Raw genomic sequence first — 57,671 nt, forward strand, 5'->3', positions numbered from 1 at the left:
GGTGTTCGCCCACAGTCCGGGCGTATGATACTTTCCCATTGCGCGCCGCTGGAGCAGGATTTCATCCCCGCGCAGGACAAACACCGAGATGGCTTTGTGCTTGAGCCCACGGATATGGGCATCCAGCTTTTCCACAGGTTCGAGTGTGTCGCCTCGCCAGGCGGGGATGAGAGTCTGGGTCATACATGTGTCTCCCGCACCAGTCCCAGCAGGTGGCGCGCGTTCTTGAAGCCGATCTTCAGATGCGCCATGGGCCGCGCCTTCACGAGTTTCTTGTTCATATACGCTTCAAAGGTCAGCTTTTGAACATCGACATCGTGACAGAGCGAGACAAAGCGTTCGCGGCGCGAGTCGCTCTTGTAATAGGCGTCCTGCATCTGGCCCAGAACGCGGAACACGGTCTTGTGCTCTTTCATGAAGAGACGACGTGCCAGTGCCAGGTCGGTGATCCGTCCGGATTTGAGCGTCGCGGCACAGGCCGTCGCGGCAAACCGTCCGCAGATCATCGCATAGTAGATTCCTTCGCCGCTCGATGGTGCCACGACACCGGCGGCATCACCGGCCAGGACCACGTCGCGGGCATTGTCCCAGAAGCGCAGCGGCTTCAGCGGGATTGGTGCGCCTTCCTTGCGGAGTGTTTCGCAGTCGGCAAGTCCAGAGGCCTGACGCAGCGCAGCCGTTGCTTCCTTGAGGTTCACGCTTTGAATATAGGTGCCCATGCCGACGGAAGTGGTGCCACCGTGTGGGAAGACCCAGCCGTAGAAATCCGGGCTGATTGCGCCGTCATAGATCACGTCGCAGCGCATCGGATCGTACACATCGTTCTTTTCCGGCGCGGCGATGATCTCGTGATAGGCGAACACCAACGGGACCTTGTCACCACCGGGTATCTCGTCGCGGGCCACGCGGGAATTGGCACCGTCGGCCCCGATGATCAGGCGCGTTTCCAAAGACCGCTCTTCGCCGGTCTCCTTGTCGCGGTAAACCACCCAGCGTTTCTTCGCGGGTTTGTCCCGTTCGATCCGTACGAATGTTCCGGTGAACCGTTCGGCCCCGGCGGCTTCGGCACGGGCCCGCAGGAAAGGGTCGAAATCCTTGCGGTCGACCATGCCGACGAAGCCGTTTTCGATCGGGATGTCCACATGACGCCCCGTCGGAGAGATCATCCGCGCGGTATTTACCTTGGCGACCAGTTGCTCTTCGCCGATGTCAAAATCCTGCATCAGCCGCGGAGGGATGGCTCCTCCACAGGGTTTGATCCGGCCTTCCCTGTCGAGCAGAGCAACCCGGTGCCCGGAGCGTGCCAGATCCTCGGCTGCGGTTGCACCGGATGGGCCACCGCCCACAACAACGACATCATACATGGTCACTCTCCTGCGATCAGTTCGGCTTGTGCGGGGCTGCCTTCCATGATGCGTAACGCCATGACGGCGGCGCACAGGAACAACCCGGCTTCAAAAACAAAGACGGTCCCGAAAGCGGGCGCGTCGGTGGTCAAAGTGCGCATGATGTCGGCAGCAGCAGCCCCGGTCAGGCCACCAAAGCCCGCCGCAATGGCCTGTGCGGCCCCCCAAAGACCCATACGTGTGCCTTCGCGCTTTTCCCGGCCTTCGCCCGCCAGCGCCATCATCGAGCCGATGGCGGCGACGGCAAACGCGCCATTGAAGAAGCCAAGGGCAAATACGGCAGGCAAAAGCGTCTGGGGCAGGGCGTATCCGCCCAGAATGGCGATCACACACAGGCTTGCCGCCGATCCAAGACAGCCGCCGATCACCCAGTTCCGCAGACAGCCAAAGCGCAGCGCGGTCGCAGCGATGCCGACGGTCAGCATGCCAAGGAAGACACCGCCGTTCTGGATGCCTGAAAGTGTGGTGCTTTCACCGGGGGTGAAGCCAAAAACCAGACCGGCATAGGGTTCAAGGATCAATTCCTGCATGAAATAGGCCGTCATGGACAGGAAGACGAAAATCGTGAAGAGCCGGGCCTTGGGTTCGGCCCAAACCTCGGCCAGCCCCTCGCGGAAGGGCACGGGATCCGGTTCAGGCGCTGCTTCAACACCGCGTTCAATGCGCCAGGTGGCAAGCACCGTGATGGCGAGCGCAGCCAAGGCGACGCCAGAGACCACTTCAATCAGAATGGCTGGCGTATAGGGGTCGAGCAATTGACCGACGACACCGGCGGTCATGGCGATGCCGAAAATCATCATCAGCCAAGTGATCGTGGCCGCAGCTGCCCGGCGATGCGGTGCTGTTGCCGTTGCGAGCAGAGCGAGAACCGATGTTCCAGCTGCACCGGCACCCAAACCGATCAGCGCATAGGCGACAATCGACATGGCCAGTCCGACCGCATAGCTATTTGCCATTTCGACGACACCCAAAGCCGCCAGAACACCGCCAGCGGCAAGGATCAGCATGCCCCGAAGAATCCAGCGCGTTCGGTTCCCGCCTTTGTCGGACAGGAAGCCCCAATTCGGGCGCGTGATCTGGATACCATAGTGCAGCGCAACCAGCATGCCCGGCAGGACGGCGGGAAGGGCAAGTTCGACGACCATCAGGCGGTTCAACGTGGATGTCGTCAGGACAACGATGGCCCCGAGTGCCATCTGTACGAGGCCCAGTCGAACGATGGCGAGCCAGCCCAGCGTCATCAGAGAGCCCCCATCGCGCGCAGGGCGAAGGCCGAGACCATCATGCCGGAAACATACATCAGCACACCGGTCGCGTTGTACCAGGGCGCTTTTGCCTTGGGGTCCTTGAGCATAACGGACATGGCCCAAAGTTGACCAAGCAACAGTATGAGAACGATGGCCGCTTGGGTGGATTGTCCCCATTTGGCCAATGCGAGAATGACGAAGATCTGCGGAACAATCATGACCAGACAGGCGACCTTGGCTGCCTTTTCCGGACCAAGTGTGACGGGAAGGGAATTGACGCCCATCTGTGCGTCCCCCTCAAGCGCTTTGAAATCGTTCAGGGTCATGATCCCATGTGCGCCGATTCCATAGAGCAGCGCGATCAGGATGATAGGACCTGAAGGCAGCGTCTGACTGAGAACCGCCGCGCCCGTGAACCAGGGAAGCGATTCGTAGGAGAGGCCGACAAGACCCGGCCCAAACCAACCGGACCTTTTCAGGCGGATCGGTTCGACCGAATAGGCCCATGCCGCAATCACGCCGACCACGGTCGCGATAAATCCCCATGTCCCAAGCAATGCACCCAGCGCAAGCGACAGGGCGGACATCGCAAGTGCGATCCACAATCCCCAACGACCGGGAATGCGGCCCGAAGGAATCGGCCGATCCGGCTCGTTGATGGCATCCACATGGCGGTCGCACCAATCGTTGGCGGCCTGGCTCATGCCGCAGACCACCGGACCGGCAAGGATAACCCCGACGATCAGGAGGCCTAGATGTTCCGTGATGGCCACACCCGAGGCCACGGCCCCGCACGCATAGGCCCACATCGGCGGGAACCATGTGACGGGTTTGATCAGCTCCAGCATGGCCGAAGGGGCAGGGTAGCGATCTTGGTGTAAACTTACGCTGACAGTCATGTGTCAACTAAACACGACAAATCGATTCACATCAAGCGAAAGAGAGGGGCCAAGAGGAATTGAGGCGGCCTAATGACGCTGTTTAGGCGTTATTCGCCATCGCCGTCTTTGTTGAGCAAGCCGTACTTACGCAGCTTCACATAAAGGCTCTGCCGTGACAGGCCCAGCATCTCTGCAGCAGCCACACGGTTGTTCCGTGTCAGGCTGACGGCGGTTTCGATGCACATCTTCTCGACTACGTCGGTGGTTTCCGAAACGATTTCCTTGAGCGTCGCGGACCCGACCAACTCCATCACGTTGCGGCTGGATTCCTCGGATGTCTGCAGCGGTGCCTTGCGCATCGCATCGACCCGACTGATGTCACGAATGACAAAACCCAATGTCGGCTCATTACGCTCTTCGAAGAAGGTCACGGACATTTCGACAGGTGTCTTGGCGCCGAAATCGTTCAGCAGTTTGGTCGAGTACATTCGCATCTGTCCGGTGCGACGGGCGTTTTCGACCAGTACGCTCATGTCAATCTGACCGCGCCCCAGGAAATCGGCCAAGCTTCGGCCACGTACATCAACAGCATGTGCGGCATCGACCAGATCAAGGAACGCGTCGTTGCACGCCTCGATGATCCCGGTTGCCGTGGTGAAGACAAAGGCATCCGCCCCTTTTTCGAAAACGGCAGCAAGGTTGCTGGACAGGTTGTCGAAGCGCGCGGCGGCTTCGTCAGCGGTTGACAGGCGACAAATCAGGATGCGTTCGCCAGCAGCACGGAAAACCTGTGGAGTGATCATCACCCGCTGACGGCCGCGGCGCGATTGCACCTCCACGCCGGCATTGCTTTCCGAGATCGAGGCGTTGATGAGCGCTTCGGTGAATTCTTCTGGGCGTTTGTCCCTGAATTCCTGCGCGAAGGACGACCCGATCAGATCATCGCGGCTGGATTGAAGCAGTGATGCGGCCGGATCGTTCAGGTCTTTTATCTTGCCGTCATTGACGGACACGAACACGATGGCGTCGCGGACCGTGCGCAACAACAGACGATACCGCGCATCGAATTCGCGACGCGCCTCGTAGCCCTGTTCCAGCGACATCTGCGCCTGAACCAACTGTTGTTGTGTTTCGGCAATCGGGCGCAAGTCACGCCCCAACATGAGGAAAGACCCATCCGAGCCGAAGGGATGGAAGCTGTACCGCACGGGAAACTCCCAGACGGCATTGTCCGTATGGTTCAGCTCGACGGAACGTGACGGTGTCTCGCCCTTTTCCATCGCTTGCATGACAGCTTCGATCTTGGGACGGCTCTCCTTGGTGAGGAAATCCTTGAGCGGTCGTCCCTCCCAATGTCCCAATTTGCCAAAGGACGTTTCATTCGGGTTGATCAGGACAGAAAGCACCTTGCCGTTCCGTGACACGACAAGAGCGATGTCGGACGCAACGGTAATGATGCTCGACAAGACCTCTGCGTCGATAAGGGGAACGGAGCCGCTGCTCCAGAAACTGGACCCACCCGTGTTCATTACCGCGTCAAAGACCTGTTTCTGGATTTGTTCTTTTCGCACAGCTTCAGTGCAACCTTCACATCGTTTGTCACCAGATCGACGTCAGTCTTTTCTTTAACACCGTCCGCTAGGTTCAGAACGATTCCTCCGAGAACGAGCGGCGGGGGCGACAAGACACCGGTTCTAATGCGTTTAACCAACTTTGCGATTGATGCAAGCGCGTCGGGACGTGAGCCCGAAAACAGAACCATGTCGTAGCTTTCTTCCGACAGTGCTTGCAGGATCGTATCATCGCGCGCGCCAAACAGGATTCGGACCGACGCACCGGCACGGCGCATCTGAGCGGTGGCCACATGTGGGCCGAGCGTATGGCTGTCATTGCCCTGCAGAAGCAAGAGCACGTTGATCCCGTTGGCGATCTCGGTCGGCTTAGCGGCCCAAGGGGGTGCCAGCATGGTCAGCAGTCCCTGCAGACGCGCTGTGGCAATCGTCACCTTGGCAAAGCCGATCACATCTTCTGACCACATCCGCCCCATTTCGCGGGCGGCCTGCGGGATATAAATATCGACGATCTGGTCCGCGCTGATCCTGCGATCCTTGAGATCGTCAAGAAGAGCCTCGGCGTTGAACGCGCCCGGTTGAAGAGCGACGTCCACAAGTTTCTGGACCACGCTGCTGCGGATGGTCTGCGCGCCCTCTTCTCCCTTGTCGCTTAGAACCGACAGAACGGTCGACGCCAGAGCCGAGATATCAAGCCGGTTCTCGTCTGGGGATGTTCGGTCGTCGGTATGGTCGTTTGCCATTGTCAAACCCTCGTAACCGATGCTGCACGACACATGTCAAGCATATCAGACATCTACAGTCTCTGATTCTTGGCGCTTAATGTCAAAGATAATTGACAGTGGCGCTTGTTAAGCATTCATTTCAAGGCGCTATAGACGAAAAAACCCATAAGAAAAAAGCGTTTTCTGACGGTTCTTCGGAGTCTGTCAGAGAATCGTGCGGCGCATCCGACGTTGGAACATGAGTGTAAGTTTTAGTTGACACTTGCCGCTGGCCGCAGATACTTTTCAGGGAACAAGAACGGAATCGAAGACATGGCAGGATCGCATCGCGCCGCCGGAAAGCCGGCTTTCCTCTACACGGAGGAACAGCGCGCACGCCGGGACAACAGCATCTGGACCACCATTCAGGGCGTGCTTGCACCGCTGCAATTCCTTGTTTTCCTTGTCTCTCTGGCTTTGGTGCTGCGCTATCTGCTGACTGGCGCCGGATATGACGCGGCGACGATATCCATCCTGATCAAGACGGTTTTCCTGCTCACGATCATGGTGACGGGCGCAATCTGGGAAAAGGTCGTCTTTGGTCAGTACCTCTTTGCACCGGCCTTCTTCTGGGAAGATGTCTTCTCGTTTCTCGTCATCGCGTTGCACCTGGCCTATGTCTGGTCGCTCTGGACTGCTGCTCTGACCCCGACTGGGGAGATGTTGCTCGCGCTGGCGGCCTACGCGGCTTATGTGATCAACGCAGGCCAGTTCCTTTGGAAACTGCGTGTCGCCCGTCTGGAAGCCGGCAAAGTCACCCCGACAAGTGAGGCACCCGCATGACCGAGCAATTCGCCCCGCCGCCGTCCCGCGGCTGTTCGAACACACCTGTTCTGAAAGAGCGAGGCCAGCACGAGGTATTCTGTGGACTGACCGGCATCATCTGGTTGCACCGCAAGATGCAGGATGCGTTCTTCCTTGTCGTCGGCAGTCGCACCTGCGCGCATCTTCTGCAATCCGCGGCTGGCGTGATGATCTTTGCCGAACCGCGTTTTGCCACCGCGATTCTGGAAGAGACCGATCTTGCCGGAATGGCCGACGCACAGCAGGAGCTGGACCGCGTGGTAGGCGAATTGCTGTCGCGCCGTCCGGATATCAAACAGCTGTTCCTCGTTGGGTCCTGCCCGTCCGAAGTGATCAAGCTTGATCTCGCCAAGGCAGCAGAACGCATGAGTGCGCAGTTTGCGCCGAATGTCCGCGTGCTCAGCTATTCCGGTTCCGGTATCGAGACCACATTCACCCAGGGTGAAGATGCCTGTCTTGCTGCAATGGTGCCGGTTATGCCGCAGACGGACGCGCGCGAGTTGCTGTTGGTCGGTGCGCTTCCCGATGTTGTCGAAGAACAGGCCATCGGTTTGCTCGAAGCGATGGGCATCGGTCCGATCCGTGTTTTGCCCGCCGCACGCGCGAGCGATGAATATGGCATTGGCCCGAACACGGTCTACGCGCTGACCCAGCCGTTTCTGACCGATACGCACGAAGCGCTGCAACGGCGTGGTGCCAACCATATCGCTGCTCCGTTCCCCTTTGGTGAAGAGGGCACAACACAATGGCTGCGCGCCATCGCGGATCAGTTCGGCGTGACGGACGCGAAATTCGCCGAAGTCACTGACGCTCCGCGCGCTAGGGCCCGCAAGGCGGTCGCACAGGCATCGGAAGCGATCAAGGGTCGGTCCGTCTTCTTTTTCCCCGACAGCCAATTGGAAATCCCGTTGGCACGTTTCCTCACGCGCGAGTGTGGAATGGATGCGGTCGAGGTCGGAGCTCCCTTCATTCATAAGGCTGTGATGGCCCCCGATCTTGATCTTCTGGCCGAGGGCCCGGTGATCGCTGAGGGTCAGGATGTCGACAAGCAACTCGACCGCTGCCGCGCCGCCCGTCCCGATCTGACGGTCTGCGGTCTGGGGCTTGCCAATCCGCTTGAAGCCGAGGGTTTGACGACCAAATGGGCCATCGAACTGGTTTTCACGCCGGTGCATTTCTACGAACAGGCGGGCGATCTGGCGGGTCTCTTCTCGCGCCCCGTGCGCCGCCGCGACCTTCTCAAACTGGAGGCTGCGGAATGAAGCTGACCGTTTGGACATATGAAGGCCCCCCGCATGTCGGCGCAATGCGCGTCGCCACCGGCATGACCGGCCTGCATTACGTGTTGCACGCCCCGCAGGGCGACACCTATGCCGACCTGCTGTTCACCATGATCGAGCGGCGCAACCACCGCCCGCCGGTGACCTATACGACGTTCCAGGCACGCGACCTGGGCGCTGATACGGCTTACCTGTTCAAGGACGCCGCGATGGCCGCTTATGAACGGTTCAAGCCCGAAGCGATGATCGTCGGCGCGTCCTGCACCGCCGAACTCATCCAGGATGATCCCGGCGGTCTGTCCGAGACACTTGGTCTGCCGATACCGGCCATTCCGCTGGAACTGCCCAGCTATCAGCGCAAGGAAAACTTCGGCGCGGACGAGACGTTTTTCCAGATCGTGCGAACTTTGGCAAAGCCGATGGACAAGACCGCGCACGTGACGGCCAACCTGATCGGGCCAACCGGTCTTGGCTTCCGTCACCGGGACGACATCGTTGAAGTTACCGGTCTGCTTATGGATATGGGGATCGAGGTGAACGTGGTGGCTCCCATGCCCGCGTCACCCTCGGAGATCGCGAAGATGGGTCAGGCCCATTTCAACGTACTCATGTACCCCGAAACCGCCGAAACCGCTGCCCGTTTCATGGAACGGGAGTTCGGGCAGCCCTACACGAAAACGGTTCCGATCGGCGTTGGTGCGACCCGCGATTTCGTCGCTGAAGTCGCCAAACTGGCCGGAGTAGAGCCTGTTCTGGATGAAAGTCGTCTGCGGATGCCGTGGTATTCGGCCAGCGTCGACAGCACCTACCTGACCGGCAAGCGCGTCTTCCTTTTTGGTGACGGCACGCACGTCGCCGCCTGTGCCCGCATCGCGCGCGACGAGATGGGTTTCGAAGTGGTCGGCATGGGCTGTTACAACCGCGAACAGGCTCGAATGCTGCGGAACTTGGCCAAGGAGTACGGCGTCGAGGCCTTGATCACCGACGATTATCTCGAGGTCGAGCGCCGGATCGAGGAACTCGCCCCAGAGCTGATCCTCGGCACGCAGATGGAACGCCATATCGGCAAGCGTCTGGGCATTCCCTGCGCTGTCATTTCCGCACCCGTCCACGTGCAGGACTTCCCGGCGCGCTACAGCCCGCAAATGGGCATCGAAGGCGCCAATGTAATCTTCGACACGTGGGTTCATCCGCTCGTGATGGGTCTGGAAGAGCATTTGCTCACCATGTTCCGCGAAGATTTCGAATTCCACGACGACGCAGGTGCAAGCCACCACGGCCACAAGGCCAAGCTGCGCGAAATCGGGATTTCCGAAAGCCCGGAGTCAGAGACTGTTTCACCTGAACCCGTGCACGTGAACACCGGTCCGGTCGAGATTGTCTGGCTTCCGGCCGCCGAAAAGGAACTCAAGAAAATCCCATTCTTTGTGCGCGGCAAGGCCAAGCGCAACACCGAAACCTTCGCGTCCGAGCGGGGTGTCTCTGAAATCAGCGTTGACACGCTTTACGAGGCGAAGGCTCATTATGCGCGATAGTTTCACCGAAGCCCGGGCGTACAACATCGCCATCATCACACTGGACAGCCATGCGGCCGGTCCCGTGGCGCGGGCGTCGGTCAATCTTGCGCAGGATTTCCCCGGTCTGAGCGTTACGGTACACGCCGCTGCCGAATGGGCCGAAACGCCGGAAACGCTGGCTGAAACCAAGGCCGCGATCGCCAAAGCCGACATGGTTGTGGCCAATCTTCTGTTTCTCGAGGAACATATCAAACCGATCATCGACGACCTGCGCGCGGTGCGTGACAAGGTCGACGGGATGATCGGGGTCATTGCCGATGCAGAGATCATCAAGCTGACCAAGTTGGGCAAGCTCGACATGAGCAAGCCAGCCTCTGGCTTAATGAAAATCCTGAAATCGCTGAAACCGAAATCCAAGGACTCCGAGGTCGAGAAGGGTGAGAAGCGGATGCAGCAGCTCCGCCGCCTGCCCAAGCTTCTCAAGATGGTACCCGGCAAGGCACAGGATTTGCGGTCCTGGTTCCTTGTCATGCAGTACTGGCTTGGGGGTTCCGACGACAATATCGAGGCTATGGTCCGCTACCTTCTGGGCAAATACGCCAAGGGTCGCGAAGAATGGCTGGGCGCGGTCGCCGAAGCGCCTATCGAATATCCCGATGTGGCTCTGTATCACCCTGATCTGCCCAACCGCATCACCACCGACATCGCCGATCTGCCACGCCCGGCAGATGCGAAGGCCACGATTGGCCTTCTGATGATGCGGTCGTACGTGCTGGCAAATGACACTGCGCATTACGACGCCGTCATCCGTACGTTCGAAGCCAAGGGCATGGCCGTTGTTCCCGCATTTGCTGGCGGTCTCGACGGGCGTCCTGCCATCGCCGAGTTCTTCCGGCGCGACGATGCCACAACGATTGACGCGATGGTGTCCCTCACCGGGTTCAGCCTTGTGGGCGGGCCCGCGTATAACGACAGCTCCGCCGCGGTCGAAGTGCTCAAGGATCTCGACATCCCCTACATCGCGGCGCACCCGCTTGAATTCCAGACTTTGGGTCAGTGGGCGAACGGCGAACAGGGTCTGGGCCCGATCGAAACCACGATGCTCATTGCGCTGCCCGAACTTGACGGTGCGACCTGTCCGACCGTGTTTGGCGGCCGTCACGGCCCCGAAGGCTGCAACGGCTGTCAGTATCAGTGTCCTTGCGACACCGCGAGCAAGGCCATGGCGCCCTGCCGCGAACGGATCGACAGTCTGGCGGAAAAGACGCTGCGCCAGGCGCTGCTGCGTCGCAAGGAAAACGCCGACAAGAACGTTGGCATCGTGCTGTTCGGCTTCCCGCCCAATGCGGGTGCCGTTGGCACTGCGGCGTATCTGAGTGTCTTTGAATCGCTTTACAACACGCTGCACGCCATGAAGGCGCAAGGCTACGATCTTGATCCGCCCGAAAGTGTCGATGCGCTTCGCGTTGCGGTTCTGGACGGCAATGCCAGGCAATATGGCCAGGAAGCCAATGTTGCCGCACATGTCAGTGCCGACGAGATCGTGCGCAACACGCCGCCTCTCAAGGCCATTGAGGCGGTTTGGGGTCCGGCACCGGGCAAGATCCAGTCCGACGGGCGCGGCGTTTTTGTGCTGGGTGCCCAGTTCGGCAAGGTGTTCGTCGGGGTCCAGCCGACCTTCGGATACGAAGGCGATCCGATGCGTCTGCTGTTCGAACGCGGGTTCGCGCCGACACATGCTTTCGTCACTTTCTACCTGTGGATGCGGAACACCTTCAAAGCCGATGTCGTGCTGCATTTCGGCATGCACGGCGCGCTTGAGTTCATGCCCGGCAAACAAGCGGGCCTAGGGGCGCGCGACTGGCCGGACCGGTTGATCGGAGAGATGCCCAATGTCTATCTCTACGCGTCGAACAACCCGTCCGAAGCGGCCTTGGCGAAGCGTCGTTCAGGTGCAGTCACCGTGACACATCTGACCCCCCCGCTTGCGCAATCGGGTCTCTACAAAGGCCTGCAGGAACTGAAGGACAGCCTGACGCGCTGGCGGTCACTTGATCCTTCCGACGCGGAACGGGTCGAGTTGGAGGCGCTGATTGCCGAACAGGCTGATGCCGTGGATATGTCCGGCACACAGCCCGATGCGCTCTGGCTCAAACTGCTGGAAACCGAAGATGCGTTGATCCCTGATGGTCTTCACATCGTCGGCAAGCCATTCAGCGATTCCGCACGCGCGGAATACCTCAAGCTGATCGACACCGCAGATGCCGAAACGAAGGCGCAGATCGACATTCTCTTGCAGCAGGAAACCGAGATTGCGGGTCTTCTGCGCGCGCTTGACGGGCGTTATACCCCGCCGGTGCCCGGTGGTGATCTGATCCGCTCGACCGAGGTGCTGCCCACGGGGCGCAACATCCACGCGTTCGATCCGTTCCGTATGCCGACCGAGTTTGCATGCCGCGATGGTGCGAAACAGGCACAATTGCTGCTGGAAACCCACAAGACCCTGCCGCGCACCGTGGCGCTGGTGCTGTGGGGATCAGACAACATCAAATCCGACGGTGCACCCTTGGCGCAGGCGCTTGCCCTGATCGGCGCGAAGCCACGCTTTGACAGCTTTGGTCGCATTTCCGGCGCTGATCTTATTCCGCTTGAGGAACTGGGTCGCCCGCGCATCGACGTGGTTATGACCTTGTCAGGCATTTTCCGCGATCTTCTGCCTTTGCAGACCCGCATGCTGGCCGAGGCGGCAAAGAAAGCCGCCGAGGCGGATGAGCCTTTGGAGATGAACTACATCCGGGCTCATGCGTGGGTCTATGCGCAGGAAAATGGCGTTGACCTTGAAACCGCCGCGTTGCGCGTGTTCTCGAACGCCGAAGGGGCCTATGGGTCGAACGTGAATGCGCTCGTGGACAGCTCTGCGTTCGGAGACGAAGACGAGTTGGCTGACGCCTACGAGGCGCGGAAATCCTTTGCCTATGGCGTGAACGGCAAGGCAGCAGCAAACCCCGCTCTTCTGCAGGAAACGCTCAAGACCGTCGATGTTGCCTATCAGAACCTCGAATCCGTCGAGCTGGGGGTCACCACAGTTGACCACTACTTCGACACGCTGGGTGGGATCTCCCGCGCTGTAAAACGCGCCCGCGGTGGACAGGAAGCAGCGATTTACATCTCGGACACCACGCGTGGCAACGGCAAGGTGCGCACGCTTCAGGATCAGGTCGCGCTGGAAACCCGGTCGCGCAGTCTGAACCCGAAATGGTTCGAAAGCATGCTCAAGCACGGGGCCGAAGGCGTGCGCCAGATCGAGGCGCAGGTCACCAACACGATGGGATGGTCCGCCACCACCGGCAAGGTCGAGCCTTGGGTCTATCAGCGTCTGAGCGAAACCTTCGTTCTCGACGCCGACATGCGCGCCCGGCTGGCCGAACTCAACCCGACCGCCTCGAGCCGCATGGCGAACCGCCTCCTCGAAGCGCACGACCGCAACTACTGGCAACCCGACGCCGAAACGCTGGCTGCGTTGCAAGACGCAGCAGACGCTCTGGAAGATCGCCTTGAAGGGATCGCCGCAGAATGAGCGCCAACACGTACAACCGGAGGCCCACATGAGCCCACTTGACGCAAAAAGCCCCCCCGCCGCCCGCGCCGCAATGCGCGAAGCTGCCGGACTCGAAGCGCGCGGCCTGTCCGCGCCACCCGTTCTCAAGGGTCAGGACGGGGAAGGCTCGGTTCAGGTGCACCAGGACAATTCGATGCGCATCGAAGGGGCCAAGGTTTTTGCTGTCTATGGCAAGGGCGGCATCGGCAAGTCGACAACGTCGTCGAACCTGTCCGCCGCGTTTTCCAAGCTGGGCAAGCGCGTGCTTCAGATCGGCTGTGACCCGAAGCACGACAGCACCTTTACATTGACGGGTAAGCTGCAACCGACGGTGATCGACATTCTGAAAGAGGTTGATTTCCACGCCGAGGAACTGCGCCCCGAAGATTTCATGGCCGATGGTTTCAACGGGGTGAAATGCATCGAAGCGGGCGGTCCGCCGGCCGGAACCGGCTGTGGTGGCTATGTTGTCGGTCAGACCGTCAAACTGCTCAAGCAGCACCACCTTCTTGAAGATACAGATGTCGTTCTTTTCGACGTTCTGGGTGACGTGGTCTGCGGTGGCTTTGCCGCTCCGCTTCAGCATGCGGACCGTGCGGTGATCGTCACCGCCAATGATTTTGACAGCATCTACGCGATGAACCGGATCATTGCCGCCGTGCAGGCCAAGTCGTCTAACTACAAGGTGCGGCTTGCAGGATGCGTTGCCAACCGGTCGCGCGAGACCGATGAAGTGGATCGCTTCTGCGACAAGGTCGGCTTCAAGCGCATTGCGCATATGCCCGATTACGACGCCATCCGCCGCTCGCGTCTCAAGAAGAAGACCCTCTTCGAGATGCCGGACGAGGAAGACATCGTCATGGCCCGCAAGGAATACATCCGCTTGGCCGAGACCCTTTGGAACGGCACCGAGGCACTGACACCTCAGCCGCTTGAAGACCGCGACATCTTTGAACTTCTGGGATTCGATTGATGAGCTACGACGCGACACGCGATCGGGTCGAACACTATTTCGACCGCACGGCCACCAAAGTGTGGGAGCGTCTGACCTCGGACGCTCCGGTGAGCCGGATTCGTGAAACTGTCCGCAAAGGCCGGGACCAGATGCGCGACAAGCTGCTGTCTGCGCTGCCGGCTGACTTGAACGGAGTTCGCGTTCTTGATGCGGGCTGCGGTGCGGGGCAGATGACGCAAGAACTGGCCGAACGTGGCGCTGATGTTGTTGCAGTCGACATATCGCCGTCGCTCGTGAAGATCGCAGAGGATCGTCTTCCTGCACATCTGCATCCACGCGTGACCTTTGCCAGCGGCGATATGTTGTCTGCCGACCTGGGCAGGTTCGACTATGTGATCTCGATGGACAGTCTGATCTATTACACCGGCGCTGATATTCGCGCCGCTCTGGCACGGCTTGGCGAACGCACCAGTGGCTCTGTCGCCTTTACCGTGGCTCCGCGCACCCCGCTCCTGATGACGATGTGGTACGCCGGAAAGGCCTTTCCCCGATCCGACCGGTCGCCTGTGATGATTCCGCATGGCCCGTCGCGTTTGCAGAAAACTGTCTCTGATATTGGCCAGCTCCGCGATCTGGGTCGGATCACATCGGGATTTTACATCAGCCAGGCGCTGGAGTTCCGCCCATGATCGTCAGCCGCAAACAAGTGAAGTCCCTTGGCCTGAGGCTGTTGCCGTTTTCGGACGCGGCCTCTGATGACCTGCCGCTGGGCCAACTGCTGCGGCTTGCCCTGTTTCAGGTGTCCGTGGGCATGGCGGGTGTCATGCTCCTTGGTACGTTGAACCGCGTCATGATCGTGGAGCTTTCTGTCCCGGCAACTCTGGTTGCGATCATGGTCGCGTTGCCGGTCCTCATCGCGCCCTTCCGGGCGCTTCTCGGGTTCAAGTCGGACAACTATCGCTCTGCCATCGGGTGGAAGCGGATTCCCTATCTCTGGTTCGGCACGCTCTGGCAATTCGGGGGTCTCGCGGTGATGCCCGCCTGCCTGTTGGTGCTGGGTGGCGATGTTACCCACGAAGTGCCTTTTGCCGGTGAGGTCTTTGCCGCGCTGGCCTTCATCATGACCGGGCTCGGGATGCATATGACACAGACCGCTGGTCTTGCCCTAGCAGCTGACCGGGCAACGGACGAAACGCGCCCGCGCGTCGTCTCGCTGCTTTACGTGATGTACCTTCTGGGGATGGGCGTATCGGCCATCGTGATTGGCTGGCTGCTGAAGGATTTCTCGGGCCTGCTTCTGATCAGCGTCGTGCAGGGCTGCGCGGTGGCGACACTGCTGCTCAATGTCATCGCGCTTTGGAAACAGGAGCGCGTCCGCCCGATGTCGAAAGAGGATCGTGATGCGCCTCAGCCGTCGTTCAAGGACGCATGGAAAGACCTGACGGCCGGTGGCTCTGCGGGGCGTCTGCTTGCCGTGGTCTTCGTCGGTACGATGGCCTTCAACATGCAGGACGTTCTGCTTGAACCCTATGGTGGCGAAATTCTTGGGTTGAGCGTATCGTCGACCACGTTGCTGACGGCGACATGGGCGCTGGGCGCGTTGCTGGGCTTTGCGCTGGCTGCGCGGGTTCTCGCCAAAGGAGGCAACACCTACCGCATGGCGTCGGTCGGTCTGCTGGCCGGGGTCGCCGCATTCAGCACGGTGATCTTCGCGGCACCGATGAATTCGACTGCGCTGTTCTTCCTCGGTGCCGGTTTGATCGGGTTCGGTGGCGGGTATTTTGCCATCTCGACCCTGACAGCAGCGATGACGCTGCCCGCCGAAGGGCTTGCCGGGCGCGGACTCGCCTTGGGTGCGTGGAGCGCTGCGCAGGCGACAGCCGCGGGTCTGTCCACGCTCATCGGGGGAGCCACCCGCGATGGCATCAACATGATCGCGCTGTCCGGCCGGTGGGGTGAGGCCCTTGCAACGCCCACCACCGGCTATTCCGTCGTCTACCACTTCGAAATCGCGCTTCTGTTCGCGACGCTCATCATTCTTGGGCGACTCGTCAGCCAGAGCAGAAGCACTCTTACCATCAACCAGAAACCGACAGGGCTGGGCCTTGCCGATTTCCCAACCTGACCAAGGCCCATCAAGGAGAACTGAACATGACCGAAGACTATATCCTTGGAAACCTCGACCTCGCGAGCATCTCGCTCTGGTTGTTTTTCATCTTCTTTGTTGGACTCGTGATCTGGATCCAGCGCGAGAACCAACGCGAAGGCTATCCGCTTCTTGATGAGGACGGCAGCCAGGCGGATGCCGGCAGCGTGTTCCCGAACCCGGCCGACAAGACCTTTCTTCTGCCGCATGGCCGCGGCGAGTATACCGTTCCTTCAGGCCAGAACCCGGAACGGACCGATATCGACGGCAAGCTGACCCGTCAGTTTGACAGCGGCGGTTTCCCCTTCGATCCTGTGGGCAATCCGCTCGAAGATGGCGTGGGACCGGGCAGCTGGGCAGCGCGCCGTGACGAACCCGAACTTGATGGTCATGGTCATCCGAAGATCATCCCGATGTCGGGCAGCGAACATTTCCGCGTATCCGCCGGTCGTGATCCGCGTGGTCTGCCTGTTGTCGCAGGCGACGGTGCCATCGTGGGCAAGATCACGGACATGTGGGTCGATGAGCCGGAACAGATGGTGCGTTACCTCGAGATGGAACTCGATGCGGAATACGGCAGTGGGTCGCGTCTGGTGCCGATCACCTTCACCCGTATCTGGGGCAATCGCGTGAAGATCCGTTCGATCTTCGGTGAGCATTTCGCCGGTGTTCCGCAGCTCGCCTCGCCGCAGCAGATCACCAAGCTCGAGGAAGAAAAGGTCAGCGCCTACTACGGTGGCGGCACGCTCTACGCGAGCAAGGCCCGCCTCGAGCCGCAGATCTGACCATCAAGGACCAACAGCCGCAGCCACGGCTTTAGGAAAGGGAACCCACCATGCCGCATGATGACTTTCAGGTAGAACCGGTCAAAGGCTTGCCAGAGACACCTCCCGAGGGAGAGGTGATCCTCTGGCAGGGTAAGCCGGACTGGTGGGCCCTTTCGAAAGAGTCGCTGAACCTGCTCTGGGTTGCGGGATACTTCGTGTTCCTCGCCGCGTGGCGGTTCGTGGCTGTGGTGGATCTGATGCCCTTGGGTCAGGCGATCTGGGCGTCTGTGCCCTTTCTGATCCTCGGTGCCATCGTCTGCGTCCTGCTGATGGGCATTGCCTGGGCGCAGGCGCATTACACTGTCTACACCATCACGAACCGGCGCGTTGCCATGCGGATCGGTGCGGCACTGACCGTTACGCTGAATCTGCCATACACCCAGATCGGAGCGGCCAATCTTGACCTGCGCAAATCCGGGACAGGAACCATCGCGTTCGATCTGATGGGGGATACGAGGATCAGCTATCTGGTCTGCTGGCCGCATGTCAGGCCGTGGCGGATTTCTCCGACGCAGCCGGCACTGCGCTGCATCCCCGAGGCTGAAACCATTGCTGCGATGATTTCGGAAGCGGCTGAAGCCCGCGTGTCCACACCGCGTGTCGAACGGACAACAGGCGCGGCTGCCCCGGCAGCCGTGGCCGCGGAATAAGGAGGGTAAGGCATGCAGACGCCGACAATCGACAAGGCCCGCATCCACGCCACCGAACGCGAACTGGTACCGCGCCTCTTTGTCCGCGCGATGTTCGGAATGGTCATGGTCTGCCTCATCATGGTTGCGGTCTATCGCTGGATGGACGGCCCGGTGCAATACACCGCGCCAGAGTCTCCGGTGGTCATCGAAAAGACGCTCTTTCTCGAGGGCGCGATGAGCGGCGCGGCCAAGGTCTATACCGAGGATGGCACGCTGTTTGCCGAATATTCGCCGGAAGAGGGTGGATTCCTGTCCGGCATGTGGCGGGTCCTGCAACGGGAACGCACGAAGGCACGTGTCGATCTGAACGGTCCGGTGATCGTTCGCGCACGTGAGAACAACCGTCTTGAGATCTTTGATCCCAGCACGGGATGGGGGGCCGACCTCATGGGGTTCGGCGCCGACAACTCGGCCGCCTTCGCCAGGCTGCTGAACTAACCGAAAGGGAATCGGACAATGGGTCTTCTGACGAAAGAAATCGAAAGGGCACCGTGCACAGTGGAAATCAGCCACTGTTTCGAGAGCCTGCACGCGCATGTGCGCTTCAACAACGGTGCGGTGATCTATCCCGGCGACGAAGTGAAGGTTCAGGGACCGGAGATCATGGCCCCCTTCGGCGAGGTCGTGTCCGAGGATCGCGAGGCGATCATCGTCCGGGCCTCCAAACTCGAACAGCTCTGGACGCGCCTGACAGGCGATTTCGAAGTGATGGAGCTGTGTGAATTCTCCTTCTCCGACGAGGTGACGCTATGAACATGCATGCCAAACACTCGGCCGATGCGACAACCGTCGAAGAAGGCCTGGCCATTCAGGAAGAACAGGCCAAGTACGACGACAATTTCGCGACCGAAACCGCGATGGCGAACACGCTGCTCACGCCGCGGTTCTACACCACCGATTTCGACGAGCTTGACGCGATCAATGTCGACGGCATCCGCGCGGAATGGGACGAGCTGATCGCCCAGATGGAAGCGGATCCGAACAAGGGCCATTTCAAGAAGAACGAAGACTGGGACCATGTCGACTGGGAGAATATGGAGCCGCAGCTCAAGAAGGAATTCATCGACTTCCTGATCTCCAGCTGCACCGCCGAGTTCTCGGGCTGCGTCCTTTACAAGGAAATGAAGCGGCGCGGCAACAACAAGGACATCACCCAGCTGTTCCAGCTCATGGCGCGAGACGAAGCGCGGCATGCCGGTTTCATCAACGACGCCCTGCGCGAGGCCGGTCTGCGGGTGAACCTTGGTTTCCTGACACAGTCGAAAAAGTACACCTATTTCCGGCCCAAGTTCATCTACTACGCCACCTACCTTTCGGAAAAGATCGGTTACGCGCGTTATATCACGATCTTTCGCCACCTTCAGGCGAACCCGGAACATCGGTTCCACCCGATCTTCAAGTGGTTCGAAGAATGGTGCAATGACGAGTTCAGCCATGGCGAAGCCTTCGCGCTTCTGATGAAGACCGATCCGAAGCTGACTCAGGGCAAGAACGTGCTCTGGATCAAATTCTTTCTGACGGCGGTGTACGCCACCATGTATGTCCGCGACCATCAGCGCCCGGCTTTCCACAAGGCGCTTGGGGTCGATCCCGACTGGTATGCGCATGAGGTCTTCACCAAGACCTCCAAGCTGAGCGAGCAGATCTTCCCGATTACGCTCGACATCGAGCATCCCCGCTGGCAGCCGACACTCGAAAAACTGCAGCGCGCAAATGTGCAGATTGCCGAGGGCAAGACGCAGGGCGGTCTGGGTGGAAAGATCAAGGAATGGACCGGTGCCGCCAAGGCCGCGACCTGTTTCCTGTCGCTCTACACAATCCCGGCGCGCAAGCATCAGGTGCCCAGCAACACCCGGCTTGTACCAGCCTACTGACCGTGTGGGGGGCTAACCCCCCACATTCCTCCGCCGTAAATGAAATGAGAAGAAGGACAAGATCGCGTGTTGAGTGACCCCTGGATCGCTGCGCTTGCTGCGCTTTTCCTCTGGTGGTTTTCCACCGGGGTGATCCTGATGGCGGTGAAATACGCCGATCGCCGCGGGCCGCGCTACGGGCAGATTCTGACGGTCCTCGCATTCCCCGTATTCTTGCTCGGCGCTTTCGGGATCTGGAACAGCGAAGACGGAGAAACCGCGGGATCCTCCTACCACGCGTTCCTATCGGCGCTTGCGCTATGGGGCTGGATCGAAACGGCTTTCCTGACCGGGACGATTACGGGCCCCAACCGTCTGGTCTGCCGGCCTGACATCCCGGAATGGGAGCGCTTCATTCGGGCCTGGGGCACGATTGCCTATCACGAGATGCTGCTGGCGGGAACGCTGGCGGGGCTTTGGCTCTATACACAGGACGCTCCGAACACCTTCGGGTTCTGGACCTTCGCAGTTCTGTTCTTTGCCCGCGTGTCGGCCAAACTGAACCTGTTTCTGGGCGTGCCCAAGATCAACACAGAGTTCCTTCCGGAGCCTTTGGCCCATCTGCCCAGCCATTTCCGCATCGCCAAGATGAATTGGCTGTTTCCGATTTCGATCACCGCGCTGACCCTTGCTGTCGCCTGCTGGCTGGAGCGTCTGTATTCGGCGACCACGCAGGCGGATGTGGTCGGTTTTGCCCTTCTGGCGGCCATGACCGCGCTCGCCCTGCTCGAGCATTGGTTCATGGTGCTGCCGCTGCCCGACGAAAAACTATGGCGCTGGATGCTTCCTGCGCCCAAACCACAACAACACGACAAGACGATACGAACGGAGGACGCCCATGGACTTTGACAGCCTGTTCAATGCCCAGCTTGATGCCCTGAAAAAAGAGGGTAATTATCGCATATTCGCCGAGCTGGAGCGCAAATGCGGCGCGTTCCCAAAAGCCAAGTCACATGACAGCGACTGTCCCGATGAAGTGACCGTCTGGTGTTCGAACGACTATCTGGGCATGGGCCAGCACCCTGACGTGATTAAATCCATGCAGGACGCCGTTGGCCAGAACGGCTGCGGCGCGGGCGGTACGCGTAACATCTCTGGGACGAACCACCAACACAAGCTGCTGGAATCAGAGCTTGCCGATCTGCATGGCAAGGAGTCGGCGCTTTTGTTTACGTCCGGCTACGTTTCGAACTGGGCGGCTCTGTCGACGCTCGGGTCACGCCTTCCGGATGCGGTGATCCTTTCTGACGAATTGAACCATGCCTCGATGATCGAAGGCATCCGCCATGCGCGGTGCAACAAGGTGATCTGGAAGCACAACGATCCAGAGGATCTGGACCGAAAGCTGGCGGCACTGCCCAGCAATGCAACCAAGATCGTGGCGTTCGAGTCGGTCTATTCAATGGATGGCGACATCTGCCCGATGAAAGAGATCGTTGAAGTGGCCGAAAAGCACGGTGCGATGACCTATCTGGACGAGGTCCACGCCGTGGGCATGTATGGTGCGCGCGGGGGCGGTGTGTCCGAGCGCGAGGGCCTTGCTGACCGCATCACCCTGATCGAGGGCACACTGGGCAAGGCGTTTGGTGTCATGGGCGGATACATCACCGGTTCAGAAGCGATGTGCGATTTCATCCGCTCATTCTCGTCCGGGTTCATTTTCACGACGGCCCTGCCGCCGGCCGTCGCCGCTGCCGCGCGGACGTCGATCCAGCATCTCAAAGCCAGCGACGTGGAGCGGAAGCAGCAGCAACAGCAGGTGGCAAAGCTGCGCAAGCGTCTGGATGACATGGGCATTCCGCATCTGCCAAATCCGAGCCATATCATCCCGGTGATGATCAAGGATCCGGTCAAATGCCGGATGCTCGCGGACATCCTCATGCAGGATTACGGAATCTATGTGCAGCCGATCAACTATCCGACCGTACCCAAAGGGACCGAACGCCTTCGGTTCACGCCCGGACCGCTGCATTCCGACGCGGATATCGAGCATCTCGTTCAGGCACTGGCAACCCTTTGGAAACAGTGTGCTATCGCCCATCAGGTCGCTTGACATCAGTATCACCCCCGTTACGTCTAACGGAACTGCACAGGTTTGCTATTGGTTAACAAATGCAGAAGGCGCTAGTGTGCGCCGAACACGAGAGAGGAGTTCACCAATGAAGCTGATGATCGCAACCGCTGCAGCGGCAATGGCACTTGCCGGTGCCGCAACTGCCGGGAGCCATTCTGGGTCCGGGGATGCTGCCGCAGGCGAAAAGGAATTCAACAAGTGCAAATCCTGCCACATGATCGTGGCGGACGATGGCACTGAAATCGTCAAGGGCGGCCGGACCGGTCCGAACCTTTACAACATCATCGGTCGCAAAGCAGGGACCGTTGAAGACTTCCGCTACGGCGACAGCATCGTGGCCGCCGGCGAAGCTGGTCTGGTCTGGAACGAAGAAACCTTCGTTGCCTATGTTCAGGACCCCAAGGGTTTCCTGGCAGAGTACCTTGATGACAGCGGCGCGCGTTCGAAAATGTCCTTCCGCCTGCGGTCGAACATGGAAGACGTCTATGCCTACCTTGTGACTGTCAGCCCGGATGCGGAAACAGTGCACGAAGGCACCGGATCGGGTTCGTAAAAGAGCCAGACCGCTTAAGAAACGGGGCGCGCTACAACAGCGCGCCCTTTTCTTATGGGTGGTCCGGTTTGAAGAGTTGACCGCTTAGATCCGCTCGCGCACAACACCCGCCAAGATAAACAGGGGCAGTACAATGAAGATTGCGATGATCGGGACCGGGTATGTTGGTCTGGTGTCCGGAGTGTGTTTTTCCGATTTCGGTCATAACGTAGTTTGCGTCGATAAGGATCCACGCAAGATCGAAAAGCTCGAACGCGGAGAGGTTCCGATCTATGAACCCGGCCTTGATGCCCTCATGGCCAAGAATGTTGAAGCGGGACGGTTGAGCTTTACGCTGGATCTCGCTACCGCGATTGATGGTGCGCAAGCAGTGTTCATCGCAGTGGGCACGCCCACGCGGCGGGGCGATGGTCATGCCGATCTGACCTATGTGATGGCCGCCGCCGAAGAGATCGCGAAAGCTGCCAAGGAGTACGTGGTCGTCGTCACGAAATCGACCGTTCCCGTTGGAACCAACCGCAAGGTGCGCGATGTCGTTGCCGCCGCCAATCCGCAGCTTGATTTCGATGTTGCATCGAACCCGGAATTCCTGCGCGAAGGCGCGGCCATCGACGATTTCATGAAACCGGATCGTGTCGTGGTCGGGGTGGAAAACGACCGCGCGGCCCAAGTGATGAGCGAGATCTACCGCCCGCTCTACCTGCGGGATTTTCCAATCGTGACCACCGATCTCGAATCCGCAGAGATGATCAAGTACGCGGCCAACGCGTTTCTTGCGACCAAGATCACATTCATCAACGAAATCGCCGCGCTTTGCGAAAAAGTGGGTGCGGATGTGAAACAGGTGTCCAAGGGCATGGGCATGGACAACCGCATCGGCAACAAATTCCTGCACGCGGGCCCGGGATATGGTGGCTCGTGTTTTCCGAAAGATACAAAGGCGCTTGCCCGGATCGGACAGGAATACGCCAGTCCGATGCACATCACCGAAGCGGTGATTGCGGTCAACGAGGACACAAAGCGCCGAATGATCGGAAAGCTTCAGGACCTGTGCGATGGCTCCTTCAACGGCAAGACAATCACGGTTCTAGGTGTCACCTTCAAGCCGAACACCGATGACATGCGCGACGCACCGTCTCTGACCATCGTGCCTGCGCTTGTGGGTGGGGGTGCCAAGGTCCGTGTCTGCGATCCGCAGGGCCAGCATGAGGGTGAGGCGCTCTTGCCCGGTGTTCAATGGTATGACGACCCTTACGAAGCCGCCAGCGAGTCCGACCTGCTGGTTCTCTTGACCGAGTGGAACGAGTTCCGGGCGCTGGATCTTGACCAGATTGCCGGAAGCATGGCGCGTCCCGCGATGGCGGATCTCCGCAACATCTACAATGCCTCCGTGGCGCGGAATGCAGGCTTTGTCGCTTATGAAAGCGTGGGGCGCGTCGGGTTCGCTTAAGCGACGACACGATTCGCGACACCTTTCCCAACGGCTCGTGGATCTCTGGTGAATTGTGGCAGGAATTGGGCGGCGTTTCGGGAAAAATCCGTCAGGCCCGCTGCGATTGTTCCGTCAGGCCCGCGTAAACCGGGCAATTGTGGCAAAATCCTAGGCAGCACGCCACATTTCTGACATGAACAGACCTGTCGGGCGGGGGCTCGAACTCGGGTGTGTCCATGCGTCAGGTCTCTGACACTGTCCACTCTCTCATTTTGCTCACGGGCTGCGCGTCGCGCGGGTACATGACGCAGGATGGGCACACCGGTACGGCAGAGGAGCTTCGGATCTGAACGGGGTCCCGGCACATGCAGGGGTGCATGTGGCAGCTACAACCATATGACGAGGTGAAGCGTCATGTGCCGTTGGAGACCCGAAAACAGCCGAAGCTCCTGCCGACAAATCACGAATAGTCAACCCTCGGCGCCGTCATCAATCAATGTCTTCAAAATGGCCTTGGCATTGTCAGAGGCCCAATCTGCATCGCCACGCAGCCGCGCGACCTCTGCGCCTTCCGGGTTGAGGATCACAGTGATCGGCAAACCAAGCACGCCCATTTCGCGCGCGAGCGCCGAGCCAGGATCCCGGTGCAGGGGCAGGTTGTCCACGCCGATCTCGTCGAAGAATGCCGTCATCGCGGGCGGTGGATTGCGTCCGGTGGCCAGGGTGACGACCTCGAAATCGTCGCCGCCGAACTCGGTCTGCAAGTCGGACAGCATCGGCATTTCCTTGCGGCAGGGTGCACACCACGTGGCCCAGAAATTCAGCAATACCCACTTTCCTTTGTACGCTTCGAGCGACATTGGCGTGCCGTCAAACGTGGTGAATTCCGCGGTTCCGGCCGGTTGCGCGGTGCTGTGGAACGTCAGCTTCTTCATGTCACCTTCGCGCATTGCCTCGGCTGTGGTGAGATCGGCCAGTGCCGGGTTTGCAAGCATGACGAGGCCCGTATAGAGGAGTGCGGCAAGTGTTTTCTTCATTTTCCCTCCGAAGGGGTAGACCATGTCCGACAAGTCCTCGAACCAAATGTGGGGTGGCCGTTTCGCCGCCGGTCCCGATGCCATCATGGAGGCCATCAACGCCTCGATCGGTTTCGACAAACGCATGGCCGCTCAGGACATCGCCGGTTCAAGGGCCCACGCAGCCATGCTGGCCGCGCAAGGTATTGTAATACCTAGCGATGCCGAAGCGATGCGGGAAGGCTTGCTCACCGTATTGTCAGAGATTGAAACAGGCGAGTTCGCCTTTTCGACAGCTCTTGAGGACATTCACATGAATGTCGAGGCGCGCCTGAAAGAGGTCATCGGAGAACCCGCGGGCCGTTTGCACACGGGCCGGTCGCGGAATGATCAGGTGGCGACAGATTTCCGCCTTTGGGTGCGGGACCAGTTGGATGCGGCGTCTTCGGGCCTGACAGCCCTCATCCGGGCGCTTCTTGTACAGGCCGAGGCTGGTGCGGATTGGGTGATGCCGGGCTTCACCCATCTGCAGACGGCGCAGCCGGTGACATGGGGGCATCACATGATGGCCTATGTCGAAATGTTCGCGCGCGATCTGTCCCGCGTCGAGGATGCGCGCAAGCGGATGAACGAGTCGCCTTTGGGTGCTGCTGCTCTAGCGGGCACGTCTTTCCCGATCGATCGCCACATGACCGCCGAGGCGCTGGGCTTTTATCGCCCGATGGCCAACAGTCTGGACGCCGTCAGCGATCGGGACTTCGCTCTCGAATTCCTGAGCGTTGCCAGCATCAGCGCGATGCATCTCAGCCGCTTTGCGGAAGAGTTGGTGATCTGGTCGTCGGCGCAGTTCCGATTTGTCACCCTGTCTGATCGGTTCTCGACCGGCTCTTCGATCATGCCGCAGAAGAAGAACCCGGACGCGGCCGAGCTTATCCGCGCCAAGATCGGGCGGATTTTCGGGGCGAATGTCGCATTGATGATGGTGATGAAGGGTCTGCCTCTCGCCTATTCCAAGGACATGCAGGAAGACAAGGAACAGGTCTTCGACGCCGCTGACAACTGGATGCTGGCGCTGGCGGCGATGGAAGGCATGGTCAAGGACATGACCGGCAATCGCGCGAACCTTGAAGCAGCGGCATCGGCCGGCTTTTCGACGGCGACCGATCTCGCGGACTGGCTTGTTCGCACGCTCGACCTACCATTCCGCGAGGCGCATCATGTCACCGGTTCATTGGTGGCGATGGCCGAAAGAAAGGGATGCGATTTGCCGGACCTGAGCCTTGACGACATGCAATCCGTGCACGCCGCGATCACGTCGGATGTGTTCGACGTGTTGGGTGTGCACAATTCTGTGGCCAGCCGCACCAGCTATGGCGGTACGGCACCCGTTCGGGTTCGGGAACAGATCGCGCGCTGGAAAGAGGTGCTCGGGTGAGACCCACATTTGCGATCCTGTGGCTTGGTGTGCTTGCCGCGTGTGGCGCGGATGGCCCGCCAATAACGCCATCTGTCAACACCACGGTCTCAATCGGCTCTGAAGGCGTGCGTACATCGACCGGCGTCACCGTGAGTCAGGGGCCGGTCACAGTTGGGGCCCGGTTCTGATGCGCTGGATTTATCTTGCACTCGCGATTTGGGGCGCCATTCACCCGATGTATTACTTCGTCTCGTGGTTTCAGGAAAACGGTTGGAACCTTGGGGCGATGATCGATGCCTGGTATGTCAATGACGCGACCACCGGCCTCACCTGGGACCTGACGATCGCCGCCGTGTCGCTGACGATCTGGATCATTGCAGAAGTCGCCGTGCGGCGGAACTGGTCTGCGCTGATCGCCATCCCGGCCACTTATTGCATCGGTGTCAGCTGTGGCCTGCCGCTTTATCTTTTCCTGCGGTCACGACCTGTCGGCTGACGCATTTCTGTATCGGTTCCGTCGGACCCGAGCAGCAGCCGAAAGGCGCTCTGTGAAAGAGAAGACGCAGGGGGTGGCGCAAACCTGCACGCTGCGCTACTGCAGCGCGGTCTGATCTGGAGGCAGGTGTGGATCATTTTCTCTATCGCAATGGCGAACTTTATGCCGAAGACGTGCCGGTTGCGGATATCGCGGCAGCTGTCGGGACGCCGTTTTATCTGTACTCCACCGCGACCCTGACGCGGCATTATCAGCTTTTTGACGACGCGCTCTCCGGAATGGAGCATATGGTTTGCTACGCCATGAAAGCCGCATCGAACCAGGCAATCCTCAAGACACTGGCCGAATTGGGCGCTGGCATGGATGTGGTGTCAGGCGGCGAATATGCCCGTGCCCGTGCGGCCGGCGTGCCGGGGGACAGGATCGTCTTCTCCGGCGTGGGTAAGACCCGGGCAGAAATCCGCGCTGCTCTCGAAGGGGGCATTCGACAGTTCAACGTCGAAAGTGAACCAGAACTTCTGGTGATTTCCGAAATCGCAACCAGCCTCGGCACAACCGCACCGATCACGGTGCGCGTGAATCCGGACGTGGATGCCAAGACCCACGCCAAAATCGCGACGGGCAAGTCGGAAAACAAGTTCGGCATCCCGATCTCGAAGGCGCGGAGCGTCTATGCCGAAGCGGCTGCGCTGCCGGGCATCGAGGTGATCGGGATCGACGTCCATATCGGATCGCAGCTGACCGAGCTCGAACCCTATGCGCTGGCCTACCGCAAGGTGGCCGAGTTGACCGAGCAGTTGCGCGCGGATGGACACAACATCCGGCGGCTTGACCTCGGTGGGGGCTTGGGGATTCCCTATACCCGTTCGAACGAAGCGCCGCCGCTGCCGTCGGACTACGGCGCACTGATCAAGGAGACGGTCGGACATCTTGGATGCGAGATCGAGATTGAACCCGGGCGCTTGATCGTCGGCAATGCAGGCATCCTCGTCAGTAGGGTGATTTACGTGAAGCAGGGGGAAGGGCGTCAGTTTCTCATCCTCGATGGCGCGATGAATGACCTGATCCGCCCCGCCATGTATGACGCTCATCATGATATCGTGCCAGTGCTGGAGCCTGACGCAGGTGTCGAACAACAGCCCTACGACATCGTCGGCCCGGTCTGCGAGTCCGGGGACACCTTTGCCAAGAATCGCATGATGCCGCCGTTGAAGGCGGGCGATCTTGTCGCGTTCCGTTCTGCCGGCGCGTATGGCGCGGTGATGGCCAGCGAATACAACACGCGGCCACTCGTGCCCGAAGTTTTGGCAAAAGGCGATCAATTCGCTGTCATTCGTCAGCGACCCGACTTTGACGAAATCATAAACCGAGATACCATTCCCCCATGGCTGTGAGGCATTCCCCCGCGGTCAGCTAATCGGGAGATCGGAATGACCGCACGGGATGACCTGCCGACAGAGATCGACGCCGCACTGCACTGGCCGCTGTTCCTGACCCGCCTGGGGATGGGCGCAGAGATGATCGTGCGCGCCTTCTGGCCGTTCTGGTCAGTGCTGTTCGCGGTGTTGGCGTTCCTAATGCTTGGGCTGCAGGATTATCTTCCCATGGAAGGCGTCTGGGCGATTCTGGGTCTGTCGGTGGCGGCCGGACTTTGGGCGTTGGTGCGGGGCATCCGCAAATGGAGCTGGCCGTCGCAGGCATCGGCCCTGGCGCGACTCGATTCAACCCTGCCCGGCAATCCCATTCTCGCCGCGATGGACAGTCAGGCCATCGGTGCAGGGGATCCAGCCTCGCTCGCCGTGTGGCAGGCGCATCAGGCGCGCATGGTCGCCCGGTTGAAAGAGGCCAAGGCGGCAGAACCTGATTTGCGGGTATCGAAGGCGGATCCGTTCGCGCTCCGCTATGTGGCTGTGCTTGCATTTCTTGTTGCGGCCATTTTCGGCTCGGTGCTCAAAGTTCAGACAGTCTCCGCGATGGGGCCGTCGGGATCCGACCTGGCCTCGGGTCCGACCTGGGAAGGCTGGCTTGAGCCGCCGCACTACACCGGTCGCCCGTCGATCTATCTCAACGATATCACGGACGCCCGGCTCGAGACACCGGAAGGCAGCCGCGTCACTCTGCGATTCTACGGTGAGGTCGGAGTTCTGAGTGTTTCGGAAACGGTGTCCAACCGAGCGTCCCCTACTGCAACGCCAGAAGAGCTTGTTGCAGCCTCCGTCGAAACGGCGCAGGAATTCACGGTCGCCCGATCAGGTCAGCTCGAAATCGAAGGGCCGGGTGGCCGTGTGTGGGACATACTCGCCTTGCCAGATCGCGCTCCCGAAGTGATGCGGGACGGTGAAATCGAAGTCAGCTACGAAGGCGAGGCGCAGATTCCCTTCACTGCCCGCGATGATTACGCGGTTTCAACCGGTGTTGCACGGATCGAACTGGCACTTTCGGATGTGGACCGCCGCTACGGACTCCGTATGGAGCCTGAACCGCGTGCCGTGATCGAACTGCCTCTCCCCATGCCAATTGCAGGCGACCGCTCGGAGTTTACCGAAACTCTGGTCGACAATTTTTCCGAACACCCGTGGGCCAATCTGCCTGTGATCTTGTCGTTGACCGTGACGGATGAGGCGGATCAGATTGGTGAGGCCGCACCTGAAGTGATCGATCTGCCTGGGCGGCGCTTTTTTGATCCAATGGCCAGTGCGATCATCGACCTACGGCGCGCCTTGCTTTGGAACCGCGAAAATGCGGCCGATGTTGCAATGCTCATGCGAGCGGTCTCGCACCGTCCAGATGATGTGTTCCGGTCCAGCACGGATTTCCTGCGACTGAGAACCATCATGCGTCGGGTCGAAGCGCTGTCACAGGTCAAGATGACCGATGATCAGCAGGCTGAAATCGCGCAGGCGATGTGGGACTTGGCCATTCGTCTGGAAGAAGGCGATCTTCAGGATGCTCTGGAACGGCTGCAACGCGCGCAGGACCGGTTGTCCGAAGCCATGCGCAACGGTGCTTCGGATCAGGAAATTGCCGAACTTATGCAGGAGTTGCGCGAAGCGACCGACGATTACCTGCGCCAGCTGTCCCGTCAGGCGCAACAGGACCGTGAAAACAATCCTGATCAGGAAATGACCCAGAACCAGAACATGATGGAGATGAGTCAGAACGACCTGCAGGAAATGATGGATCGCATCCAGGAGCTTATGGAACAAGGCCGCATGGCCGAGGCACAGGAAGCACTCGAACAGCTGCGCCAGATGATGGAAAACATGCAGGTCACACAAGGGCAGGGCCAGCAGGGGCAATCGCCGGGCGAACAGGCAATGGAAGGTCTGGCCGAAACGCTTCGCGAACAACAGGGTCTTTCCGATCAGGCGTTCCGCGACCTGCAGGAGCAATTCAATCCCGGTCAGCAAGGTCAACAACCGGGTCAACAGCCTGGTCAGCAAGGCCAAGGCCAACAGCAGGGTCAAGGCCAAGGGCAGCAGCCCGGTCAGGGACAGAACGGCGAGGGCCAGAGTCTCGAAGACAGCTTGGCAGATCGCCAGCGCGCCCTGCGTCAGGAATTGAACCGTCAGTCGCAGAACCTGCCGGGGGCGGGGACAGAAGCCGGCGATGCTGCGCGCGAAGCGCTCGACCGGGCCGAAGGTGCGATGGAGGGCGCGGAAGAGGCATTGCGGGAAAACGATCTCGCCGGCGCGATCGACAACCAGTCCGAAGCTATGGAAGCGCTGCGAGAAGGCATGCGCAATCTGGGTGAGGCCATGGCGCAGCAGCAACAGCAAGGACAGGGGCAGCAAGGCATGGCAGACGGCACCGACCCCGGCCAGCAGCGCGATCCACTGGGCCGGAATGTGGGGTCGAACGGTCAGATCGGGTCAAACGAGAGCTTGCTGCAGGGCGAAGATGTCTATCGCCGGGCGCGCGAATTGCTGGATGAAATCCGGCGTCGCTCTGGTGAGGGGGAACGCCCGGAGGAAGAGCTGGAGTATCTTGAACGGCTGCTGGACCGGTTCTGATCAGGCGCGTTTGCGTTGACGCAAACGGATGATGCGTCGACGCATCATCCATCCATGATTAGGCGTCGGGATCCACCCGGCCCCGCAGCGATTTCACCTCGCCACGCTCTTTCTTTGCCTTGAGCCTGCGCTTTTTTGATCCAAGTGTCGGTTTTGTGGGCACGCGGCGCTTTGGCGGCGTCAGCGCCGCCACGATCATCTCTTTCAGCCTGTCCCTCGCGATGTCGCGATTGCGCGCTTGGGACCGTGTCTCGTCGACCTGAAGGACAATTGCCCCATCCTTGGTCCATTTCCGTCCTGCAATCCGCCGAAGCCGAGTTTTCACCGGCCCGGGCAGATTGGGCGAACGTTCTGCTTCAAAGCGCAATTCGACAGCCGTGGAGACCTTGTTCACGTTCTGCCCGCCGGGTCCGGAGGCGCGGATGAACTGTTCGGTCAACTCCCAGTCTTCAAGGTGGATCGTGTCTGAAATCTTCAGCATTACAGACCATGTGTTTCATACGAAAAGGGTCGCCACATGGGCGACCCTTCGAGACTTACGGAGGCGGGTCCGGTTAGGTTCCACACCAATTCGATCGGGTTGTCACCCAGGGGCTGCCCTAGATGTGCGCCTCTCGAACTGTTCCGACACCTCTCTCCAATACCTCTCTCGACACTGGATCACCTCCTTTCAGCTGTTGATAAAACGCATCTTCAGCGTGACAGGCTTTCCGTATCGCGCAACTCTTTTCTTACGTCAGGACTACTTTTTCGCGAAATCGAAGGACGATGAGTCGAAATGGTATCAGTGCGAGCAGTGCCAGGGAGATCTTGACCATCCAGTCCGCAACCGCGAGCGACACCCAAAGCGGCGCAACCGGGCCTGAGCCGAGCATCGGCAGCATCTCACCGGCCCAAGACACGTCATTTCCGGGTTCGAGAAACGCCAGTGCGCCGGAAAAGGCGATGGTGAAAAACAGCGCTGTATCGACCGATGCGCCGATCAGGGTGGACGCGAGTGGCGCACGCCACCACGCACCGTCGCGCATCCGGTCAAAGATCGTGACATCCAGCAGCTGCGCCGTCAGGAACGCGACCCCAGAAGCCAGCGCGATGCGGAACGTGACCAGCGGACCGAATTCCCCCTCGATCTGGGTGCCGATCAATGAGCAGATCACGCCGACAATGAACCCGGCGAACACGACCTGACGCGCGGCGCTGGGCCCATAAAGACGGTTCATGAGATCGGTGACAAGAAATGCGAGCGGATAGGTGAAGGCGCCCCAGGTCAGCCAGTTTCCGAACAGGAACTGGACAAGGATGTTGGAGGCCAACACGATGAGGGCCATGGCGATGATGCCAGGAATATGAGCGCGGGTCATTGTGACTCCCGTTTTGCCAAGGTTGCGGGGACTTGATTCCCGTCCATCGGGAATGGCGCGTGGCATATAGCGCCGCTTCGCAACAGACAAGCTAATTGCCGATGGTGTATTCGACGATCTCGGTGTTCTGGAGGGACATGAAATTGTCATCCGACACCATGGTCAGACGGATTGTGCCATCCTCAGCCCGCCAGACTGCAAGCCCTTCCAGATTGTCATGGCGGCGGGTCGAGGTTGTCAGAAGTGTCTCGCCCGCCGCATTCTCGGTTTCGTTGATTTCAAAACGACGCACGCGAGAGCTGAACCCGAAGCCGGAAAAACCACGTTCGAGAATGTAAAGCTGACCATCTGGTCCAACATCGGCCCCGACCGGAACGAAACCGTCGCTTCTGGAAATCGACATCGGCTGGTCCCAACCGACATTCCCGCGGAACCGGAACACTGCGAAGGGTGCCAGGAGATCGCGTGACACTTCTGGAAGCGCGTAGATCGTGTCATCCGTGCTGATCGCCAACGCTTCCAGCCCCCGGTTCGATGGCAGCGCGTCGATGGATGGAAACCGGGGAAGTGCTGCCCAGCTGCCATCCAGATCCCGCCGCAGGACGAGATTTTCGCTTTCCACCGACACAAACAGTCTTCCGTCAGCATCCCGGGCCAAACCTTCCGTGTCCCGATTGGAAGGATGCGCAAAAAGACTGTCGGGAATATCGAGCGGCGCCATCTCGCTGCTGCGCAGACCGATGATGCGGTTGGAATGACGAAAGATGGTGCCCTCGATCAGGTGCGCCCGATCGCTCATCATGACGAAGCTGGCGCCATCCGGCGACAGGATCAGGCCGGAATAGCCACCGAAGTCGGCTCTTTCCTTGGTCCAGTGATAAGACGACAGGAACCGGGCTGAAGTTTTGTCTTCGTCCAAAACCGGCTCAGCGCTCAATTCGCAGCCAGAACCGTAGCACATTGCGCCGGCAGATCCGCAAGGGTCAGCTCCCGCCGCGGCGTCGGTTTCGGTGCACTCGGGTCGGGCGGCGGCGGATTGAGGATGTTGTTCACCCATTGCTGGGCATCGTCACAGCCATCGCCGCGCGGCGGCGCATCCTGATCGACGCAGCCAGACATGCCCGGAGGACAGGCCAGACGGACGTGGAAGTGATAGTGGTGCCCATACCAAGGCCGGATTTTCCGCAGGTAGCTGCGATCGCCGGTTTCTGCATTGCACATGGCCACTTTGGCGCCAGGGAAGACAAAGATGCGCGCAACGCGCGGATCGCTTGCTGCGGCCTTGAGGATGTTGTGATGCTCCTTTGTCCATTGGTCGTTGATATAGGCGCCACTGGCCCGCTGCATCGAGATGGATGAAATGTTCTCGCGCTCTGTCTGGTTGAGGGTCAGGCGATCCGCCGGACGCATCCAGATATCGGCATCGAGCCCAATCTGGTGGCTGGCGTGCCCTGTCAGCATCGGCCCGCCGCGCGGCTGACTGATGTCGCCGATATAGAGCCCGTTCCAGCCGGGCTGCTGAGCCGCGATGCGTGACAGATCCTGAAGGAAATCGACCGTGATCGGCAGCCCCCAGTTGCGGTTGCGCGACAGGCGCATCGCCTGCCATGTTGGCCCGGTTTCGGGAAGCTGCACCTGTCCGGCGGCACAGCCCTTGGCGTAACTGCCGTAAGCCGCCGGCGACTGGCTCGAGGCGTTGTCCATACCGCCGAAGAGCTGTTTGGCCTGGCGCGTGCTCAACACACCGCTGACACGGGGCACACTGACCTCGGATGCGTCCGTGCTGCGCGAACCGGTGTCGCCGCCGCAAGCGCTCAGCAGGAAGGCAAGTCCGAGGATTGGAAGAAACCGTTTCATGATGCTGCTCGTTTCCCGTTCGGATCAACCCAGAGTAACAACACAAGTCCGATCAGGAAAAGTCCTATCACCGGGCTTACCCCCAATTGTTGGGATCCCGTAGCATAGGTCGTGATCCCGATCAGCAATGGTGCCAGGAAACTGGTCGCTTTTCCGGCCAGCGCATAGAGTCCGAAGGCTTCTGTCATGCGGGCGGGATTGGCCTGGCGGACCATCATCGTACGACTGGCCGACTGGATCACACCTCCGGCAGCCCCGATCACTGCGCCGATCATGTAGAACGCGATGTCGGGGAGTGCCGATCCCTCGGGCAAGGGCACGCCGAACATGTCCTCTCGAGAGATCATCACGATTGCCACGCCCATCGCGGTCAGGGCAAGGATGCAGGCCACGATCACCGGCTTCGGCCCGAACCGGGAATCCGCCATGCCTCCCAGCCAAGCGGCCAATGCACCGGCGATGATCGCAATGATGCCGAAGATGCCGACATTCTGGACGCTCCACCCCAGAACACCCGCCGCGTAGATTCCGCCAAAGGCATACATCCCATTCAACGCATCCCGGTAGAACATCGCCGATCCAAGATAGGCAAACAGCGACCGGTCCTGCGGCAATCGACGCAGCGTGGATTTGAGATCGTTCAGTGCCAGCTTGACTGCGCCCTTGGGGGCCTTCTGCCGTATTGGCTCCCTGACATAGAGAAAGAACGGGATCATGAAGATCACATACCAGATTGCGACCAGTGGCCCGACAAAACGGGTTCCTTCGCGTGCCTCTGGATCAAGGCCAAACGCGGGCTCCAGTCCAAGCAATGTGCGCCCGGTCGCGGCGTTGTCGGCAAAGAACAGCAGCATGAGCACAAGTGCGATCAGGCCGCCGACATATCCGAAGGCCCAACCATTGCCGGAAATGCGACCGATCTCTTCCCGCGTGCCAAGGTCCGGCAGCATCGAATTGGTGAAGGTCATGGCGAACTCCATGCCGATCATGCCGATGGCAAAAAAGGTCAGGATCAGGATCAGACTGAAATCACCAGGCGCTGCGCTCCATAGACCGGCGGCACCAACGACATACATGATTGAGAAGAGCCAGATCCACCGCATGCGGTTGCCGCCTGTATCCGCCAGGGCTCCGAGAACCGGGGCGAGGATCGCGATCACAAGACCGGCGGCGCCGATTCCAAAGCCCCAGGCGGATTGCGCGGCCGTGCCGTCGCCCACCAATTCCTTGATGTAAGGCGCGAAAATGAAGGTGATCAGCAACGTATTATACGGTTGGCTGGCCCAGTCGAAAAAGAACCAGCCCCAGATGCGTTTGCGCAAGGAAGCGTTTGCCATGCCATATCCCCCTGCCGTCTTATGGGTGGGAAATGTCGAACCGGCAAGCGGTGTCAGGCGGCGATCTCGTCCTGCATCGGAGGCCAGGGGCGCGCATCTTCGGCACGAAGCCAGTCCGCCACCCAATCGGGCATTTGCGGAGAAGCATGGTCCGCCAGTCCCATGGCCGCAATCACGCGATCGGTTGGAACGATCCCGTTTCGGTCGGTCACGGCCGAGCGATAGACGGCATGGTTCGCGCAGTCTCCGTTCTGTTTCCACATCGACTGCTCGATATAGAGAAACCGGGCATCCCAGCAGAGAAGCCGACTGCGCATCTCGAACCGCTCGAACGTACGAACCCGACGCCGGTAGCGTACGACGACACCGGCCATGGTCAGGCCCCAGCGTTCTTTCCTAATCATCGCCATCAGGCCGTTCACCTGTGCCAGCGGGATGCGCCCAAGATCATAGAGGGTAAGCGTGCGGCCGTTGTTCAGCTCCATCCACATGTCGATGTCCCATGGCCAGCAGCGATGATGCGACACATATATGGCAAACGGGCCCTGTGATGGGACCTTGCGCGCTTTCCAGATGCCAAGTGCCATGCGGATGAAGGGATACATAGGTCACTCCTGTTGCGCGGTTAGTTGACCTGATGAGGCTCCGCGTCAACCGCGACCTCACGGCAACCGCTTTGCCTTGTTCTTCGCCGCACATGCGCCTACCTCTTCTCAGGATACTGACAAGGGAAATCCGTCCGATGCAATCGCTCTACCAGATCCTGATGCTGCTTCTTGATATCGTGTGGTTCTTCATCATTGCCCACGTGATTATGAGCTGGTTGATCAATTTCCAGGTGCTGAACCTGCGCCAGCCTATCGTGGCGCAGATCTGGGATGGTCTGAACCGGTTGCTGGAACCGATGTATTCCCGTCTGCGCCGCATCCTGCCCCCTATGTCGGGCATCGACCTTGCGCCGCTGGTTGCGCTTATCGGCGTCTACATCCTGCGCATCGTTCTGGCGAACAATGCGGGCTTCTTCTACGGGTTCTGACCCGATCAAAGGCTTGTTCACGCACCCTTAGTGTGAGACTGTCAGGTTCAGAGCAGATATAGTTAAGAACCTGACAGGTCATCCATGCCCCGCGATATGTCTGACGCAGATACGATTCTGCGCGACGTTTTTGGATTCGACAGCTTCCGGCCCGGCCAGTCCGAGATTGTAGAGGCTGTCTCGCAGGGTGAAAACGTGTTGGCCATCATGCCTACGGGTGGGGGCAAATCGCTTTGCTTCCAGTTGCCCGCCCTCGTCCGGCATGGCGTAACCGTTGTCATTTCGCCGCTCATTGCCTTGATGCGGGATCAGGTCCGCGGACTGCGCGAAACAGGTGTTGCCGCCGGTGCTTTGACTTCGGCCAACACGGACGAGGAAAACGACGCAGTCTGGGATATGCTGCATTCCGGCGCGCTCAAGCTGCTTTACCTCGCCCCCGAGCGTCTTGCGTCAGGTGGAACGCAGCGAATGCTGCAGCAGGCTGGTGTCTCGCTGATCGCTGTGGACGAGGCCCATTGCGTCAGCCAGTGGGGTCATGACTTCCGTCCCGACTACCTGCGCATAGGGGAATTGCGTCGGGCGCTCGACGTGCCGCTCGCGGCCTTCACTGCAACAGCGGATGCGGAAACGCAGGAAGAGATCGTCGCGCGGCTGTTTGACGGACATCGGCCGACAACATTCCTGCGTGGCTTCGACAGACCCAACATCCACCTGATGTTCGCACCGAAGAACAAACCGCGCGAGCAGATCCTTAAATTCGCGGCTGCGCGCAAGGACCAATCGGGCATCGTCTATTGCGGCACGCGGGCCAAGACCGAAACGCTGGCCCAGGCGCTGAACGCCGAAGGTCACACGGCGTGCTTTTATCATGGCGGTATGGAGGCCGAGGCGCGACGCCACGTGGAATCCCGGTTCGCCACCGAAGACGGATTGATCGTGGTCGCGACGGTTGCATTCGGCATGGGTGTGGACAAGCCGGATATCCGATGGGTGGCCCATGCCGATCTGCCAAAATCCATCGAGGCCTACTACCAGGAAATTGGTCGCGCCGGGCGCGATGGTGCACCAGCCGAGACCTTGACGCTCTATGGATCGGACGACATCCGTTTGCGCCGGTCGCAGATTGACGAAGGACTGGCGCCACCCGAACGGCGTCATGCGGATCATGGCCGGTTGAACGCGCTGCTTGGCCTGGCCGAAGCGCTGGAATGCCGTCGCAAGACGCTTTTGCGCTATTTCGGCGAAAGCGACGTGACCTGTGGAAACTGCGATCTGTGCGACACTCCCGCCCAGATCTTTGATGGGACAGAAGCGGTTCGCAAGGCCTTGTCTGCTGCGCTGCGCACCGGGGAAAGCTTTGGCGCTGGGCATCTGATCGACATCCTGCTGGGAACGAAAACGGAAAAGGTCCTGGCGCGCAATCATGACACCCTGCCGACCTTCGGCGTCGGCAAGGATCTCAAGCGCGGAGAATGGCAGGTGGTGTTCCGCCAGATGATGGGTCACGACCTCATGCGCCCCGATCCCGAACGGCATGGCGCATTGGTGATGACCGAAGCCGCGCGGCCGATCCTGCGCGGCGATGCCTCGATCAACCTGCGCCGCGACAGCCTTGAGGCGGCAAGCGAACGGCGGCCGCAGGTGCGCACCCTGGTCAGTGACGAAGATGCGCCCCTGCTGTCCGCCCTCAAGGCCAAGCGCCGCGCGTTGGCCGAGGAACAGTCTGTCCCCGCCTATGTGATCTTTCCGGACAAGACGCTGATCGAAATGGCCGAGACCCGACCTGCGAACCTCGATGCCTTGGCAAGGATCAGCGGTGTGGGGGCGAAGAAGCTCGAGCGCTATGGTGCTGCTTTCCTGAAGGTGATCGCGGGCGAGGTGCCGGAAACCCATCCCGCACGGCGCAAGCTGGCCACACGCGGTGCTGGGGGGCTATACGACGCGCTGTTGCAGTCGCAGGCTGCATTGGTGCGCGGGGATTGTGGCACGTTGAAGCCTCTGTCCTGCACCGCCGGGCAACTCGCCCGTCTGGCGCAGACCCGACCGAGGGACGAAACCGGGATCGCTCGCATTATCGGTGAACGTCATGCCGAACGGTTTGCCGAGAGCTTTCTGGACGTTTTGCGGGCAGCGGACTAAATCCATCGGAACCGCGAACTCAACAAAGGTGCTGCCATGCTCGTCGTGATTTCCCCAGCCAAACGTCTTGACTGGTCAGAGCGCGATGTGACAATGACCGAACCGGTGTTTCAGGACGAGGCCAACCGTCTTGCGAAGACGGCCCGCAACCTGACGCTCGGCAATCTCAAAGCGTTGATGGATCTGAGCGATGATCTCGCCAAGCTGAACCGCGATCGGTTCCGTGCCTTCGACGATTCCCCCACTGGTGAGATTTTGCGTCCCGCGGCGCTCGCCTTTGCCGGAGACACGTATCAGGGATTGGAGGCGGACACGCTTGACGGTGATGAGATGCGGTGGGCGCAGGATCATCTGCGTATCCTGTCCGGTCTTTACGGCGTGCTGCGTCCGCTCGATGGAATTCAGGCCTATCGCCTTGAAATGGGAAGCCGTCTGAAAACGCGGCGGGGCGCCAACCTGTACGACTACTGGCGTGACCAGATCGCACGGAATCTGAAGGCCCAAGCCGACAACCTGGGGACCGACACTCTCGTCAATTGCGCCAGCCAGGAATATTTCGGTGCGGTGCCGCCGAAGGCGCTGGGCCTGCGGATCGTGACCCCGGCTTTCATGGAGGACAAGGGCGACGGCAAGGGGCCGAAGATCGTCAGCTTCTTCGCCAAGAAAGCCCGTGGGTCGATGGCCCGGTTCATCATCCAGCGGCGACTGACTGACCCGGACGGCATTCTGGATTTCGATCTTGGTGGCTATGCCTACCGGGCCGATCTGTCCAAACCCGACACTCCGGTCTTCGTTCGTCCCTACGACGCCAGTTGAAGCTGCGGGCAATAGAGCGCCAGCTTGTCAAGCAGAGCCTCTTTGCGCAACGGCTTGGTCAGGTAATCTGTCAGGCCTGACTGCAGGATCATGTCGCGATCCCCTTTCATCGCGTGGGCGGTGACGGCGATGATCGGAACATGCGGTCCGGTGCCCTCCAGCGCTCGGATACGGGTGGTGGCCTCTTTGCCGTCCATACCCGGCATGGAGATATCCATGAAGATCACGTCCGGTCTGACGGTCTCAAACGCCGATACTGCCTCGAACCCGTCATTGGCGATGACAAGCTCCACCTGTGCGTCCTTCACCATCTTGCGGAAGACCAGCTGGTTTGTGCGATTGTCTTCGGCCAGGAGCACTCTGGGCAAGTTTGGTTGCCCAAGTCGGGGATCCAGCGGGACAGGGTGTTTCTGAACGGCAGTTGACGTGATCGCGTCGAATAGTGCGGCGCGCGCGTAGGGACGTTGGATGGTCCGGACTTGTGGCAAACCAGCCTCGGCCACGCGTTTTGGATCACTTGAGAGTGAGAGCACAGGGGTGTCCGATCCAAGCGCGCACAATGCGGCAACCGTGGGCGCAAAGTGCGGGCTGGATGGTTCAAGGCCAAGAACCGCGAGATTGACCGAAGCAAGCAGTTCGGAGGACAGGTCGGCCGGATTGTCGGGAACGACAGGCACGCCACCCAGCGCACTGATCTGGTTGATCAGCTGCGTCTTTTCCGGCTTTGCGCCATCATCCAGCAGAAGGATGCGCTGTACTGAGGGATCAAGTTTGAGTTGCGTTTCGGTCTGCTGCGGGTCGATAGGCAGCGTCACCGCAAAGCCGAAACAACTCCCGACGCCAAGTTCGGACGTGACCCAGATTTCGCCCTCCATCAATTCGACCAGCCGCTTGGTTATGGCGAGCCCTAGACCGGTTCCTTCGAACTGTCGGTTTCGGTCATCTTCGACCTGGTTGAATTCACCGAATACGTGATCGACCTTGTCGGCGGCGATCCCGATTCCGGTGTCTTCGACCGTAATGCGCAGACGGGTCCGTCCATTGGATTCGGCTTCGCCGACCACACGCAGCATCACCTCGCCTTGCAGTGTGAACTTGACCGCGTTGCCCATGAGATTCGTCACGATCTGACGGAGACGTCCGGGATCAGCAACGAAGCGGGTGGGCTGAAGGATGTCGTAGTCGATCCGCAGAACCAGGCCTTTGGCTTGCGCGGTCGGTTGCAAGAGCATCACCACCTCATGCAGCGTCTTTTCAAGGTCGAACGGCTCGGGGTGCAACACCAGCTTGTCCGCATCAATCTTGGAATAATCGAGAACGTCGTTGATGATGACCAACAGCGCCTCGCCGGAATGCTTGATGGTCTCCACGAAAAGGCGCTGTTCGCTATCCAGATCGGTTTCCGTCAACAGCTCTGCCATGCCAACGACACCATTCATCGGCGTGCGGATCTCGTGGCTCATATTGGCGAGAAAGGCGGATTTTGCGCGATTGGCGGCTTCTGCCCGTTCGCGCGCCTCGCGCAGCTGTTCCTCGTATTGCACGCTGGCGGTGATGTTCAATGCAAGGCTGACCACGTCGCCAGACGGGCCACGCCGATCGAAGATGCGGATATGTTCGCCATTCCAGAGTTGAATCTCCATTGGCTGGGGATCGTCCTGCTGCCACCTGTCCTGCATCCGGGCGCGCCAAGCGGCGGGGGATTCCCGCCCGATATTGACGATGCCTTCTTCGGTCAGAAGCTGCAGGATTCGGGGGTAGGTGATGCCGGGCTTCACCTCGTCGAGGTCTTCGAAGACTGCCAGATAGGCCCGGTTGGCCGCGATCATGTGATTGTCGGCGTCGAAAAACGCGAATCCATCCTGAATCGTTTCGATCGAATGCCAAAGGCGGCGTTCGGCGATCTGGATCTTTTCATGGGCGACACCCAGCTCGGTCTTAACCCGCTGATTTTCGCCGCGCACCATCGCCACTTCGGCCCGGGTTTCCACGATTTCGTTGCTGAGCTGCTGGGCATGGTTGCCCAGCTTGCGATTGGCGGCGAACAGCTCGGCCTGCTTGAGTTCGAGGAGACGCTCGGCCGCCAGCCGCGCGCGACGTTCCTCCGCCAGCTTGTTGGCAAGACTCATGCAGACCTCCGATCAGACTGAAACCGACTGTCCGGGATCATGGTGAAGAAGGAATTAATCCCGGCCGAGATTACCTGGCCGGGATCGAATATGCATCATTCGGTCAGGCCGGTGTCACAGCCGCTCCAGAGCGAGCGCGATGCCCTGTCCACCGCCGATGCACATTGTAATCAGTGCTTTGCTGCCGCCGATGCGTTCCAGTTCATATAGGGCCTTGATCGTGATGATCGCGCCGGTGGCCCCGACTGGATGGCCCAGAGCGATGGCTCCTCCGTTCGGGTTGACCTTGGCTGGATCGAGCCCGAGCCCCTTGTTGACCGCGAGCGCCTGAGCCGCGAAGGCTTCGTTGCTTTCGATCACGTCGAAATCGCTGGAGGACAGACCTGTTCGGGCAAGCAGGTTTTCGACAGCAGGCACCGGGCCGATGCCCATCACCTCGGGCCGCACTCCGGCATGGGCATAACCAAGTATCCGGGCTTTCGGTTTGAGCCCGGCCTTCTGTGCGGCGGAAGCGGTGGCCAGAACGACAGCCGCCGCACCATCGTTGATTCCCGAGGCGTTTCCAGCGGTGACGGTGCCATCCTTCTGGAACACGGTCTTCAGCCCGGCCAGAGCCTCTCGCGTCGTAGCCTTGGGGTGTTCGTCCGTATCGAAAGGCACCATGTCGCGTTTGATCTTCACCTCTACGGGCACGATTTGGCTGGCAAAGCGGCCTTCGGCAATCGCTTGGGCCGCGCGCTTCTGGCTTTCCAGCGCAAAGGCGTCCTGCGCGTCACGGCTGATGTCGTGTTCTGCTGCGACGTTTTCCGCCGTCACACCCATATGGCCGGTCCCAAACGGACAATTCAGCGCGCCAAGCATCATGTCCAGCGTGCGGATGTCCCCCATTTTGGCGCCCCAGCGCTGGTCCGGCACGATATAGGGTGACCGGCTCATGCTTTCGGCGCCACCCGCCAGCGCAAACTTTGCATCACCCAACATGAGCGACTGAATGGCCGACACGATGGCTTGAGCGCCCGACCCGCACAGGCGGTTCACGTTCATCGCAGGTGTGGTTTCCGGGATGCCGGCCTGCATCGCGGCGACCCGGCTCAGGTACATGTCGCGGGGTTCGGTATTGATCACATGACCGAACACGACATGCCCGATCAGACCACCCTCGACGCCCGATCTGTCCAGCGCGGCCCGCGCCACCGCTGCGCCAAGGTCGATCGGAGGTGTTGCAGCGAGGGAGCCGCCAAAAGTGCCGATTGCGGTGCGCGCACCGTCCAGAAGTACGATATCGTCTGCCATGTGAGTGTCCTTTGATCCGTCGGCTGCACTATGGGCGAGCCGGAACGTGCTGTCAGCCGCAACGTTCCGTCAGTCGGGCAGCTTCGTTGTCGCAAGCTGCGAGCCTTCGAGCATTTTCACCTCGCGTTGCGGGAAGGGTATGGAAATCCCATGCTCGTGGAACGCGTCCCAGAGTGCCAAGTAGACGTTGCCCCGGATATTGGTCAGCCCACCTGTTGGATCCCGGATCCAGAACCTCAGGATATAGTCCACGGAACTGTCGCCGAACCCGACGATATGGCACACCGGCGGCTTGAAGCTCAGAACACGATCCACCGATTTTGCCGCTTCGATGGCGATCTTGCGGACCTTGTGCGGATCGTCGGAATAGGCCGTGCCGAAATAGATGTCCAAGCGCACGAATTCGTTGGAATGCGACCAGTTCACCACCTGTCCGGTGATGAGGTCTTCGTTCGGGATCAGGTATTCCTTGCCGTCGCGGGTGACGACGCTCACGTAGCGCGCGCCCAGTGAATTGATCCAGCCGAACGTGTCTCCGAGAGAGATCACGTCTCCGGGTTTGATCGACTTGTCGAGAAGGATGATGATGCCGGACACGAGGTTCGACACGACCTTTTGCAGGCCAAACCCCAACCCCACACCGATGGCCCCGGACAGAACGGCCAGTCCGGTCAGGTCGACGCCAACGATGCGCAGTCCGAGAAAGAAGGCTGCGCCGAACAGAAGCACTTGCAGGAACTTGATCGCCAGAACCTGCATGGAGGGCGAGATGTCTTCGTTCCTGCGGATCGTCGCTGCGGTGGTGCCGCTGATCAGTCGTGCCGCTGTCAGGAGGGCGGCAAGGATCACAACCGCCTGGATTACAAGCCAGGCCGAGAGCCGGGTCTCGCCGATGGAGATGGCCGCGCTGTCCAGAAGCGTCTGGGTTTCGTCCGCCAGCCCGGTGATCGACAGCGTCACCCAGGCCCAGGCCCCGTAACGGACGATCCCGCGCAGAAGCGTGTTCTTGATGAGCCGCGTGGCAAAGGCGATGAGCAGCCACGCGGTCGCCAGGTTCGCGATGATTGACAACAGGTAGGATCGGGAAGGCCATGTCAGTTCGCGCATCAGGATGACGACGATCCAGATCAGCACGACGAACAGGACCATACGCAGGCGGCGGTGGAACACCACGAGGGCACGCATCCGCCATTTTGGCCAGCCTTCCAGACCGCGCATCCACTCATGCATGCGTGGCTTGATGACCGCAGCCGTCAGATGTGCCGTCAGAAACAGTCCAAGCGCGATCAGAAGTTGATAGGCGTTCCAGGGGCGCAGCAGGCTTCCTACAAACGTATCCGCCCAGGTGAACAGGCCGCGTGTGACTTCGGCGAGTGTTTCGGCTGAGACGAGATCGGGGCCCATTCCATTTCCGGTTGGTTGCGTGCTGTCAGCGTCGCATCGTGCCGCCGACAGCGCAACCTCTTAGCCGCCAAAAGGCAGAGCGATCACCATGGGGCCGAGATCCGTATCCGCACCGGCTGCATGTACGATCAGACCTGCACACAGGACCGCGATCAAACCCAGGTTGATGATGTTCAGTTTGGTCAGCATTTTACCCCTCGCTAATCCAGTACGTCGCGAGGGTTGCGTTGGATCATTTTGGCGATGTGTTTCAGACCGAATGCGCCGCTGCGCGCCGCCCTTGCGGCGGGGCGGGCCGATGATGTATGGCAACGCCATGGAAATGGTATTCGATCTGGATGAACGCGCGCGTTTGCGGGAACGTTTCTTCGGTGCGACACATACGGTGCTCGCGCGGCTATAATCCTGCGCCCGAGCCAACACGACCCTACCCCACAATCTAGACACCCAAGGGAGAGGACCCATGTCCCCCAAAACGCTCTATGACAAGATCTGGGATGCCCATGTCGCGCATGAAGCCGACGATGGCACCTGCCTTCTGTATATCGACCGTCACCTCGTTCACGAGGTGACCAGCCCGCAGGCTTTCGAAGGTCTGCGCATGGCTGGGCGTTCGGTGCGTGCGCCGGACAAGACCATCGCCGTGCCGGATCACAACGTGCCCACGACTCCGGGCCGCGAAGACCCCAAGAACATGACCGAAGACAGCGCGATTCAAGTCGCGGCCCTGGACAAGAACGCCAAGGACTTCGGAATTCACTACTATCCCGTGTCCGATGTCCGCCAGGGCATCGTCCACATCGTCGGGCCGGAACAGGGATGGACCCTTCCGGGCATGACCGTGGTTTGCGGTGACAGCCACACGGCGACCCACGGCGCCTTTGGTGCGCTTGCGCATGGGATTGGGACGTCCGAGGTCGAGCATGTTCTGGCCACCCAGACCCTGATCCAGAAGAAATCCAAGAACATGAAGGTCGAGATCACCGGCAAGCTGCGTCCCGGTGTGACCGCCAAGGACATCACCCTTTCGGTGATCGGCAAGACCGGCACCGCCGGCGGCACCGGTTACGTCATTGAATATTGCGGTGAGGCGATCCGCGATCTGTCGATGGAAGGCCGGATGACCGTGTGCAACATGGCCATCGAAGGTGGCGCCCGCGCTGGCCTGATCGCGCCGGATGAGAAGACCTTCGACTATGTCAAGGGCCGTCCGCATGCGCCGAAAGGCGCCCAGTGGGAAGCGGCGCTCAACTGGTGGAAGACGCTCTACTCCGATGACGACGCGCACTGGGACAAGGTGATCACAATCAAGGGTGAAGACATCGCGCCTGTCGTGACCTGGGGCACCTCGCCCGAGGATGTGCTTCCGATCACTGCCGAAGTGCCCGCTCCGGAAAGCTTTGAAGGCGGCAAGGTTGGTGCGGCACAACGCTCGCTGGAATATATGGGTCTGAAGCCGGGCCAGAAACTGTCCGATATCGAGATTGATACGGTTTTCATCGGTTCCTGCACCAATGGACGCATCGAAGACCTGCGGGCTGCTGCAGAAATCCTGAAAGGCAAGAAAATCGCCGTGAAGCGCGCGATGGTCGTGCCGGGTTCGGGTCTGGTCCGGGCGCAGGCCGAAGAAGAAGGACTTGCGGACATCTTCCGCGAGGCCGGTTTCGAATGGCGGCTTGCGGGCTGTTCCATGTGCCTCGCTATGAACCCCGATCAGTTGGCACCGGGCGAACGCTGTGCGGCCACGTCCAATCGCAACTTCGAAGGCCGTCAGGGCCGGGGCGGTCGCACGCACCTGATGTCACCGGCTATGGCGGCGGCGGCAGCGATTACAGGCAAGCTGACCGATGTTCGGGAAATGATGTGACAGGATCGCTCATCAAGCCTGCCGGCTTTCTTCGCGAAGAGAGCCGAAAGGCTCGATGAGCGCCGCACCATAGGAAAAGACACATGGAAAAATTCGAAAAACTCACCGGGATCGCAGCGCCTATGCCGCTGGTGAATATCGACACCGATATGATCATCCCCAAGCAGTTCCTGAAGACGATCAAGCGGTCGGGTCTTGGCGTGAACCTCTTCGACGAGATGCGCTACGACGACAATGGCAACGAGATCCCTGATTTCGTGCTGAACAAACCGCAATACCGCGATGCGGAGATCCTTGTTGCAGGTGATAATTTCGGCTGCGGCTCCTCGCGTGAGCATGCGCCCTGGGCGCTGAAGGACTTCGGCATTCGGTCGATCATCTCGACCTCCTTTGCCGACATCTTCTACAACAACTGCTTCAAGAACGGCATTCTGCCCATCATTCTGCCGAAAGAGGCCGTCGACGTCCTGATGAAGGACGCAGAGAAGGGCTCGAATGCACGGATGACCGTTGATCTTGAGAACCAGACGGTCACAAGTTCGGACGGCGAGGTATTCTCGTTCGAACTGGACAGCTTCAAGAAGCATTGCCTGATGAACGGTCTCGATGACATCGGTCTGACCATGGAGAAAGCGGCTGCCATCGACAGTTTCGAGGCTCAGGCGTCTCAGGCCCGCCCTTGGGTGTGATACCATCCTCAAATGCGTTGAAAGGCCGTCCCTCGGGGCGGCCTTTGTTTTTCAAGGCAGCTACCAGATATTGTGCGTCTTTCAGACAATGCCATATTTCGCAGCACCGGCTGATGTAATCGCGCACCAGTTTGTTTGGCAGTCCAATGATTTCAATGGATAAGCCAACAGCAGAGTTGAGCCGTCCTGCAAACTTGGGCAAAACTGGGGCAACAATGAGGCAGTCCGCCACCTCCCGGCGGCACAAATTTGGAACAAGGTCGCGGCAACGTATCGCGACAGTCCGGTTTGAAGGGAAACCAAAGTGGTCAAGCGGATCATGGGATCAGCTGTGCGCGCGCTGTTGATGGCGTTCCTCGTGATGATACCGTCGCTGGTGTTGCCGGGCACGTCGAGTGATGCCGCGCAGATGGCAGCGCTGGTCGCGTTGGTGGCCGCTGTGGTGACCTTTGCCGAATACACCAGCGAATATCCGACCTTCCTCGAATTCCGGAATGCGCCGCCGTTCAACCGTTTGCGATTTCTGGCGCTCTTTTTCTGCGTCTGGTTCGCGTCGGTGCTGATGGCGTCCGACATGCGGGCCGTCGCCGGGCCGCCAACGTTGATCCATACGCTTGCCCAGAATGCGGGCTGGATTCTGGATTTCCCGTATTCACCCGTCCGATTGATGTCGATCGCTTTTGCCGATCTACCGGTCTGGTTTGATGTCGGCGCGGCAACGCGCATTGCCAGTCTGCTCTTGTCGGTCACGATGATCGCGTTGTTGCTATTCTGGATTCACGCTCGTTTCATCTTCTGGCCGATCCGGAAGTCTGCTTTCAACTTCTGGATCAACCTTCCCCTGTTCGATCCCACCTCCGGCAAGGACGTGCTGTTCCGGCTCAAGCGGGATGCCCATTTTAACCTCGCGTTAGGGTTTTTGCTGCCATTCCTGATCCCGGCGTTGCTGCGGATGTGGATCGGAGCCTTCGATGCCTCGATGCTGGCGATGCCGGAAATCCTGATTTGGGTGCTGTGCGCGTGGGCGTTTCTGCCATTGACCTTGATGATGCGCGGGATCGCGCTGTTCCGCGTCGCAGCGCTGATCGAGGAAAAGCGCCGTCGTGCCTATGCACAGCAGGACGAATTGCAGCTTATCTGACTTGTCTCGTATTTGGCCATTGTTCAGGCGCAGCACCCGCCCTTGCGGCGGAACTTCGCGTCGCGCTCTGGCATGTGCCCCTGACGCGGGATGCACCGGGCCTGCTTCTGCGCGATGTGCTCGAACGCGAGTCGTCCGTTGTGCGGATCGCCAATGCGATCGCCGAGGCAGAGGCCGATATCATCGTCCTGACCCGGTTCGATTTTGACGCCAGCGGCATCACTCTGCGCGCCTTTGCAGAGCTTGTTGGACAAGGCTTCGATCACGGCCTGCAGCTGCGATCAAACGCCGGTGTGCCCACGGGGCTCGATCTTGACGCGGATGGCCGGTTGGCTGAACCCGAGGACGCACAGGCCTATGGACGCTTTCCCGGACAGGAAGCGCTGGCGCTCTTGTCCCGGTTCCCGATCCTGTCCGATGAGGCACATGGGTACAACGCGGAGCTTTGGCGCGACATGCCCGACACGTTGATGATGCCTACCGATCCCGGATGGGATATACAGCGCCTGTCGAGCGGCGGGCATTGGACCGTACCGATACATTTTCCAGATGGCGAAACCACTCGGACCGTCACGATCCTTGCCGGGCATGCCGGTCCCCCGGTCTTTGACGGGCCAGAAGATCGCAATGGTCGGCGCAACCGGGACGAATTGCGGCTGTGGACCCGGATTCTCGCCGTGACGGACCCGCCATTTGTCTTCATGGCCAATACGAACCTCGACCCGGAACGTGGCGAGGGTGACCGCGATGCCATGGCGGCCTTCCTGAGGCAGGATTTGTTGAGGGACCCTTTGCCCGGGCAGGTCACGGCCCATTGGTCGCGTCCCGGTCCGATGCGCGTGTCCTATATCCTGCCTTCCGCCGAGGTCGAAGTTCAAGCGGCGCGCGTCTGGCCTGTGATCGAGGATCAGCAGCACAGCCTGATTACGATGGACTTGGTCCTGCCGGATGCGGCCTTGCCTTGACCCTTTGAGCCAGCGGGTCTACGCGATGGGCAATCCAGTTGATCAAAGGAACCCATGATGAGCAACGCTTCGCTTTTGATATTGCCCGGTGACGGGATCGGCCCCGAGGTGATGGCCGAGGTGCGCAAGATCATTGAGTGGTATGGCGCCAAGCGTGACCTGACATTCGACGTGAGCGAAGATCTGGTGGGCGGTGCCGCCTATGACAAGCACGGCACGCCTTTGCATGACGACACGATGGCCAAGGCGCAAGAGGTCGACGCCGTGCTCTTGGGTGCCGTTGGTGGACCGAAATACGACAGTCTAGATTTCAGTGTGAAGCCGGAACGCGGGTTGCTGCGTTTGCGCAAGGAAATGGACCTTTTTGCCAATCTTCGTCCGGCGCAGTGCTTTGATGCGCTTGCTGATTTTTCGTCCCTGAAGAAGGACGTTGTTGCCGGCCTCGACATCATGATCGTGCGTGAATTGACCAGCGGGATCTATTTTGGCGAACCGCGCGGTATCTTCGAAGAAGGCAACGAGCGGGTTGGCATCAACACCCAGCGTTATACGGAATCCGAGATCGACCGCGTTGCGCGCTCTGCCTTCGAATTGGCCCGTCGCCGGAACAACAAGGTCTGTTCCATGGAAAAAGCCAACGTGATGGAATCGGGCATCCTGTGGCGCGAAGTTGTCCAGAAAGTCCACGACGAGGATTACCCCGATGTGGAACTCTCGCACATGTATGCAGACGCCGGCGCGATGCAGCTTTGCCGCTGGCCCAAGCAGTTCGATGTGATCGTAACTGACAACCTTTTTGGTGACCTTCTGTCCGACGCAGCCGCTATGCTGACCGGGAGCCTCGGCATGCTGCCCTCCGCCAGCCTCGGCGCGCCGATGGCGAATGGCCGTCCCAAGGCGCTTTACGAACCGGTACACGGTTCCGCTCCGGACATCGCAGGGCAGGGCAAGGCGAACCCGATCGCCTGTATCCTCAGCTTTGCGATGGCGCTGCGCTACTCTTTCGATCAAGGTGACGAAGCGGCCCGCCTCGAAGCCGCCATCGAAAAAGTGCTCGCCGACGGTGCACGCACCGCAGACCTGATGGGTCCAGAAGGCGGCACACCGATGTCCACGTCCGACATGGGTGAAGCCATCGTCGCGGCACTTGACGCGAGTCTCTGATCAAGGAAAGGGCCAGCCATGTCTTCGAATGTCAAAGGCGCATTGCTGGCCCTTCTCGCCTTCGGGCTCTATTCGACACACGACGTCTTCATCAAGATTCTTGGATCGACCTATTCGCCGATCCAGATCGTCTTTTTCAGCGTTCTTCTGAGCTTTCCTCTCGCCACGCTCATGCTGATGCGCGATGCCACACCGGGCACGCTTGTCCCGGTTCATCCATGGTGGATGGCCGTCCGCACCGTGGCGGCTGTCATCACGGGGATCTCGGCCTTTTACGCCTTCTCGGTTCTACCCCTGACGCAGACCTATGCGATTCTCTTCGCGACTCCGCTGATCATCACCGTCCTGTCGATTCCGATCCTTGGCGAAACAGTGCGTCTGCGCCGCTGGATGGCGGTCATCGTCGGCCTGATCGGTGTGATGGTCGTGCTTCGTCCCGGATCGACCGAACTGACACTTGGACATGCCGCGGCGATCCTCGCGGCCTTTGGCGGTGCCTTCGCTTCCATCGTCGTCCGCAAGATCGGCGCCGAGGAACGGACCGTCGTGATGCTGCTTTACCCGATGGTTGCCAACTTCGTGGTAACGGGCCTTGCGCTTGCTTTTGTCTACAAGCCGATGCCGATCGAACATCTGGGCATGCTGGCGGTGATTTCCATCATGGCCTGGATTGCCGGTCGTATCATCATCACCGCCTATCGGACCGGTGAGGCGGCCATTGTCGCGCCGATGCAATATTCACAGATCCTGTGGGCCACCGGATTCGGCCTTCTGTTCTTTGGCGAAACGACAGATAGTTACACCGCAGCCGGGGCCGCGATCATCATTGCCTCGGGCATGTATATCGTGTTCCGCGAAAGCCGGGGTGGCACATCGAAAACAACGCCGGTTCTGCGCACCCGCACGCGGTTTGCCACGCCATCCATGCCGCGTTTGGGAGACATAATGCGCTCGGGGCGCTACCGCGACGCGCCTGCGAACTCTGGCGGTCGCGAGTAGCGTCGAATTCCGCGAAATCAGGTATGGTTTTGCCAAATCAAGGCTTGTCAAATCCCCACGCGGGCAGTACTCCCCCGTGCACGGTCGGGCTGTAGCGCAGCCTGGTAGCGCACCTGCTTCGGGAGCAGGGGGTCGGAGGTTCGAATCCTCTCAGCCCGACCAAATTCTCAGAACACGTCACGTTCAGACGGTAGCAGCTGCTTGCAAACCGCCCTTGGCGAAAGCAGGCACATAAGCTCCAAGTTCCAAAGCCTTCTCGGGATTCGAGGCGTTGCCATCCAGCGCTCTGCGTTTGACGCCCTGCAGGATCGACGCCATTCGGAAAAAGGCAAAGGCAAGATAAAACCCGAACCTGTCGATGCCGGGCAAACCCATGCGTTGGCAATAGGCGTCAATGAAAGCCTGATCCTCGGGAATGCCCAGAGGCGCGCGGTCGACTTCGGCAAGCCCGCGTCCTGCCTCTCCCGGCGGCAGAGACCATTGCATGATCACTGCGGCAAGATCGGCAAAGGGATGACCCAGCGTCGACAATTCCCAGTCCAGAACGGCAACACAGTCTGGCTGGTGCGGTGCGAACAGCAGGTTGTCGATCCTGTAATCGCCATGCACCAACGTGACGCGCCCGTCGTCTTCGGGCAGGTTATGTTCAAGCCACTCGATGAGCGCATCCATATCCGGAATAGTCTCAGTCTCGCTGGCGCGATACTGTTTGGTCCATCGACCGATCTGTCGCTGGTAGTAATTGCCCTGCGGCCCGTAATCGCCCAGCTTGGTCGCGTCGAGGTCCACCAAATGGATGGCCGCCAAGACACGGTTCATCTCGTTGAAGATTGCCGTCCGCTCTGAAGCGCTGATGTCTGGCAGGCGCGGATCGACAAAGCTACGCCCGACCACGTGATCCATGATATAGAACATCGAGCCGATGACGGCGTCGTCCTCGCAGAGGGCGTGCATACGTGCGACGGGGACGTCGGTGTCGGCCAGTGCGCGCTGCACCCGGAATTCGCGGTCGACCGCATGGGCCGACTTCAGCAATTGTCCCGGCGGCTTGCGGCGCAGCACGTAGGTTCCGGATGGCGCGTTCAGCTTGAAGGTCGGGTTGGATTGCCCGGTTGCGAATTTCTCGATCTCAATCGGGCCGCGAAAGCCGGCGACATGGGTCTGCATCCACGTCGTCACAGGCTTTGGGTCGAAGAACGCGTGGCTCATGTGTTTGTGTATTTCCGCAATTCGGCGCGGGCCACCTGACGGCGATGCACAGCATCCGGACCGTCCGCAAAACGAAGTGTGCGCAGATGCGTCCACATCCGCCAGAGAGGCGTGTCCTGGCTGATCCCCGTGCCGCCATAAAGCTGCATGGCCTCATCGACGACCTTGAGCGAGACGAGCGGCGCGACGACCTTGATCTGGCTGATCCAGGGTTGGGCCGCACGCGTACCCTGCGTGTCCATCATCCATGCCGCCTTGAGACACAAAAGCCGGGCCTGTTCGATCTCCATCCGCGCATTGGCGATGATGTCGTAATTGGCACCCAGCTCCACCAGCGGTTTGCCGAACGCCTCGCGATGCAGACCGCGCAAGCACATCAGTTCCAGCGCCTTTTCCGCCAGGCCGATGGAACGCATGCAGTGATGGATACGTCCCGGCCCAAGCCGGCCTTGCGCCACCTCGAACCCGCGCCCTTCGCCCAGAACGATGTTCTTGGCAGGCACGCGGACATTCGTGAAACGCAGATGCATATGCCCATGCGGCGCATCATCCTGCCCGAATACGTGCATCGGGCGCAGCACCTCTATTCCCGGCGTATCGGCGTCCATGACGAACATCGTATGGCGGCTGTGCTTTGCGGCATCCGGTGCCGTGCAAGCCATCAGGATGTAAACGGCACAGCGCGGATCCCCAGCGCCCGAGATCCAGTATTTCTCGCCTTTCAAAACCCAGTCATCGCCATCCTTGCGCGCCTCGAAGGCCAGTTGCGCGGCATCGGACGAGGCAACGTCGGGTTCCGTCATCACGTAAGACGACCGAATCTCGCCCTCGAGCAAACGCGTCAGCCAGCGCTCTTTCATCCAGTCAGCACCATAGCGCTCCAGCACTTCCATGTTGCCGGTATCGGGGGCGGAACAGTTGAACACCTCGGCCGCAAGCGGCACCTTGCCCATTTCCTCGGCAAGATAAGCGTATTCAACTGTCGTCAGGCCGTGACCCTTGTCACTTCCCGTGAGCCAGAAATTCCACAGCCCGCGGTCCTTGGCCATTTTCTTGAGTCCATTCAGAATCTCAAGCTGCCTGTCGGTATGCTGAAAACGGTCGCCTGACGGATGTTTTCCAACTTCATCATGGAACTCGCCATCCAGTGGCGCAATCTCGGTCTCAACCATGTTGCGCACCTTCTCAATGAGTGTGCGCACGCGATCTGATACTCCAAGATCCATCGCGTCATTCCTCCCGTCTGCTGTGTTGCCGGATCGTAGGTCCGAGCCCGGAAATCCACCAGCCCCGAAACGCCATGCGATACCGGGTTTCTTTGGGCCGGATATACCTCAGGTGTTTGGGGAAAGGGTCCCCCAAACCACCGGATTGGCCAAGCCGGTCCAGCCCCGATCAGAAATCGAGGTTCTCGACGCTCAGTGCGTTCTGCTGGATGAACTCGCGGCGCGGTTCGACCACGTCGCCCATCAGCTTGGTGAACAGATCATCCGCTTCGGTCATATCGTCCACCTTGACCTGCAAGAGCGTACGGGCGTCCGGATCAAGCGTGGTTTCCCAGAGCTGATCGGGATTCATCTCGCCCAGACCTTTGTAGCGTTGCAGGGTCAGGCCCTTTTCGCCCTCTTCGAGGATCGCCTTCAAGAGGTCGAGCGGTCCAAAGATCATCTGCTTTCGGTCTTTGCGCACCAACTGGGCGGGCTTGTCGTAGACCGCCTGAAGGCTTTCTGTGAAGCTGCCGGTCTTGCGAGCTTCGCCAGACCGGAGCATGGGGCCGTCCAGTGTCCGGACTTCCTCGACGCCACGCAGGATACGTGCCAGCCGGATGCCGCGATCCTGTGTAATCCGGCCTTGCCATCCGCGTTCATATTCGAGAGCGATCTGGTCCAGACGCGCCGCAACCTTGTCGGCGACACCCTGCAGGTCGGCATCCACGGCGCCGGGAACGAAAGCCCCGGCGATGGCCGATTGCTCGAGGATGTGACGGGGGTAATGCGTCGGGAATGCATCAAGCACGCGCTTGAGCTGACGGGCCTCTTCGACCACGCGCACTAGGTCCTGACCCAGGATGATCTCGCCATTGCCCTGCACGAGTTGTGCCCCGTCGGTGCCCTGCTGGATGAGGTACTCTTCCATCGCGGCCTGATCCTTGAGATAGACCTCGGATTTGCCGCGCATGACCTTGTAGAGCGGCGGCTGGGCAATATACAGATATCCGCCTTCGATCAGCTCCGGCATCTGCCGGTAGAAGAAGGTCAGAAGCAGCGTCCGGATATGGGCGCCGTCCACGTCGGCGTCCGTCATGATGACGATCTTGTGGTAGCGCAGTTTCGAGATGTTGAATTCGTCGCGCCCGATGCCTGTACCCAGCGCCATCACAAGGTTGCCAATCTCCTGACTGCCCAGCATCCGGTCAAACCGCGCGCGTTCGACGTTCAGGATTTTGCCCTTGAGCGGCAGGATCGCTTGCGTGCGCCGGTCTCGTCCCGTCTGCGCTGATCCTCCCGCGCTGTCACCCTCGACAAGGAAGAGTTCGGTCTGCGCGGGGTCCTTTTCGGAGCAATCCTTCAGCTTGCCTGCGAGGAAATTGACATCCATCGCAGTCTTGCGCCGGGTCAGCTCCCGTGCCTTGCGTGCCGCCTCGCGGGCCAACGCGGCCTCGACGATCTTGCCGACAATGCGCTTGGCCTCGTTCGGGTTTTCTTCGAACCATTCCGCGAGCTTTTCGTTCACCAGGCTTTCAACGGCGGGGCGCACCTCGGACGACACCAGCTTGTCCTTGGTCTGGCTCGAGAACTTGGGGTCGGGCACCTTGACCGACAGCACACAGGTCAAACCTTCGCGCGCATCATCCCCGGTGAAGTTGACCTTTTCCTTCTTTGCGATGCCGGAAGACTGAGCGTAGTTGTTGATGGTCCGGGTCAGCGCAGCACGAAAGCCGGCCATATGCGTGCCGCCATCCCGTTGTGGGATGTTGTTGGTAAAGGGTAGCACGGTCTCGTGGTAGCTGTCGTTCCACCACATCGCCACTTCGACGCCAATGCCGTCGCGATCCCCCGTCATGAAGATCGGCTCTCCCATGACCGGCGCTTTGGATCGGTCGAGATACTTCACGAATTCACGGACACCGCCCTCGTAGAACAGTTCCGACCGCAAGGACTCTGCGGGGCGTTCGTCTTCAAGGATGATGCGCACCCCCGAGTTCAGGAACGCAAGCTCGCGCAGGCGCTTTTCCAAGGTGTGGAAGTCGTAGTCGAGGTTCGAGAAGGTCGTGGTCGAGGCAAGAAAGCGCACTTCAGTGCCCTTTTCCCCCTCAGCTTCGCCGACGATTTCAAGGTGGTGTACGGTATCGCCGCGCTCGAACCGCGCGATATGTTCCTTGCCGTTGCGCCAGACGCGCAATTCCAGCCAGTCGGACAAGGCATTCACAACCGACACACCGACGCCGTGCAGACCACCGGAGACCTTGTAGGAGTTCTGGTCGAATTTGCCGCCCGCATGAAGCTGGGTCATGATGACCTCGGCCGCTGAAACACCTTCTTCCTCGTGGATGTCCACGGGGATGCCCCGACCATTGTCGCGCACCGAAACGCTGTTGTCGGCGTGAATCTTGACCTGCACAAAGTCCGCGTGACCGGCCAGTGCTTCGTCGATCCCGTTGTCCACGACCTCGTACACCATGTGGTGCAGGCCCGAGCCATCGTCGGTATCGCCGATATACATGCCCGGACGTTTGCGGACAGCTTCCAAGCCTTTGAGAACCTTGATGGAATCTGCGCCGTATTCTTCCGGAGCCTGTGCGGGGTCTGCCATGAATTCACCCTTCGTTTTTCTGCTGATTTTATACGCCAAAGCCAAAGGGTTGTCACGCGACTGACACAAGATTTAGCGGTTGTGGGAATTGCCGAGCGGACAGTTTGTCAGGGGGGCGGGCTGGCCGTCACCACCGTGCTGTTTCCGGTTTCCGTCACTTCGAAAAATTGGGCCCTCTCTCCCAATTCAGCAAACAGCTCTGGTCCGGTGCCCGTCATCCATGCCTGCGCTCCCAGCGCGCAGATTTCGTCATACAGCGCGGCCCGCCGTCCGGCATCAAGGTGCGCTGCGACCTCGTCGAGCAGGACGATAGGGGGTGCACCGAAATCTTCGACCAGCGCCCGGGCGTTCGACAACACCAGCGAAATCAGCAAGGCTTTCTGCTCTCCTGTCGAACTGTCGGACGCCGGCACGCCCTTGGCCGCGAAGACACCCTGCAGGTCGGCCCTGTGCGGCCCGATCAAGGTCCGTCCCGCCGCCAGATCGCGCAGTCGGTTGTCTTCGAACGCTTGGCGGAGGTCGGTTTCCTTTTCCGGCATTTCGCCTTCGGTCTGGACAAGCGTCAGGTCCGCCGCAGGGAATTGCGTGCTGGCCTGATCCTGCGCTTTGGCAATCCGTTCCAAGGCGCGGACTCTGTTGGCATGGATCGCAGCACCTGTCTGGGCCATCTGCGCTTCGAGCGCGCGATACCAGATCGGATCACGGACCTGATCCTTCAGCAGGCGATTGCGCTCGCGCATGGCTTTCTCATAGGTCAGCGATATATCGCCGTGTTCGGGAAAGAAGCTAAGGGTCATGCGGTCAAGGAACCGGCGACGACCTTCGGCCCCTTCGATCCAGAGCCGATCCATGGACGGGAGCAGCCACAATAGCCGAACCAACTCGCCCAATCGAGTTTGCGGCGCAGGCTTGTCGTTGATACGGACGATGCGTGGCGCGCCCTGTTCCGACTGAAACGCGATGTCCTGAAGGCCCTCGGGCGTCTCAACCAGCCCGCTCACCTTCCAGCCGAGGGCTTCGGGACGCCGTGTCATCTCTTGCGCAGAGGCACGCCGCATCCCACGGCCCGGCGAGAACAGCGACACAGCCTCGATCAGGTTTGTCTTGCCCGCGCCGTTCGGACCAAACAGCACGACAGGCCGCGCATCAGGGGCAAGCTGCACATGCAGATGAGACCGGAAATGAGACAGCGATAATCGAGTGAGGTGAAGCGGCAACACCGCCCCCTTTCAATGGCGCAAGGCCGTCACACCCGCATCGGCATGACGACATAGACCGCGCTGGTGTCGTTGCCCTCGCGCATCAGGGTCGGATCCCCTGAGGAGTTGAACATGAACACCGCATTTTCGCGATCCACCTGGCTGGCAATTTCGAGCAGGTATTTCGCGTTGAACCCGATCTCCAGCCGGTCATCGCCATAAGCCACCGCCAGCTCTTCTTCGGCCGCGCCGCTGTCAGGCGCGTTGACGGACAGGATCAGGCGGTCCTCGTCAAGCTGCATTTTCACCGCTCGCGACCGTTCGGACGACACGGTTGCCACGCGATCCACCGCCTTGGCGAATTCGGCTGCATCGACTTCAAGCCGACGTGTGTTGCCCTGCGGGATAACGCGGGTGTAGTCGGGGAACGTGCCGTCGATCACCTTGGACGTCAGTGTGATGTCCGGGGTCGCAAAACGCACCTTGGTTTCCGAAACGGAGACAGCGATCTGCATGTCGTCATCATCCAGAAGCTTGCGCATTTCGCCGACTGTCTTGCGGGGCACGATCACGCCGGGCATGCCGGACGCACCGCCGGGTAATGGCGCATCGATGCGGGCAAGGCGATGCCCATCGGTCGCAACGCAGCGC

Annotated in this window: 51 protein-coding genes and 1 tRNA gene (2 of these 52 running past the window's edge); 30 read left to right on the forward strand and 22 right to left on the reverse strand. The window is 60.0% G+C overall.

Annotated features, from left to right (window positions below; translation table 11 throughout):
- The 6 genes from idi to MRY75_RS21620 all read right to left on the reverse strand — a co-directional run.
- Positions 1–183: the start of an isopentenyl-diphosphate Delta-isomerase gene (gene idi, locus MRY75_RS21595; protein WP_292310094.1), read on the reverse strand. The gene continues 366 nt to the left of window position 1, outside the view; only the first 183 of its 549 coding nucleotides appear in the window; it begins with the start codon at positions 181–183; its stop codon lies off the left edge, out of view.
- Entirely contained in the window at positions 180–1,364 is a 1,185-nt protein-coding gene (locus MRY75_RS21600; protein WP_292310095.1) for a geranylgeranyl diphosphate reductase, read from the reverse strand. The genes idi and MRY75_RS21600 overlap by 4 nt, the downstream gene beginning before the upstream one ends.
- A 2-nt stretch (positions 1,365–1,366) precedes the next feature.
- Positions 1,367–2,647, reverse strand: coding sequence for a BCD family MFS transporter (locus MRY75_RS21605; RefSeq protein WP_292310097.1), 1,281 nt, complete (start codon positions 2,645–2,647; stop codon positions 1,367–1,369).
- Positions 2,647–3,552: a chlorophyll synthase ChlG gene (gene chlG, locus MRY75_RS21610; protein WP_292310099.1), complete on the reverse strand. Its 906-nt coding sequence runs from the start codon at positions 3,550–3,552 to the stop codon at positions 2,647–2,649. The genes MRY75_RS21605 and chlG overlap by 1 nt, the downstream gene beginning before the upstream one ends.
- A gap of 89 nt (positions 3,553–3,641) precedes the next feature.
- Positions 3,642–5,063, reverse strand: coding sequence for a transcriptional regulator PpsR (ppsR, locus tag MRY75_RS21615; RefSeq protein ID WP_292310101.1), 1,422 nt, complete (start codon positions 5,061–5,063; stop codon positions 3,642–3,644).
- Entirely contained in the window at positions 5,063–5,848 is a 786-nt protein-coding gene (locus MRY75_RS21620) for a cobalamin-dependent protein (protein ID WP_292310103.1), read from the reverse strand. Before MRY75_RS21620 ends, ppsR begins: the two co-directional genes overlap by 1 nt.
- Before the next feature lie 294 nt (positions 5,849–6,142).
- Here MRY75_RS21620 and bchF point away from each other — a divergent pair, with 294 nt between their 5' ends.
- From bchF to MRY75_RS21700, 16 genes are all read left to right on the forward strand, one after another.
- Positions 6,143–6,652, forward strand: coding sequence for a 2-vinyl bacteriochlorophyllide hydratase (bchF, locus tag MRY75_RS21625; RefSeq protein WP_292310104.1), 510 nt, complete (start codon positions 6,143–6,145; stop codon positions 6,650–6,652).
- Positions 6,649–7,935 carry a ferredoxin:protochlorophyllide reductase (ATP-dependent) subunit N gene (locus MRY75_RS21630; protein ID WP_292310106.1) on the forward strand — a complete coding sequence of 429 codons (1,287 nt, stop codon included), beginning with the start codon at positions 6,649–6,651 and terminating at the stop codon, positions 7,933–7,935. The genes bchF and MRY75_RS21630 overlap by 4 nt, the downstream gene beginning before the upstream one ends.
- Positions 7,932–9,488 (forward strand): ferredoxin:protochlorophyllide reductase (ATP-dependent) subunit B, encoded by a 1,557-nt coding sequence (gene bchB, locus MRY75_RS21635; RefSeq protein ID WP_292310108.1) that lies wholly within the window; start codon positions 7,932–7,934, stop codon positions 9,486–9,488. The genes MRY75_RS21630 and bchB overlap by 4 nt, the downstream gene beginning before the upstream one ends.
- Positions 9,478–13,047, forward strand: a complete 3,570-nt coding sequence (locus tag MRY75_RS21640) for a magnesium chelatase subunit H (protein ID WP_292310110.1) — start codon at positions 9,478–9,480, stop codon at positions 13,045–13,047. The genes bchB and MRY75_RS21640 overlap by 11 nt, the downstream gene beginning before the upstream one ends.
- A gap of 73 nt (positions 13,048–13,120) precedes the next feature.
- Complete coding sequence (bchL, locus tag MRY75_RS21645) at positions 13,121–14,041, forward strand: ferredoxin:protochlorophyllide reductase (ATP-dependent) iron-sulfur ATP-binding protein (RefSeq protein ID WP_292310248.1); 921 nt, start codon at positions 13,121–13,123, stop codon at positions 14,039–14,041.
- Complete coding sequence (bchM, locus tag MRY75_RS21650) at positions 14,041–14,712, forward strand: magnesium protoporphyrin IX methyltransferase (RefSeq protein WP_292310112.1); 672 nt, start codon at positions 14,041–14,043, stop codon at positions 14,710–14,712. Before bchL ends, bchM begins: the two co-directional genes overlap by 1 nt.
- Positions 14,709–16,148, forward strand: coding sequence for a PucC family protein (locus MRY75_RS21655; protein WP_292310114.1), 1,440 nt, complete (start codon positions 14,709–14,711; stop codon positions 16,146–16,148). Before bchM ends, MRY75_RS21655 begins: the two co-directional genes overlap by 4 nt.
- Before the next feature lie 26 nt (positions 16,149–16,174).
- Positions 16,175–16,954: a photosynthetic reaction center subunit H gene (puhA, locus tag MRY75_RS21660; RefSeq protein WP_292310116.1), complete on the forward strand. Its 780-nt coding sequence runs from the start codon at positions 16,175–16,177 to the stop codon at positions 16,952–16,954.
- A gap of 50 nt (positions 16,955–17,004) precedes the next feature.
- Complete coding sequence (gene puhB / locus MRY75_RS21665) at positions 17,005–17,646, forward strand: photosynthetic complex putative assembly protein PuhB (protein ID WP_292310118.1); 642 nt, start codon at positions 17,005–17,007, stop codon at positions 17,644–17,646.
- A gap of 12 nt (positions 17,647–17,658) precedes the next feature.
- On the forward strand, positions 17,659–18,126 hold the full coding sequence (gene puhC / locus MRY75_RS21670; RefSeq protein ID WP_292310119.1) for a photosynthetic complex assembly protein PuhC: 468 nt from the start codon (positions 17,659–17,661) through the stop codon (positions 18,124–18,126).
- Positions 18,127–18,144: 18 nt separating this feature from the next.
- On the forward strand, positions 18,145–18,441 hold the full coding sequence (locus MRY75_RS21675; RefSeq protein ID WP_292310121.1) for a hypothetical protein: 297 nt from the start codon (positions 18,145–18,147) through the stop codon (positions 18,439–18,441).
- Positions 18,438–19,562, forward strand: a complete 1,125-nt coding sequence (gene acsF, locus MRY75_RS21680; RefSeq protein ID WP_292310123.1) for a magnesium-protoporphyrin IX monomethyl ester (oxidative) cyclase — start codon at positions 18,438–18,440, stop codon at positions 19,560–19,562. The genes MRY75_RS21675 and acsF overlap by 4 nt, the downstream gene beginning before the upstream one ends.
- A 66-nt stretch (positions 19,563–19,628) precedes the next feature.
- Positions 19,629–20,450, forward strand: coding sequence for a putative photosynthetic complex assembly protein PuhE (gene puhE / locus MRY75_RS21685; RefSeq protein WP_292310125.1), 822 nt, complete (start codon positions 19,629–19,631; stop codon positions 20,448–20,450).
- A complete protein-coding gene (gene hemA / locus MRY75_RS21690; protein WP_292310127.1) occupies positions 20,440–21,654 on the forward strand; it encodes a 5-aminolevulinate synthase in 1,215 nt (404 codons plus the stop codon). The genes puhE and hemA overlap by 11 nt, the downstream gene beginning before the upstream one ends.
- A gap of 106 nt (positions 21,655–21,760) precedes the next feature.
- Positions 21,761–22,228 (forward strand): cytochrome C, encoded by a 468-nt coding sequence (locus MRY75_RS21695; RefSeq protein ID WP_292310129.1) that lies wholly within the window; start codon positions 21,761–21,763, stop codon positions 22,226–22,228.
- A 133-nt stretch (positions 22,229–22,361) separates the two neighbouring features.
- On the forward strand, positions 22,362–23,678 hold the full coding sequence (locus MRY75_RS21700; RefSeq protein WP_292310131.1) for a UDP-glucose/GDP-mannose dehydrogenase family protein: 1,317 nt from the start codon (positions 22,362–22,364) through the stop codon (positions 23,676–23,678).
- Positions 23,679–24,130: 452 nt separating this feature from the next.
- Here MRY75_RS21700 and MRY75_RS21705 read toward each other — a convergent pair whose 3' ends face one another.
- On the reverse strand, positions 24,131–24,697 hold the full coding sequence (locus MRY75_RS21705) for a TlpA disulfide reductase family protein (protein ID WP_292310250.1): 567 nt from the start codon (positions 24,695–24,697) through the stop codon (positions 24,131–24,133).
- Positions 24,698–24,719: 22 nt separating this feature from the next.
- Between MRY75_RS21705 and argH the strand changes: the two genes are divergently transcribed.
- The 4 genes from argH to MRY75_RS21725 all read left to right on the forward strand — a co-directional run bounded on the left by argH (position 24,720) and on the right by MRY75_RS21725 (position 30,602).
- Positions 24,720–26,111, forward strand: coding sequence for an argininosuccinate lyase (argH, locus tag MRY75_RS21710; protein WP_292310132.1), 1,392 nt, complete (start codon positions 24,720–24,722; stop codon positions 26,109–26,111).
- A gap of 169 nt (positions 26,112–26,280) precedes the next feature.
- Positions 26,281–26,589: a DUF2834 domain-containing protein gene (locus MRY75_RS21715; protein ID WP_292310134.1), complete on the forward strand. Its 309-nt coding sequence runs from the start codon at positions 26,281–26,283 to the stop codon at positions 26,587–26,589.
- Positions 26,590–26,717: 128 nt separating this feature from the next.
- Positions 26,718–27,983 (forward strand): diaminopimelate decarboxylase, encoded by a 1,266-nt coding sequence (gene lysA, locus MRY75_RS21720; protein ID WP_292310152.1) that lies wholly within the window; start codon positions 26,718–26,720, stop codon positions 27,981–27,983.
- 36 nt (positions 27,984–28,019) lie between these two features.
- Positions 28,020–30,602 (forward strand): TIGR02302 family protein, encoded by a 2,583-nt coding sequence (locus tag MRY75_RS21725; RefSeq protein WP_292310155.1) that lies wholly within the window; start codon positions 28,020–28,022, stop codon positions 30,600–30,602.
- 58 nt (positions 30,603–30,660) lie between these two features.
- Here the strand turns inward: MRY75_RS21725 and arfB are convergent, their stop codons facing one another.
- The 6 genes from arfB to MRY75_RS21755 all read right to left on the reverse strand — a co-directional run bounded on the left by arfB (position 30,661) and on the right by MRY75_RS21755 (position 35,762).
- The gene (gene arfB / locus MRY75_RS21730; RefSeq protein ID WP_292310157.1) at positions 30,661–31,083 is read right to left on the reverse strand and encodes an alternative ribosome rescue aminoacyl-tRNA hydrolase ArfB; all 423 of its coding nucleotides are present in this window, start codon (positions 31,081–31,083) and stop codon (positions 30,661–30,663) included.
- Between the two features lie 250 nt (positions 31,084–31,333).
- Positions 31,334–31,963, reverse strand: coding sequence for a queuosine precursor transporter (locus MRY75_RS21735; protein WP_292310158.1), 630 nt, complete (start codon positions 31,961–31,963; stop codon positions 31,334–31,336).
- Positions 31,964–32,054: 91 nt separating this feature from the next.
- Positions 32,055–32,882: an esterase-like activity of phytase family protein gene (locus MRY75_RS21740; RefSeq protein WP_292310160.1), complete on the reverse strand. Its 828-nt coding sequence runs from the start codon at positions 32,880–32,882 to the stop codon at positions 32,055–32,057.
- 14 nt (positions 32,883–32,896) lie between these two features.
- Complete coding sequence (gene mepA, locus MRY75_RS21745) at positions 32,897–33,820, reverse strand: penicillin-insensitive murein endopeptidase (protein WP_292310162.1); 924 nt, start codon at positions 33,818–33,820, stop codon at positions 32,897–32,899.
- Positions 33,817–35,157, reverse strand: coding sequence for an MFS transporter (locus tag MRY75_RS21750; protein ID WP_292310164.1), 1,341 nt, complete (start codon positions 35,155–35,157; stop codon positions 33,817–33,819). The genes mepA and MRY75_RS21750 overlap by 4 nt, the downstream gene beginning before the upstream one ends.
- A gap of 53 nt (positions 35,158–35,210) precedes the next feature.
- Complete coding sequence (locus MRY75_RS21755) at positions 35,211–35,762, reverse strand: thioesterase family protein (protein WP_292310166.1); 552 nt, start codon at positions 35,760–35,762, stop codon at positions 35,211–35,213.
- A 137-nt stretch (positions 35,763–35,899) separates the two neighbouring features.
- Between MRY75_RS21755 and MRY75_RS21760 the strand changes: the two genes are divergently transcribed.
- The 3 genes from MRY75_RS21760 to yaaA all read left to right on the forward strand — a co-directional run bounded on the left by MRY75_RS21760 (position 35,900) and on the right by yaaA (position 39,148).
- The gene (locus tag MRY75_RS21760) at positions 35,900–36,193 is read left to right on the forward strand and encodes a YggT family protein (RefSeq protein ID WP_292310168.1); all 294 of its coding nucleotides are present in this window, start codon (positions 35,900–35,902) and stop codon (positions 36,191–36,193) included.
- Positions 36,194–36,289: 96 nt separating this feature from the next.
- Positions 36,290–38,332 (forward strand): DNA helicase RecQ, encoded by a 2,043-nt coding sequence (gene recQ, locus MRY75_RS21765; RefSeq protein ID WP_292310170.1) that lies wholly within the window; start codon positions 36,290–36,292, stop codon positions 38,330–38,332.
- 36 nt (positions 38,333–38,368) lie between these two features.
- On the forward strand, positions 38,369–39,148 hold the full coding sequence (yaaA, locus tag MRY75_RS21770; RefSeq protein WP_292310172.1) for a peroxide stress protein YaaA: 780 nt from the start codon (positions 38,369–38,371) through the stop codon (positions 39,146–39,148).
- Here the strand turns inward: yaaA and MRY75_RS21775 are convergent.
- The 4 genes from MRY75_RS21775 to MRY75_RS21790 all read right to left on the reverse strand — a co-directional run bounded on the left by MRY75_RS21775 (position 39,133) and on the right by MRY75_RS21790 (position 44,163).
- Positions 39,133–41,277 carry an ATP-binding protein gene (locus MRY75_RS21775; RefSeq protein ID WP_292310174.1) on the reverse strand — a complete coding sequence of 715 codons (2,145 nt, stop codon included), beginning with the start codon at positions 41,275–41,277 and terminating at the stop codon, positions 39,133–39,135. The two genes, yaaA and MRY75_RS21775, sit on opposite strands and share 16 nt — an antisense overlap.
- Before the next feature lie 114 nt (positions 41,278–41,391).
- Complete coding sequence (locus tag MRY75_RS21780; RefSeq protein ID WP_292310175.1) at positions 41,392–42,570, reverse strand: acetyl-CoA C-acyltransferase family protein; 1,179 nt, start codon at positions 42,568–42,570, stop codon at positions 41,392–41,394.
- Between the two features lie 69 nt (positions 42,571–42,639).
- Positions 42,640–43,974 carry a mechanosensitive ion channel domain-containing protein gene (locus MRY75_RS21785; protein ID WP_292310177.1) on the reverse strand — a complete coding sequence of 445 codons (1,335 nt, stop codon included), beginning with the start codon at positions 43,972–43,974 and terminating at the stop codon, positions 42,640–42,642.
- Between the two features lie 60 nt (positions 43,975–44,034).
- Positions 44,035–44,163, reverse strand: coding sequence for a hypothetical protein (locus MRY75_RS21790; RefSeq protein WP_292310180.1), 129 nt, complete (start codon positions 44,161–44,163; stop codon positions 44,035–44,037).
- Between the two features lie 274 nt (positions 44,164–44,437).
- On the opposite strand from MRY75_RS21790, the gene leuC reads away from it, so the two are divergent.
- From leuC to MRY75_RS21825, 7 genes are all read left to right on the forward strand, one after another.
- On the forward strand, positions 44,438–45,841 hold the full coding sequence (gene leuC, locus MRY75_RS21795) for a 3-isopropylmalate dehydratase large subunit (RefSeq protein ID WP_292310182.1): 1,404 nt from the start codon (positions 44,438–44,440) through the stop codon (positions 45,839–45,841).
- Positions 45,842–45,924: 83 nt separating this feature from the next.
- On the forward strand, positions 45,925–46,530 hold the full coding sequence (gene leuD, locus MRY75_RS21800) for a 3-isopropylmalate dehydratase small subunit (RefSeq protein ID WP_292310184.1): 606 nt from the start codon (positions 45,925–45,927) through the stop codon (positions 46,528–46,530).
- A gap of 319 nt (positions 46,531–46,849) precedes the next feature.
- Positions 46,850–47,671, forward strand: coding sequence for a hypothetical protein (locus MRY75_RS21805; protein ID WP_292310188.1), 822 nt, complete (start codon positions 46,850–46,852; stop codon positions 47,669–47,671).
- Positions 47,672–47,745: 74 nt separating this feature from the next.
- Complete coding sequence (locus MRY75_RS21810) at positions 47,746–48,636, forward strand: endonuclease/exonuclease/phosphatase family protein (protein ID WP_292310191.1); 891 nt, start codon at positions 47,746–47,748, stop codon at positions 48,634–48,636.
- Between the two features lie 57 nt (positions 48,637–48,693).
- The gene (gene leuB / locus MRY75_RS21815; RefSeq protein WP_292310193.1) at positions 48,694–49,800 is read left to right on the forward strand and encodes a 3-isopropylmalate dehydrogenase; all 1,107 of its coding nucleotides are present in this window, start codon (positions 48,694–48,696) and stop codon (positions 49,798–49,800) included.
- Between the two features lie 18 nt (positions 49,801–49,818).
- The gene (locus MRY75_RS21820) at positions 49,819–50,799 is read left to right on the forward strand and encodes a DMT family transporter (protein WP_292310194.1); all 981 of its coding nucleotides are present in this window, start codon (positions 49,819–49,821) and stop codon (positions 50,797–50,799) included.
- An 85-nt stretch (positions 50,800–50,884) separates the two neighbouring features.
- Positions 50,885–50,961: transfer RNA gene (locus MRY75_RS21825), tRNA-Pro, on the forward strand.
- Between the two features lie 21 nt (positions 50,962–50,982).
- Here the strand turns inward: MRY75_RS21825 and MRY75_RS21830 are convergent.
- The 5 genes from MRY75_RS21830 to dnaN form a co-directional block, all read right to left on the reverse strand.
- Positions 50,983–52,008: a phosphotransferase gene (locus MRY75_RS21830; protein ID WP_292310196.1), complete on the reverse strand. Its 1,026-nt coding sequence runs from the start codon at positions 52,006–52,008 to the stop codon at positions 50,983–50,985.
- The gene (locus tag MRY75_RS21835; protein WP_292310199.1) at positions 52,005–53,234 is read right to left on the reverse strand and encodes an acyl-CoA dehydrogenase family protein; all 1,230 of its coding nucleotides are present in this window, start codon (positions 53,232–53,234) and stop codon (positions 52,005–52,007) included. Before MRY75_RS21835 ends, MRY75_RS21830 begins: the two co-directional genes overlap by 4 nt.
- A gap of 169 nt (positions 53,235–53,403) precedes the next feature.
- Entirely contained in the window at positions 53,404–55,821 is a 2,418-nt protein-coding gene (gene gyrB / locus MRY75_RS21840; RefSeq protein ID WP_292310200.1) for a DNA topoisomerase (ATP-hydrolyzing) subunit B, read from the reverse strand.
- A 107-nt stretch (positions 55,822–55,928) separates the two neighbouring features.
- The gene (gene recF / locus MRY75_RS21845; protein WP_292310201.1) at positions 55,929–57,038 is read right to left on the reverse strand and encodes a DNA replication/repair protein RecF; all 1,110 of its coding nucleotides are present in this window, start codon (positions 57,036–57,038) and stop codon (positions 55,929–55,931) included.
- 29 nt (positions 57,039–57,067) lie between these two features.
- On the reverse strand, positions 57,068–57,671 hold the 3' portion of the coding sequence (dnaN, locus tag MRY75_RS21850) for a DNA polymerase III subunit beta (RefSeq protein WP_292310202.1). It continues 515 nt past the right edge of the window; only the last 604 of its 1,119 coding nucleotides appear in the window; its start codon lies off the right edge, out of view — the gene reads right to left on this strand; its stop codon occupies positions 57,068–57,070.

The organism is Marivita sp., assembly GCF_022763305.1.
In the GTDB taxonomy this organism is placed as follows: Bacteria; Pseudomonadota; Alphaproteobacteria; order Rhodobacterales; family Rhodobacteraceae; genus Marivita.

Bases quoted from the DNA above. Each gene is read 5' to 3' on its own strand.
- MRY75_RS21600 (WP_292310095.1), bottom strand. From the start codon at position 1,364: ATGTATGATGTCGTTGTTGTGGGCGGTGGCCCATCCGGTGCAACCGCA.
- MRY75_RS21605 (WP_292310097.1), bottom strand. From the start codon at position 2,647: ATGACGCTGGGCTGGCTCGCCATCGTTCGACTGGGCCTCGTACAGATG.
- chlG (WP_292310099.1), bottom strand. From the start codon at position 3,552: ATGACTGTCAGCGTAAGTTTACACCAAGATCGCTACCCTGCCCCTTCG.
- ppsR (WP_292310101.1), bottom strand. From the start codon at position 5,063: ATGAACACGGGTGGGTCCAGTTTCTGGAGCAGCGGCTCCGTTCCCCTT.
- MRY75_RS21620 (WP_292310103.1), bottom strand. From the start codon at position 5,848: ATGGCAAACGACCATACCGACGACCGAACATCCCCAGACGAGAACCGG.
- bchF (WP_292310104.1), top strand. From the start codon at position 6,143: ATGGCAGGATCGCATCGCGCCGCCGGAAAGCCGGCTTTCCTCTACACG.
- MRY75_RS21630 (WP_292310106.1), top strand. From the start codon at position 6,649: ATGACCGAGCAATTCGCCCCGCCGCCGTCCCGCGGCTGTTCGAACACA.
- bchB (WP_292310108.1), top strand. From the start codon at position 7,932: ATGAAGCTGACCGTTTGGACATATGAAGGCCCCCCGCATGTCGGCGCA.
- MRY75_RS21640 (WP_292310110.1), top strand. From the start codon at position 9,478: ATGCGCGATAGTTTCACCGAAGCCCGGGCGTACAACATCGCCATCATC.
- bchL (WP_292310248.1), top strand. From the start codon at position 13,121: ATGCGCGAAGCTGCCGGACTCGAAGCGCGCGGCCTGTCCGCGCCACCC.
- bchM (WP_292310112.1), top strand. From the start codon at position 14,041: ATGAGCTACGACGCGACACGCGATCGGGTCGAACACTATTTCGACCGC.
- MRY75_RS21655 (WP_292310114.1), top strand. From the start codon at position 14,709: ATGATCGTCAGCCGCAAACAAGTGAAGTCCCTTGGCCTGAGGCTGTTG.
- puhA (WP_292310116.1), top strand. From the start codon at position 16,175: ATGACCGAAGACTATATCCTTGGAAACCTCGACCTCGCGAGCATCTCG.
- puhB (WP_292310118.1), top strand. From the start codon at position 17,005: ATGCCGCATGATGACTTTCAGGTAGAACCGGTCAAAGGCTTGCCAGAG.
- puhC (WP_292310119.1), top strand. From the start codon at position 17,659: ATGCAGACGCCGACAATCGACAAGGCCCGCATCCACGCCACCGAACGC.
- MRY75_RS21675 (WP_292310121.1), top strand. From the start codon at position 18,145: ATGGGTCTTCTGACGAAAGAAATCGAAAGGGCACCGTGCACAGTGGAA.
- acsF (WP_292310123.1), top strand. From the start codon at position 18,438: ATGAACATGCATGCCAAACACTCGGCCGATGCGACAACCGTCGAAGAA.
- hemA (WP_292310127.1), top strand. From the start codon at position 20,440: ATGGACTTTGACAGCCTGTTCAATGCCCAGCTTGATGCCCTGAAAAAA.
- MRY75_RS21695 (WP_292310129.1), top strand. From the start codon at position 21,761: ATGAAGCTGATGATCGCAACCGCTGCAGCGGCAATGGCACTTGCCGGT.
- MRY75_RS21700 (WP_292310131.1), top strand. From the start codon at position 22,362: ATGAAGATTGCGATGATCGGGACCGGGTATGTTGGTCTGGTGTCCGGA.
- MRY75_RS21705 (WP_292310250.1), bottom strand. From the start codon at position 24,697: ATGAAGAAAACACTTGCCGCACTCCTCTATACGGGCCTCGTCATGCTT.
- argH (WP_292310132.1), top strand. From the start codon at position 24,720: ATGTCCGACAAGTCCTCGAACCAAATGTGGGGTGGCCGTTTCGCCGCC.
- MRY75_RS21715 (WP_292310134.1), top strand. From the start codon at position 26,281: ATGCGCTGGATTTATCTTGCACTCGCGATTTGGGGCGCCATTCACCCG.
- MRY75_RS21725 (WP_292310155.1), top strand. From the start codon at position 28,020: ATGACCGCACGGGATGACCTGCCGACAGAGATCGACGCCGCACTGCAC.
- arfB (WP_292310157.1), bottom strand. From the start codon at position 31,083: ATGCTGAAGATTTCAGACACGATCCACCTTGAAGACTGGGAGTTGACC.
- MRY75_RS21735 (WP_292310158.1), bottom strand. From the start codon at position 31,963: ATGACCCGCGCTCATATTCCTGGCATCATCGCCATGGCCCTCATCGTG.
- mepA (WP_292310162.1), bottom strand. From the start codon at position 33,820: ATGAAACGGTTTCTTCCAATCCTCGGACTTGCCTTCCTGCTGAGCGCT.
- MRY75_RS21750 (WP_292310164.1), bottom strand. From the start codon at position 35,157: ATGGCAAACGCTTCCTTGCGCAAACGCATCTGGGGCTGGTTCTTTTTC.
- MRY75_RS21755 (WP_292310166.1), bottom strand. From the start codon at position 35,762: ATGTATCCCTTCATCCGCATGGCACTTGGCATCTGGAAAGCGCGCAAG.
- MRY75_RS21760 (WP_292310168.1), top strand. From the start codon at position 35,900: ATGCAATCGCTCTACCAGATCCTGATGCTGCTTCTTGATATCGTGTGG.
- recQ (WP_292310170.1), top strand. From the start codon at position 36,290: ATGTCTGACGCAGATACGATTCTGCGCGACGTTTTTGGATTCGACAGC.
- yaaA (WP_292310172.1), top strand. From the start codon at position 38,369: ATGCTCGTCGTGATTTCCCCAGCCAAACGTCTTGACTGGTCAGAGCGC.
- MRY75_RS21775 (WP_292310174.1), bottom strand. From the start codon at position 41,277: ATGAGTCTTGCCAACAAGCTGGCGGAGGAACGTCGCGCGCGGCTGGCG.
- MRY75_RS21780 (WP_292310175.1), bottom strand. From the start codon at position 42,570: ATGGCAGACGATATCGTACTTCTGGACGGTGCGCGCACCGCAATCGGC.
- MRY75_RS21785 (WP_292310177.1), bottom strand. From the start codon at position 43,974: ATGGGCCCCGATCTCGTCTCAGCCGAAACACTCGCCGAAGTCACACGC.
- MRY75_RS21790 (WP_292310180.1), bottom strand. From the start codon at position 44,163: ATGCTGACCAAACTGAACATCATCAACCTGGGTTTGATCGCGGTCCTG.
- leuC (WP_292310182.1), top strand. From the start codon at position 44,438: ATGTCCCCCAAAACGCTCTATGACAAGATCTGGGATGCCCATGTCGCG.
- leuD (WP_292310184.1), top strand. From the start codon at position 45,925: ATGGAAAAATTCGAAAAACTCACCGGGATCGCAGCGCCTATGCCGCTG.
- MRY75_RS21805 (WP_292310188.1), top strand. From the start codon at position 46,850: ATGGGATCAGCTGTGCGCGCGCTGTTGATGGCGTTCCTCGTGATGATA.
- leuB (WP_292310193.1), top strand. From the start codon at position 48,694: ATGAGCAACGCTTCGCTTTTGATATTGCCCGGTGACGGGATCGGCCCC.
- MRY75_RS21820 (WP_292310194.1), top strand. From the start codon at position 49,819: ATGTCTTCGAATGTCAAAGGCGCATTGCTGGCCCTTCTCGCCTTCGGG.
- MRY75_RS21830 (WP_292310196.1), bottom strand. From the start codon at position 52,008: ATGAGCCACGCGTTCTTCGACCCAAAGCCTGTGACGACGTGGATGCAG.
- MRY75_RS21835 (WP_292310199.1), bottom strand. From the start codon at position 53,234: ATGGATCTTGGAGTATCAGATCGCGTGCGCACACTCATTGAGAAGGTG.
- gyrB (WP_292310200.1), bottom strand. From the start codon at position 55,821: ATGGCAGACCCCGCACAGGCTCCGGAAGAATACGGCGCAGATTCCATC.